General features: G+C 69.4%; 48 protein-coding genes and 1 other RNA gene (1 of these 49 running past the window's edge). 29 read left to right on the top strand and 20 right to left on the bottom strand.

What is annotated here, in order from left to right; all coding sequences use genetic code 11:
* Positions 1–155: 155 nt before the first annotated feature.
* The 5 genes from AC0Z36_RS08855 to AC0Z36_RS08875 all read right to left on the bottom strand — a co-directional run bounded on the left by AC0Z36_RS08855 (position 156) and on the right by AC0Z36_RS08875 (position 5785).
* Entirely contained in the window at positions 156–1451 is a 1296-nt protein-coding gene (locus AC0Z36_RS08855) for a DUF58 domain-containing protein (RefSeq protein ID WP_485462183.1), read from the bottom strand.
* 10 nt (positions 1452–1461) lie between these two features.
* Positions 1462–2391: an AAA family ATPase gene (locus tag AC0Z36_RS08860; protein ID WP_485462290.1), complete on the bottom strand. Its 930-nt coding sequence runs from the start codon at positions 2389–2391 to the stop codon at positions 1462–1464.
* Between the two features lie 74 nt (positions 2392–2465).
* On the bottom strand, positions 2466–3626 hold the full coding sequence (locus AC0Z36_RS08865) for a DUF4350 domain-containing protein (protein WP_485462184.1): 1161 nt from the start codon (positions 3624–3626) through the stop codon (positions 2466–2468).
* Between the two features lie 35 nt (positions 3627–3661).
* Complete coding sequence (locus tag AC0Z36_RS08870; protein WP_485462185.1) at positions 3662–4369, bottom strand: DUF4129 domain-containing protein; 708 nt, start codon at positions 4367–4369, stop codon at positions 3662–3664.
* 96 nt (positions 4370–4465) lie between these two features.
* A complete protein-coding gene (locus AC0Z36_RS08875; protein WP_485462186.1) occupies positions 4466–5785 on the bottom strand; it encodes a DUF7847 domain-containing protein in 1320 nt (439 codons plus the stop codon).
* Between the two features lie 147 nt (positions 5786–5932).
* Here AC0Z36_RS08875 and mtnA point away from each other — a divergent pair, with 147 nt between their 5' ends.
* From mtnA to AC0Z36_RS08930, 11 genes are all read left to right on the top strand, one after another.
* The gene (gene mtnA / locus AC0Z36_RS08880; RefSeq protein WP_485462187.1) at positions 5933–6976 is read left to right on the top strand and encodes an S-methyl-5-thioribose-1-phosphate isomerase; all 1044 of its coding nucleotides are present in this window, start codon (positions 5933–5935) and stop codon (positions 6974–6976) included.
* Positions 6977–6980: 4 nt separating this feature from the next.
* On the top strand, positions 6981–7658 hold the full coding sequence (gene mtrA / locus AC0Z36_RS08885) for an MtrAB system response regulator MtrA (protein WP_485462188.1): 678 nt from the start codon (positions 6981–6983) through the stop codon (positions 7656–7658).
* A 5-nt stretch (positions 7659–7663) separates the two neighbouring features.
* Positions 7664–9553: an MtrAB system histidine kinase MtrB gene (mtrB, locus tag AC0Z36_RS08890; protein WP_485462189.1), complete on the top strand. Its 1890-nt coding sequence runs from the start codon at positions 7664–7666 to the stop codon at positions 9551–9553.
* The gene (locus tag AC0Z36_RS08895; RefSeq protein ID WP_485462190.1) at positions 9553–11322 is read left to right on the top strand and encodes an LpqB family beta-propeller domain-containing protein; all 1770 of its coding nucleotides are present in this window, start codon (positions 9553–9555) and stop codon (positions 11320–11322) included. Before mtrB ends, AC0Z36_RS08895 begins: the two co-directional genes overlap by 1 nt.
* 146 nt (positions 11323–11468) lie before the next feature.
* Positions 11469–12191 (top strand): ComF family protein, encoded by a 723-nt coding sequence (locus tag AC0Z36_RS08900; protein WP_485462191.1) that lies wholly within the window; start codon positions 11469–11471, stop codon positions 12189–12191.
* A gap of 406 nt (positions 12192–12597) precedes the next feature.
* The gene (hpf, locus tag AC0Z36_RS08905; RefSeq protein WP_485462192.1) at positions 12598–13242 is read left to right on the top strand and encodes a ribosome hibernation-promoting factor, HPF/YfiA family; all 645 of its coding nucleotides are present in this window, start codon (positions 12598–12600) and stop codon (positions 13240–13242) included.
* Positions 13243–13448: 206 nt separating this feature from the next.
* A complete protein-coding gene (locus AC0Z36_RS08910) occupies positions 13449–14135 on the top strand; it encodes a response regulator (RefSeq protein WP_485462193.1) in 687 nt (228 codons plus the stop codon).
* 162 nt (positions 14136–14297) lie between these two features.
* Positions 14298–17066, top strand: a complete 2769-nt coding sequence (secA, locus tag AC0Z36_RS08915; RefSeq protein WP_485462194.1) for a preprotein translocase subunit SecA — start codon at positions 14298–14300, stop codon at positions 17064–17066.
* 220 nt (positions 17067–17286) lie between these two features.
* A complete protein-coding gene (locus AC0Z36_RS08920) occupies positions 17287–18306 on the top strand; it encodes a patatin-like phospholipase family protein (protein ID WP_485462195.1) in 1020 nt (339 codons plus the stop codon).
* A 98-nt stretch (positions 18307–18404) separates the two neighbouring features.
* A complete protein-coding gene (locus tag AC0Z36_RS08925; protein ID WP_485462196.1) occupies positions 18405–18860 on the top strand; it encodes a DUF6912 family protein in 456 nt (151 codons plus the stop codon).
* 30 nt (positions 18861–18890) lie between these two features.
* Positions 18891–19544, top strand: coding sequence for an HAD family hydrolase (locus AC0Z36_RS08930; protein ID WP_485462197.1), 654 nt, complete (start codon positions 18891–18893; stop codon positions 19542–19544).
* Between the two features lie 94 nt (positions 19545–19638).
* On the opposite strand, the gene AC0Z36_RS08935 is transcribed toward AC0Z36_RS08930, so the two are convergent.
* On the bottom strand, positions 19639–20205 hold the full coding sequence (locus AC0Z36_RS08935) for a DJ-1/PfpI family protein (protein WP_485462198.1): 567 nt from the start codon (positions 20203–20205) through the stop codon (positions 19639–19641).
* 479 nt (positions 20206–20684) lie between these two features.
* Here AC0Z36_RS08935 and AC0Z36_RS08940 point away from each other — a divergent pair, with 479 nt between their 5' ends.
* A complete protein-coding gene (locus tag AC0Z36_RS08940; protein WP_485462199.1) occupies positions 20685–25586 on the top strand; it encodes an NAD-glutamate dehydrogenase in 4902 nt (1633 codons plus the stop codon).
* Positions 25587–25646: 60 nt separating this feature from the next.
* Here the strand turns inward: AC0Z36_RS08940 and AC0Z36_RS08945 are convergent, their stop codons facing one another.
* From AC0Z36_RS08945 to AC0Z36_RS08985, 9 genes are all read right to left on the bottom strand, one after another.
* Positions 25647–26132, bottom strand: a complete 486-nt coding sequence (locus AC0Z36_RS08945; protein WP_485462200.1) for a hypothetical protein — start codon at positions 26130–26132, stop codon at positions 25647–25649.
* Between the two features lie 237 nt (positions 26133–26369).
* A complete protein-coding gene (locus AC0Z36_RS08950; RefSeq protein WP_485462201.1) occupies positions 26370–27290 on the bottom strand; it encodes a carbohydrate ABC transporter permease in 921 nt (306 codons plus the stop codon).
* 91 nt (positions 27291–27381) lie between these two features.
* The gene (locus AC0Z36_RS08955; protein WP_485462202.1) at positions 27382–28836 is read right to left on the bottom strand and encodes an ABC transporter permease; all 1455 of its coding nucleotides are present in this window, start codon (positions 28834–28836) and stop codon (positions 27382–27384) included.
* A gap of 9 nt (positions 28837–28845) precedes the next feature.
* Positions 28846–30189, bottom strand: a complete 1344-nt coding sequence (locus tag AC0Z36_RS08960; protein WP_485462203.1) for an ABC transporter substrate-binding protein — start codon at positions 30187–30189, stop codon at positions 28846–28848.
* 207 nt (positions 30190–30396) lie between these two features.
* Positions 30397–31617 carry an ABC transporter ATP-binding protein gene (locus AC0Z36_RS08965; RefSeq protein ID WP_485462204.1) on the bottom strand — a complete coding sequence of 407 codons (1221 nt, stop codon included), beginning with the start codon at positions 31615–31617 and terminating at the stop codon, positions 30397–30399.
* Between the two features lie 165 nt (positions 31618–31782).
* Positions 31783–31926, bottom strand: a complete 144-nt coding sequence (locus tag AC0Z36_RS08970) for a hypothetical protein (RefSeq protein ID WP_485462205.1) — start codon at positions 31924–31926, stop codon at positions 31783–31785.
* 317 nt (positions 31927–32243) lie between these two features.
* Entirely contained in the window at positions 32244–32666 is a 423-nt protein-coding gene (locus AC0Z36_RS08975; RefSeq protein ID WP_485462206.1) for a PIN domain-containing protein, read from the bottom strand.
* Positions 32660–32875 (bottom strand): type II toxin-antitoxin system VapB family antitoxin, encoded by a 216-nt coding sequence (locus AC0Z36_RS08980; RefSeq protein WP_485462207.1) that lies wholly within the window; start codon positions 32873–32875, stop codon positions 32660–32662. The genes AC0Z36_RS08975 and AC0Z36_RS08980 overlap by 7 nt, the downstream gene beginning before the upstream one ends.
* A gap of 106 nt (positions 32876–32981) precedes the next feature.
* Positions 32982–34133 (bottom strand): Fic family protein, encoded by a 1152-nt coding sequence (locus AC0Z36_RS08985; RefSeq protein WP_485462208.1) that lies wholly within the window; start codon positions 34131–34133, stop codon positions 32982–32984.
* A 179-nt stretch (positions 34134–34312) separates the two neighbouring features.
* Between AC0Z36_RS08985 and AC0Z36_RS08990 the strand changes: the two genes are divergently transcribed.
* Positions 34313–34573 (top strand): type II toxin-antitoxin system Phd/YefM family antitoxin, encoded by a 261-nt coding sequence (locus AC0Z36_RS08990; RefSeq protein ID WP_485462209.1) that lies wholly within the window; start codon positions 34313–34315, stop codon positions 34571–34573.
* Between the two features lie 121 nt (positions 34574–34694).
* On the opposite strand, the gene AC0Z36_RS08995 is transcribed toward AC0Z36_RS08990, so the two are convergent.
* Positions 34695–37376: an FHA domain-containing protein gene (locus AC0Z36_RS08995; protein ID WP_485462210.1), complete on the bottom strand. Its 2682-nt coding sequence runs from the start codon at positions 37374–37376 to the stop codon at positions 34695–34697.
* A 260-nt stretch (positions 37377–37636) separates the two neighbouring features.
* On the opposite strand from AC0Z36_RS08995, the gene AC0Z36_RS09000 reads away from it, so the two are divergent.
* The 4 genes from AC0Z36_RS09000 (at position 37637) to AC0Z36_RS09015 (ending at position 42807) form a co-directional block, all read left to right on the top strand.
* A complete protein-coding gene (locus tag AC0Z36_RS09000) occupies positions 37637–39178 on the top strand; it encodes a serine/threonine-protein kinase (protein ID WP_485462211.1) in 1542 nt (513 codons plus the stop codon).
* 181 nt (positions 39179–39359) lie between these two features.
* Positions 39360–40676, top strand: coding sequence for a serine/threonine-protein kinase (locus AC0Z36_RS09005; protein ID WP_485462212.1), 1317 nt, complete (start codon positions 39360–39362; stop codon positions 40674–40676).
* A gap of 129 nt (positions 40677–40805) precedes the next feature.
* Entirely contained in the window at positions 40806–41927 is a 1122-nt protein-coding gene (gene prfB / locus AC0Z36_RS09010; protein WP_485462213.1) for a peptide chain release factor 2, read from the top strand.
* Between the two features lie 628 nt (positions 41928–42555).
* Positions 42556–42807 carry a hypothetical protein gene (locus tag AC0Z36_RS09015; protein ID WP_485462214.1) on the top strand — a complete coding sequence of 84 codons (252 nt, stop codon included), beginning with the start codon at positions 42556–42558 and terminating at the stop codon, positions 42805–42807.
* An 11-nt stretch (positions 42808–42818) separates the two neighbouring features.
* On the opposite strand, the gene AC0Z36_RS09020 is transcribed toward AC0Z36_RS09015, so the two are convergent.
* Positions 42819–43007, bottom strand: a complete 189-nt coding sequence (locus AC0Z36_RS09020) for a hypothetical protein (protein WP_485462215.1) — start codon at positions 43005–43007, stop codon at positions 42819–42821.
* Positions 43008–43289: 282 nt separating this feature from the next.
* Between AC0Z36_RS09020 and ftsE the strand changes: the two genes are divergently transcribed.
* The 5 genes from ftsE to ssrA all read left to right on the top strand — a co-directional run bounded on the left by ftsE (position 43290) and on the right by ssrA (position 47660).
* Positions 43290–43979, top strand: coding sequence for a cell division ATP-binding protein FtsE (gene ftsE, locus AC0Z36_RS09025; RefSeq protein WP_485462216.1), 690 nt, complete (start codon positions 43290–43292; stop codon positions 43977–43979).
* A gap of 95 nt (positions 43980–44074) precedes the next feature.
* The gene (gene ftsX / locus AC0Z36_RS09030; RefSeq protein WP_485462217.1) at positions 44075–44983 is read left to right on the top strand and encodes a permease-like cell division protein FtsX; all 909 of its coding nucleotides are present in this window, start codon (positions 44075–44077) and stop codon (positions 44981–44983) included.
* A 184-nt stretch (positions 44984–45167) separates the two neighbouring features.
* Positions 45168–46412, top strand: a complete 1245-nt coding sequence (locus AC0Z36_RS09035) for a peptidoglycan DD-metalloendopeptidase family protein (protein ID WP_485462218.1) — start codon at positions 45168–45170, stop codon at positions 46410–46412.
* A 56-nt stretch (positions 46413–46468) separates the two neighbouring features.
* Positions 46469–47029, top strand: coding sequence for an SsrA-binding protein SmpB (smpB, locus tag AC0Z36_RS09040; RefSeq protein WP_485462219.1), 561 nt, complete (start codon positions 46469–46471; stop codon positions 47027–47029).
* A 218-nt stretch (positions 47030–47247) separates the two neighbouring features.
* Positions 47248–47660: a transfer-messenger RNA gene (ssrA, locus tag AC0Z36_RS09045) on the top strand.
* 63 nt (positions 47661–47723) lie between these two features.
* Here ssrA and AC0Z36_RS09050 read toward each other — a convergent pair.
* Both AC0Z36_RS09050 and AC0Z36_RS09055 read right to left on the bottom strand, forming a co-directional pair.
* Complete coding sequence (locus tag AC0Z36_RS09050; RefSeq protein ID WP_485462220.1) at positions 47724–48689, bottom strand: carbohydrate kinase family protein; 966 nt, start codon at positions 48687–48689, stop codon at positions 47724–47726.
* Positions 48686–49939: an AGE family epimerase/isomerase gene (locus tag AC0Z36_RS09055; RefSeq protein ID WP_485462221.1), complete on the bottom strand. Its 1254-nt coding sequence runs from the start codon at positions 49937–49939 to the stop codon at positions 48686–48688. The genes AC0Z36_RS09050 and AC0Z36_RS09055 overlap by 4 nt, the downstream gene beginning before the upstream one ends.
* Positions 49940–50488: 549 nt before the next feature.
* Here AC0Z36_RS09055 and AC0Z36_RS09060 point away from each other — a divergent pair.
* Positions 50489–51889: an NAD-dependent malic enzyme gene (locus AC0Z36_RS09060; RefSeq protein WP_485462222.1), complete on the top strand. Its 1401-nt coding sequence runs from the start codon at positions 50489–50491 to the stop codon at positions 51887–51889.
* 286 nt (positions 51890–52175) lie between these two features.
* Complete coding sequence (locus AC0Z36_RS09065) at positions 52176–52460, top strand: HU family DNA-binding protein (protein WP_485462223.1); 285 nt, start codon at positions 52176–52178, stop codon at positions 52458–52460.
* 122 nt (positions 52461–52582) lie between these two features.
* On the opposite strand, the gene murA is transcribed toward AC0Z36_RS09065, so the two are convergent.
* Positions 52583–53923: a UDP-N-acetylglucosamine 1-carboxyvinyltransferase gene (gene murA / locus AC0Z36_RS09070; protein WP_485462224.1), complete on the bottom strand. Its 1341-nt coding sequence runs from the start codon at positions 53921–53923 to the stop codon at positions 52583–52585.
* Between the two features lie 166 nt (positions 53924–54089).
* Here murA and AC0Z36_RS09075 point away from each other — a divergent pair, with 166 nt between their 5' ends.
* The 5 genes from AC0Z36_RS09075 to AC0Z36_RS09095 form a co-directional block, all read left to right on the top strand.
* Entirely contained in the window at positions 54090–54647 is a 558-nt protein-coding gene (locus AC0Z36_RS09075) for a YqgE/AlgH family protein (RefSeq protein ID WP_485462225.1), read from the top strand.
* A gap of 32 nt (positions 54648–54679) precedes the next feature.
* Entirely contained in the window at positions 54680–54997 is a 318-nt protein-coding gene (locus tag AC0Z36_RS09080) for a DUF3039 domain-containing protein (protein ID WP_485462226.1), read from the top strand.
* Positions 54998–55129: 132 nt separating this feature from the next.
* On the top strand, positions 55130–56038 hold the full coding sequence (locus AC0Z36_RS09085) for an FAD binding domain-containing protein (RefSeq protein ID WP_485462227.1): 909 nt from the start codon (positions 55130–55132) through the stop codon (positions 56036–56038).
* A complete protein-coding gene (locus tag AC0Z36_RS09090) occupies positions 56035–56685 on the top strand; it encodes a (2Fe-2S)-binding protein (RefSeq protein ID WP_485462228.1) in 651 nt (216 codons plus the stop codon). Before AC0Z36_RS09085 ends, AC0Z36_RS09090 begins: the two co-directional genes overlap by 4 nt.
* Positions 56682–57671: the start of a xanthine dehydrogenase family protein molybdopterin-binding subunit gene (locus AC0Z36_RS09095; protein ID WP_485462229.1), read on the top strand. The gene runs 1200 nt beyond the window's last position; only the first 990 of its 2190 coding nucleotides appear in the window; it begins with the start codon at positions 56682–56684; its stop codon lies off the right edge, out of view. Before AC0Z36_RS09090 ends, AC0Z36_RS09095 begins: the two co-directional genes overlap by 4 nt.

The following is a 57671-nucleotide window of genomic DNA, read 5'->3' on the forward strand; positions in this document are numbered from 1 at the left end:
GTACTGCACTCGAAGGGGTGTGGGAGAGTAGGTCGCCGCCGGAATTATCTTGAGTGAAAGGCCCCCGTCCTTATGGACGGGGGCCTTTTGCGTTTCCGGTAAGTAATGGGAACAAGGCAAACGCGCAGACCGATATACGCACCCTGGGTGCAGGCTTACAGGCGGCCAGCAAGCTTCAGTGCCAGGTACGTGTCCGTCAGTGCGGAAGCCAGTTCGCCGGGAGCGGCGTCCAGGGCAGTGACCCCGCGGCGGCGTAGTTCCTCGGCGGTGGCGTGGCGGCCGGCGAGTTCCTGGCTGGCGGCAGCTGCCGCGTACACGTCCTCGACCGTTCCGCGCCTGCGGGTCATCTCCACGACTGCGGGGTCGGCGACGGCCGCCACCACGACTTCGTGGCGTTTGGTGAGCTGCGCGAGCACTGGCAGCAGTCCCTCGCGCACCGGCTCGGGGTCGAGGCCTGTCAGCAGCACGACAAGCGAGCGGCGGGAGGTGCGGCTGAGCACTGTCGCGGCCATGCCGGCTGCGTCGGATTCGACCAGTTCGGCCTCGAGGGGGGCCATGGCCTGGATGAAGTTGGCCAGCACGGTCGTGCGCGTGCCACCGCGGACCTCCGCGCGGACGCGGCGGTCGTAGGCCAGGAAGTCGACCCGGTCGCCGGCCTTCGCCGCGATGGCGGTCAGCAGCAGTGCCGCGTCCATGGCGGCGTCGAGGCGCGGTGCGTCGCCGATCCGGCCGGCTGCCGTGCGGCCGGTGTCCAGGACCACAAGGATGTGCCGGTCGCGTTCGGGGCGCCACGTACGGATGACGACGTTCTGGCTTCGGGCGGTGGCCCGCCAGTCGATCGAGCGGATGTCGTCGCCGGGCACGTATTCGCGCAGCGAGTCGAATTCGGTTCCCTGACCCCGCGTCAACAGGGCTGACCTGCCGTCGAGTTGACGCAGGCGATCCAGCTTGGAGGGGATCAGTCTGCGGCTGGGGAACTCCGGGAGGACCCGTACGGCCCATGGAATGTCATGTGAACCCTGACGGGCCGCCAGGCCCAGGGGGCCGACCGACCGGACGGTCACCCGGTGGGCTGGGCGGTCGCCGCGGCGGGTCGGGAGCAGCACGGTTGAGACCCGGCGGCGTTCACCCGAGGGGATGTCCAGGGCATAACGCTGGACAGCGGCACCCGCGCTGGGCGGCCAGCCGTCGCGGAGCATTCCGCGCACTCGGCGGCCGGTGGGGTTGGCGACTGTCAACGAAACGCTTGCGGACTCGCCGAGACGGACTGTGTTGTCACCGGACCGTACGAACGCAAGTCTTTTCACCGACCCGGCGAGCAGCAGGTCCACCACCACGGCGAGCAGCAACGCGCCCTCGACCAGGGCTACTCCCGCCCAGGACGGCAGCAGAAGGCCCACGACGAGCACGCCGAGGGCGGCGATCAGGGCGGTGCGTCCGGTCAGCGACATGTGCCGTCGATCAGCGCGGCACGGGAACGTGGGCGAGGACGCTGTCGATAACGGCGTCGGGTGTGACGCCCTCCATCTCGGCTTCGGGCCGCAACTGGACGCGGTGCCGCAGGGTGGGCTTGGCCAGCGCCTTCACGTCGTCGGGGGTCACATAGTCGCGCCCGGCCAGCCAGGCCCACGCGCGGGCAGTGTTCAGCAGCGCGGTCGCGCCTCGGGGCGACACACCCAAGGAGAGTGACGGGGACGTCCGGGTCGCCCGTACGACGTCGACCACGTAGGCCATGATGTCTGCGTCAATGCGCAGGGAGGCGACGGCTTTCCGGGCCTGGGCGAGGTCGTCGGCGGTGGCTACGGGGCGCACTCCGGCCGCCGTCAGGTCGCGCGGGTCGAAGCCTTCGGCGTGCCGGCGTAGTACGGAGATCTCGTCGTCCCGGCCGGGGAGCGGGACCGTCAGCTTCAGCAGGAAACGGTCCAACTGGGCTTCGGGCAGCGGGTATGTGCCTTCGTACTCGACCGGATTCTGCGTCGCGGCGACCATGAACGGGTCGGGCAGCGGGCGCGGGGTGCCGTCGATGGAGACCTGCCGCTCCTCCATGGCCTCAAGCAGTGATGCCTGGGTCTTCGGGGGCGTCCGGTTGATCTCGTCGGCGAGCAGCAGGTTGGTGAAGACGGGGCCTTCGCGGAAGGTGAATTCCGCGGTGCGGGCGTCGTAGACCATCGAACCGGTCACGTCGCCGGGCATGAGGTCGGGGGTGAACTGGACGCGGGTGGACTTGAGGTCCAGGGCGTGCGAAAGGGTGCGTACGAGAAGGGTCTTGGCGACACCGGGGACACCCTCCAGGAGCACGTGTCCGCGGCACAGGAGGGCGATCACCAGGCCGGTGACGGCGGAGTCCTGGCCGACGACGGCCTTGCCGACCTCGCCACGGAGGGCTTCCATGGCGGCGCGTGCGCGCACGGAACCGTCCACCGTGGGCGGGGTGCTGCCGTACTGCTCGCCCGTACCGAAACCGGTCACCCGCTGTGCACCTCGTTCTCCAGAGTGTCCAGATCATCGGCCAGTCGGACGAGATCGGCGTCGCTGCCCGGCACCGCACCGTACAACAGTGCGGACACCTGTGCCTGAGGACGTCCGGTGCGTGTCGCCACAGCGGTGACCAGGGCGGCGTCCGGCCCTGTTGGATCATGATGGAGCGCGACCGTGCCGAGGCGGGCGGCTAGCCGGTCCCTGGACCCGGCGCGCAGCAGTTCGGATGCCCGGTCGCGGGCCCTGCCCCGGTGGTAGAGCCGGGCCCGGCCCTCCACCGTCTCGGTCGCGCGGACGACCACGGGCAGCGGTTCGGTGACCACCGGGCCGAGCCGCCGGGCCCGCCACAGGGCGAGCAGCGCAACGGCCGCGGCGAGCTGGACGGCACCGAACTTCCAGCCGTCCGGCACGAGTTCGAGGATCGTCTTGTCGCCGTTCGGGACGGTCCCGCCGTCAGCCGGTACGTACCAGACGACGTTATGCCGGGTGCCGAGCAGTGACAGGGAGAGTGCGGCGTTCCCGTGCTCGGCCAGCCTGTCGTTGGTCAGGAACGTGCCGGTGCCCACCACGACGGTGTCGCCCGTGACGACCAGCGTGGGGTGCCAGTCGGGGACGTAGCAGCCGGTCGATCCCGGCGGTCCCTCGTAGCGTCGGCCGCCGAGGTCGGCGTTGCCCGCGGCGGTCGCTGCGGGCAGGGCGCAGTCCGGGGCGAGCGTGGCTTCGCTGTAGGTGTCCGAACTGAGCCGCACCCCGGGGGCGAGCGTCGACAGGGCCCGCCTGCCGGGGGCGACCAGGACGGTCCTGCCCCGGCCGGCCGCGGCCAGATCGGTCAACTGTTCTTCGGACAACAGATCGGGGAACGGGAGTACGAGGGTGCTGTCGGCGGTCAACCGGGGGATCGTCGCGTCGAGGGTGTCGGTGTACGTGACGCTCTTCCCCTGTGCCCGCAGCAACTGGGCGACTGCCTTGGACCCTTGCTTGGAGGCGGCACGAGGGTCGAGCTCGCCGGTGTGGCGGTCGCCGCGCAGGAGGGTGATGCCGAGAGCGGTCAGCACCGTGAGCAGCAGGATGATCAGCGGGCCGCGTACGGCACGGAAGATGCGGGCGGCGTCGGGGGTGGTGGACGTGCTCGGCGCGGGGGCTGTCACTGCCGGTTTCACTACAGGTTTCACCACAGGCTTTGTCACTGCGGCACCCCGAAACCGGCTGCCGCGGCTTCCACCCGGTGTGCGGGCCTGGCCTTGGCTGCGAGGCCGTCCAGCTCACGCAGAGCGGCGTCCATCGCACTCGTGGCGGCCCGGCCGCCATACCGTACGTCGTCGAAAATCCTTGCGGCCTCACGGAACCGCCCGGCCAGGTCTGGGAGTCGGCGCCCGGCCTCCGCGGTGGCTTCGTCGGCGGTGCGACCGGGGCGTTCGTCGATGATGACGCGTTCCTCAAGGGAGCGGACGATCGCGCGCAGCCGTTCGGCCACCGCAGTGTCCCAGTCGCCGCGGGCCGCGGCCTTGTCGGCGGCGGCCCGGTGGCCGGCCGCCGGGTGACCGGGCCCGTCGGGGCCGAACAGTCCGACGGACGTACGGTTCCGGGCGTTCTTCAACGGGCCGAGACGAAGCCGTACGGCGATGATCCCCGCGATCACCAGGATGACGATGACGATCAGGCCGACGGGCCCGCCCGGGGTGTTCGAAGCCGCGTCGGCGAGCAGCCCGCCGAGCTTGTCCAGGAACCAAGTGATGGCCTTGACCAGGAAGTTCGGATCGTCCTGGTGATACTCGGGGCGGGACAACTCACGCTCCGCCGCCTGCCGCGCCGCGTCCCGGCCGACCGGCGCCGGTGACGGCGGCGGTGTTGCGGCGGTAAGCGCGGCGAGCAGCGCGGCAGGCGGCGGCATGGCTTCCCAATCTGCTCTGTCGGGTCAGTGCTTCAGTCGGTCAGAACTTGGTCAGGACTCGGTCAGGACTCGGGCTGGATCAATACAGCGTCCGGATCAACGCAGTGGCGGGTTCAGGCCAGGACCGGCTCCAGGCACGGGGCTTTCGTCGGCCACCAGACCCGCTGCGCGGGCCAGTTCGAGGTCGAGTGCCTCCCGGCGCATCCGCTGGTCGACGTACAGCAGCACGCTGGCGCCGGCGGTGAACGGGTAGACCAGGCCGGACGCGATCACCGTACCGATCGCCAGCACCACGAGCTCCCACAGGGACGGGGTGTCCAGGGTGCTGGTGTCGGTGCTGAAGGCGTCGAAGCCGCCGGACAGCAGTGAGAACGGGACCTGCACGATGTTGGACACCACAGCCATGATGATCGTGACGAGCGTCAGGATGCCGAAGATCCGCCACCAGCTGCCGCGCACCAACTTGTGCGAACGCTTGAGCGCCTTGACGACCGTCTGCTTCTCCAGCATCAACGCCGGCGCGGCCAGGCTGAACGCGATGTACAGGTAGACCATCGCGACCACGCCGACGAGCCCGCCGATGACGGCCAGCGCGCCGGCGCCGTCACCGCCGCCGGCCACAGCCAGGATGATGCCCGGCACCAGGCACACGACCAGCGCGAGGATGACCAGCAACCAGCTGAGCAGGGTGACGCCCAGCAGCCGGAACAGCAGCGGCCGGGCGGCCTTCCACGCCTCGCCGACTGACATGTCCTTGCCGAGGACGGCCCGGCCCATCACAAGGGTGAGCATGCCGGTCACCACCAGTTGGGCGAGCGCGCCGAGTACGGCGGGGACGGCCACTGCGCCGAGGGCGTTGGAGGCGAAGTCACGGAGCTGGTCACCGGTGGGGTTGTCCCCGAGATCGACGGGGTCCATCTGCTGATAGGCCAGCCAGAGCGCCGGGACCTGGATCAGCTGGATGAGCAGGGCGACCACGACGGAGAGGCCGACCATCACCCGCCAGTGGCTGCGCAGCGCGCTGAACGCGCCGTCGAGGATCTCCCCGACGCCCAGCGGGCGCAGGGGGATGACGCCGGGTTTGGCCGCCTGGCGGTACGGGCCGCCCCAGCCGCCCGGGGGGCCCCAGGCGGGGGCCCCGCCTGGCTGCTGCCCGGCTCCCGGGGCCTGCCACTGCTGGCCCCAGCCGGGGGCCGGCGGGGGCTGTTGCGGCGACCAGCCGGCGGGGGCGGGCGGGGCGGGCTGCCCGGGAGTCTGCTCCGGGGCCTTGTTCAGGTTCGGTGGCTGTGCGGGCGCCGCGCCTGGGGCGGGTTCCCGCGTCGGCTGCTGGACTGGCTCCTGGGGGCTCTGCGGTGGCCGGCTCGGATCGTCCGGCCCAGGCGCGTCCGGCGATGCCCAGCCCGGGGATTCCGTCATGTCTTCTTAACTCCTTGGTGTTCCAGTCCTGTGGGGACAATCCTGGCATGGTCACCGACCGTTCGGGTGATCTAGGGGACGGCAATAGGGCCGGGCCTCCAGCGCCCCCACAAGTGCCCGCGCGGCGCGTGCCCCAGACTGTGGGACGTGGAACCGATACCGAACGACTCCCCGCACCTCGTCCCACTGCGCTGGCTGGACGCGGGGCCCGCGCTCGGGCTGCTCGACCAGACCGCGCTGCCCACTGTCGAAGCCGAAGTGGTGTGCGTCCGGACCCCTGAGGTGGTGGACGCGATCGTGCGCCTGGTCGTACGCGGCGCGCCGCTGCTCGGCCTGGTCGGCGCGTACGGCGTGGCCCTGGCCGCGTTCCGCGGTGAGGACGTCCCGGCGGCGGCGCGGGCGCTGGCCACCGCCCGGCCGACGGCGGTCAACCTGGCCCTGGGCGTGGACCGGGCGCTGTCCGCGTGGCGGGCCGGCGGAGCGCCGGCGGCGCTGGCCGCGGCCCGGCGGCTGCACGCCGAGGACGCCGCCGCGAGTGCGGCCATGGCCGCGTACGGCCTGGGACTTGTCCCCGAGAACGCGCGGATCCTCACCCACTGCAACACCGGCCGTCTGGTGTCGGGGGGCGAGGGCACGGCGCTGGCCGTCGTCCTGGCCGCGCACCGCGCGGGGCGGCTCAAGCAGTTGTGGGTGGACGAGACGCGGCCGTTGCTCCAGGGGGCGCGGCTGACCGCGTACGAGGCGCGGCGGGCCGGGATGCCTTACGCCGTCCTGGCGGACAACGCCGCGGGTTCGCTGTTCGCGGCGGGTCTGGTGGACCTGGTGATCGTGGGAGCCGACCGGATCGCGGCGGACGGGAGTACGGCCAACAAGGTCGGTACGTATCCGCTCGCGGTCCTGGCCCGGCACCACGGAGTGCCGTTCGTGGTGGCCGCTCCGGTGACGACGATCGACCCGGGGACGCCGGACGGCGCGTCGATCACCGTCGAGCAGCGGGACCCTGGGGAAGTGGTCGAGCTGGCCGGAAGGCGGCTGGCCCCGGCCGGGAGTCCGGCGTACAACCCTGCCTTCGACGTGACCCCGCCCTCGCTCATCAGTGCGATTGTGACGGAAAAAGGTGTTTTGTCGCCGGTGGACACCGCCGCAATCGCCCGGGTGAGTGCAGGTCACGATTCGGTAATGCAAAGATGAGGCCATGAAGGGACGCGTCCTCATCGTCGACGATGACACTGCACTGTCGGAGATGCTCGGCATTGTCCTGCGCGGCGAAGGTTTTGAGCCTTCGTTCGTCGCGGACGGTGACAAGGCGCTCCAGGTTTTCCGGGAAGTAAAACCGGACCTGGTGCTCCTCGACTTGATGCTTCCCGGAAGGGATGGCATCGACGTCTGCCGGCAGATCCGCGCCGAGTCCGGTGTTCCTATCGTCATGCTCACAGCCAAGAGCGACACCGTTGACGTTGTGGTCGGCCTGGAGTCCGGGGCCGACGACTACGTCATCAAGCCGTTCAAACCCAAGGAGCTGGTCGCCAGGGTCCGTGCGCGGTTGCGCCGCGCCGAAGAACCCACCCCCGAGCAGTTGGCCATCGGTGACCTCGTCATCGACGTGGCGGGGCACTCGGTCAAGCGGGACGGGCGCGGTATCGCGCTCACCCCGCTTGAGTTCGACCTGTTGGTGGCCCTGGCCCGCAAGCCGTGGCAGGTGTTCACCCGCGAGGTGTTGCTCGAACAGGTGTGGGGCTACCGGCACGCCGCCGATACCCGTCTGGTCAATGTGCACGTGCAGCGGCTGCGTTCGAAGATCGAAGCCGATCCCGAGCGTCCCGAGATCGTGGTGACTGTGCGCGGTGTCGGCTACAAGGCAGGTCCTGCCTGACAGTCATGCCATCAGCCTGGACGTTGACCGTACGCAGGGCCCAGCGCGCGGTTCGCCGCGTGCTCGCGGTCTGGCAGCGGTCGATCCAGCTGCGGGTGGTCGCCACGACCCTCGTGCTGTCGGTCGCCGTCATGGTGCTGCTCGGCATCATCGTCGTCGGGCAGGTCCGCAACGGCCTGCTCGAGGCGAAGGTCACCTCGTCCAAGTCGCAGGCACTGGGCGGGTTCCAGGCTGCCCGCGAACAGGCTGACAAGATCGCCACGGGGGACCGGCGTGCGGCCAACGCGGTGCCCGCGCCGGCCGCGCCGGCCGGGGAGCAGTTCCACGCCGGCGACTGGCTCAACGCTCTGGTCCTCCAACTGTCCAGCGGCGGCCGGGGCGTGTACGACGTGGGTGTGCTCAGCCCGGACCCCGGCGGCACCACGCCGGGGGCCGGGCGCTCACCGCGGTCTTCGGGTGACGTGCGGATCGAGCTGAGCGTGCCGTCCGGGCTGCGTGACGACCTGACCGCCAAGCACGGCGGGATGGCCCTCCAGTACACCCGGATCCAGCGGGACGTCGCGGCCGGGGACAATCCCGGACGGCACACCGGCGAACCCGGTCTGGTGATCGGCGCGCAGTTGCGCGACCCGCACGGAGACGCCTACCAGCTCTACTACTTCTTCCCGTTCGCCCCGGAGGAGAAGACGCTTTCGCTCGTCCGCAACACGCTGGCCACCGCAGGGGTGTTCCTCGTACTCCTCCTCGTCGCGATCGCGGCGGTGGTCACCCGTCAGGTCGTCACCCCGGTGCGGATGGCGGCGCGGATCGCCGAGCGGCTCGCCGCCGGCAAGCTCGAGGAACGGATGAGGGTGGTCGGCCAGGACGACCTGGCCCGGCTCGGCTCCTCCTTCAACAAGATGGCGAACAACCTGCAGAACAAAATCCGGCAGCTTGAGGAGCTGTCCCGGGTCCAGCGGCGTTTCGTCTCCGACGTGTCACACGAACTGCGCACCCCGCTGACGACCGTACGGATGGCCGCCGACGTGCTGCACGAGGCACGGGACGGTTTCACAGACCCGTCCACCGTCCGGTCCGCCGAGCTTTTGCAGACCCAGCTGGACCGGTTCGAGTCACTGCTCACCGACCTCCTGGAGATCAGCAGGTTCGACGCGGGCGCGGCTGTGCTCGACGCCGAACCGGTCGACTTGCGGGACCTCGTGCGCCGGGTCGTCGAAGCCGCTGAACCGCTGGCCGAACGCAAGGGCGGACGGGTCGTCATCGACCAGCCCGAGCTGCCGGTCATCGCGGAAGTCGACCCGCGCCGGCTCGACCGCATCCTGCGCAACCTCATCATCAACGCCGTCGAACACGGCGAGGGCCGCGACGTCGTCGTCCGCCTCGGCACCAACGGCTCCGCGGTGGCGGTGGCCGTCCGTGACTACGGCGTGGGCCTCAAGCCGGGGGAGTCCTCACTGGTCTTCAACCGCTTCTGGCGCGCCGACCCGGCCCGCGCCCGCACCCTCGGCGGCACAGGGCTTGGCCTGTCGATCGCCCTGGAGGACGCACACCTGCACGGCGGCTGGCTGCAGGCCTGGGGCGAACCGGGCGGCGGCTCGCAGTTCCGGCTCACCCTGCCCCGGAACGTCGGGGGCGAACTCGTACGCTCGCCGATCCCGCTCGAACCGGACGACTCCCGGGCCAACCGCGGCCTGGAACTGACCGGATCGCCCTACCGGCGCGCACCGCGCCCGGTCCGGCCGGTGCCCAGGAGCGGCAACGGCCGGGCGAACGGCGTGGCGGGCCACGCGGTGGGCACGGCGGAAGGCAGTACGGGCCCGGCCGACCTGCCGCGCACCACGTCACTGCCCCCGGCGGGCGGAAAAGGCGACCGTACGGACGGAGGGCTGCTGTGATGGGACGTCATACGGGAATCCTGCTGGTCGGCTGCCTCCTCACCGCCACGGCCTGCGCCTCGATGCCCGACCGCGGCACCGTCGAACAGGTCTCGGCCGGCGACGCCGTGGGCCGGGACACCGACCGGCAGGTCCGGGTGTTCGCCGTGCCTCCGCAGCCCGGCGAAGGCCCCGAAGGACTGGTCAAGGGCTTCCTCGAAGCGATCACCAGCGACGAGCCGGACTACACGACGGCGCGCAAGTACCTGACCGCGCAGGCCCAGGCCCGGTGGAAGCCGGACGGCCGCCTCACCGTCCTGGAGACCGGCCCCGCGTTCGAACAGCAGACCATCGTGCCGCCGGACGGCGGAACCGTCCACATCGACGCCACCGGGCGCCTGATCGGCAAGGTCGACGAACAGCACGCCTACCAGCCGACCGCGACCCAGGACCAGAGCGCGAAGGTCGGCTTCACACTGCGCCGCGGCCCCGACGAACAATGGCGGATCGACGACCTGCCGGACGGGCTGCTGCTGTCCCAGGCCGACTTCCAGCGTATTTACAAACCGGTCAACACCTACTGGTTCGCCCGGCCCGACGACGAGGCCAAACACCTGCTCGTCCCCGACCCGCTGTACCTGCGCAGCCGGGTGGGGCTCAGTACGGCCCTGGCCGAGCGGCAGCTCGCCGGGCCGACCCCGTGGCTGGCGCCGGTGGCCGCGTCGGAGTTCCCGGCCGGCACCACCCTGGCCGGAAAGCCCGTGACGGTGGACGACGACGGCATCGCCCGGATCCTCCTCAGCGACCCGGCCCGGCAGGCTTCCGGCGAGCGCTGCGAGCGGATGGCCGCGCAGATGTTGTACGCACTGGCCCAGACGGCCGCCGTGGACCAGGTGCAGCTGGCCACCCGCAAGGGCGGCACGCTGTGCAGCTCCGCGCGGATCGAGGCCAAGCGCTACGACCCGGTCGACACCTCCACCCCGCCGACCGGCTACTTCCTGTCCCGCGACGGCCGCGCCCAGGTGCTCCCGGCCACCGGCACCCCCTTCCCTGTCCCCGGCAGGTTCGGCGACGGCACGTTCAAGTTCGCGGCGCTCGCGGTGAGCCGCGACCGGCAGCAGATCGCCGCGGTGGCTGAGAACGGCCAGCGGATCCTCGTCGGCGACACCGCCGGACGCCAGGAACCCGTCGAATGGGCCAAGAGCCCCACACCGGGCGCACTGACCAGCCCCAGCTGGGACGGCCGGGGCGCGCTGTGGCTGGTGGACGGGACCGGCGGCGATTCCAGAGTGGCGATGTACGCCGACACTCAGCAGATCCCAGTGACTGTGGACGGCCAGGACGGCCGGAAGGTCCAGGCGCTGCGCATCTCCCCGGACGGCACCCGGGCCGCGCTCGTCCTGTCCCGGGGCACCGCGGACGGCACTGTGCTGATCGGCCGTATCGAACGGAGGATCGAACAGGGCAAGGCGCTGGTGGTCATCAAGGACCTGCGCCCGGTCATGCCGTCCCTGATCGAGGTGAAGTCCGTTTCCTGGAACGGTTCTTCCCGCCTCGCGGTCCTCGGCCGCGAACAGCAGGGGGCGGTCCAGCCGCAGCTGGTCGACATCGACGGCGGGCACGCGGTGGCGGCGGCACCCGTCAACGGGATGCTGCACCTGGCCGCACCCGACGGCACGGACCAGCCGCTGCTCGCGGACTCCGCCGACCGGCAGATCTACCGGTTGGCGCAGGGGAACAGCTGGACGGTGGTCTACAAGGAGGGCGGGTTCCCGGTCTATCCGGGATGACGGGATGACGGTCTATCCGGGATGACGGGATGAACTGCCGGGTCACGTAACACGGTGCCCGGTGTATATAACCGATCAGCGTCCGGTACGGGTGGAAACCGGCGAACCCCCGCGGACCGCCGGTGTGTTCGTCCATCGTGGACGGCATGGGGAATTGGCTGCGGAACATCGTCGGGACCTGGGCCGATCTGGTGCTCCCGGCCGACTGTCTAGGCTGCGCCGCGGGCGGCGGTCCGCTGTGCGCGCTGTGCCGGACCGTGGTCGACGGGCCCGCATACGAAACACGTCCTTCCCCGTCGCCCGCCGGGCTGCCGCCGGTGTACGCGGTGACCCCGTACGCCGACGTCGTCCGGGCACTGCTCATCGCCCACAAGGAGCGTGGCGCACGGGCACCCACGGGGCCGCTGGGGGCCGCCCTGGCCCGAGCTGTGCGGGCGGGCGCGCCCACCCCGGGTTCCATCGGGCTCGTCCCCGTGCCGTCCACCCGGGCGGCGGTCCGGGCGAGGGGCCGCGACGCCACCGCGGACCTGGCGCGGTCCGCCGCCGCACAGCTGCGCCGGGCCGGAGTGGAGGCCACGGTCCTGCCGGTCCTGCGGCACGTCCGCGCGGTCGCCGACCAGTCGGGCCTGACCGTTGTGCAGCGGTCCGCCAACCTACGCCAGGCATTGCGCGTTCCACGCAGGTTGGCACCCTTGTGCGAGGGGACTACGCTGGTGATCGTCGACGACCTCGTCACTACCGGGGCCACGTTGGCGGAGGCGGCCCGTGCCGTCCAGGCCGCTGACGGGCGCGTAAGCGCAGCAGCGGTGGTGGCCGCAACGGAACGGCGTTGCGCGGCGGGGTCTGCCGGAAGGAGGCAGCTTTCATGACTGACTTTTCCTTCGAGCGTCACAAACGTTTCGCGCTGCCCGGCTCCTTCGAGCCGGGCAGCGCGCCGGCGCACCCGCGAATAGGGCTGCCCCCAGTGCTGACCAACGAGTGCTGACCGACGAGTGTTGATCTCCCAGTGCTGATCTCTCTGGGCACAGCCGCTTTCCCCCGGTGAACCGTGTCCCTTTCCTACGGATAAGGCCCCGGTCGTAACCGATGGTTTTCGCCCGTACGAAGGGCAGCCGCCCGCAACCGGCATGTACGCCGGAATCGCGGGAAAGGCACAGGCCACCGAAGCTGGAACCCCGGATGTACGCGACATCAGTGGACCCGGGGTCGTCGCAACAGGTCGGCCGGAAGTGAGCGACATCCCCTTCCGGCAGGGCGCAACGGATGGAGAACTGCGTGGACATCGTCGTCAAGGGCCGCAAGACCGAGGTGCCGGAGCGGTTCCGCAAGCACAGTGCGGAGAAACTCGACAAGATCCGCAAGCTCGACGCCAAGGTGATCAGCGTCGATGTCGAGATCTCCAAGGAGCGCAACCCGCGGCTGGCCGACAAGGCCGACCGCGTGGAGATCACGCTGAACAGCCGTGGCCCGATCGTCCGGGCGGAAGCCTCCGCGAGCGATCTGTACGCCGCCCTCGACATCGCCACCGGCAAGTTGGAGGCTCAGTTGCGCAAGGCTGCCGACCGGCGCCGGGTGCACCACGGACACCGCAATCCCATGTCTGTGGCCACCGCGACCGCGTCCCTGAACGGGCTCGACTCCGGGGCGCCCGCCGCGGATGAGGCCGAAGAGCCCCGGATCCACATGGAGGGCCCGATCGAAGTCGACGGGGACGGCCCGCTGGTGGTGCGTGAGAAGACGCACGCCGGCCACCCGATGACTCTCGACCAGGCGCTGTACGAGATGGAGCTGGTGGGACACGACTTCTACCTCTTCATCGACAAGGAGAGCGCGCTGCCCAGCGTCGTGTACCGGCGGCACGGCTACGATTACGGAGTGATCCACCTCGAAGCCGGTGACGAGGCCGGGGGGGCGCTCTAAAACGGTGCGGGGAGCGGCGCCGGACACGATGTGTCCGGCGGCGCTACCTTGTCCCGATGTCTCCGCCCGGCTCAGACTCCCAACCGGTTCACAACTGAATCCTCTTGTCCCGCAATCGAGCTGATTGTGCGTCAGGGTCTGGAAACCGGCCGACTACGTGGGATCATGACGTGGATACGGATCGTGCCGACCAAGGGGGCAACACGGTGGGTGAAAACTCCGTCTCGCAGGACGAGCCCATCCGCGTGCTCGTCGTCGACGACCACGAGCTGTTCCGCCGGGGGCTGGAGATCGTCCTGGCCGGCGAGCCGGACATCGAAGTCGTCGGCGAGGCCGGGGACGGCGCCGCCGCGGTCGAGGCCGCGCAGGAACTGCTGCCGGACATCGTGCTGATGGACGTCCGCATGCCGGGACGCGGCGGGATCGAGGCGTGCACCGCGCTCAAAGCGGTCGCGCCCAGCGCCCGCATCATCATGCTGACGGTCAGCGACGAAGAGGCCGACCTCTACGAGGCGATCAAAGCGGGGGCCACCGGCTACCTGCTCAAGGAGATATCGACCGACGAGGTGGCCGACGCGATCCGCGCGGTCGCCGACGGACAGTCGCAGATCAACCCGTCGATGGCGGCGAAACTGCTCACCGAGTTCAAGTCGATGGCGACCCGGGACGACGAACGACGGCTGCTCCCGGCCCCGCGACTGACCGACCGGGAGATCCAGGTGCTGCGCCTGGTGGCCACCGGCAAGAACAATCGTGAGATCGCCAAACAGCTGTTCATCAGCGAGAACACGGTCAAGAACCACGTCCGCAACATCCTGGAGAAGCTCCAGCTGCACTCCCGGATGGAGGCCGTGGTGTACGCGATGCGGGAGAAGATCCTCGAAATCCAGTAGCCCGATCCGCCAGTCGCACAGGTCAGATACACAGTCTGCCCAACGGGAACTGTCAGTCGGGACCCCCACTGGCATACGATGGCCGGTGCGGCGGGACGGGCCCCGCCGTGCCGCCATGCGCACAAGCCGGGCGGGCGCCGTACGGCAAGGAGCTCATCCAGCGTGTCCATCTTCGACAAGGTCCTGCGCGCCGGCGAGGGCAAGATCCTCAAGAAGCTGAACCGCATCGCGGATCAGGTCGACTCCATCGAAGAGGACTTCGCCGCCCTCTCGGACGCCGAGCTGCGCGCCCAGACCGATGAGTTGAAGCAGCGTTACGCCGACGGGGAGACCCTCGACGACATGCTGGCGGAGGCTTTCGCCACCGCCCGCGAAGCATCCAAGCGCGTCCTCGGACAGCGTCACTACCGCGTCCAGGTCATGGGTGGTGCCGCCCTGCACATGGGGAACATCGCCGAAATGCGCACCGGTGAGGGCAAGACCCTGACCTGCGTGCTGCCGGCCTACCTCAACGCCCTCACGGGCAAGGGTGTGCACGTCGTCACGGTGAACGACTACCTCGCCGAACGTGACGCCGAGTGGATGGGCCGGGTGCACAGTTTCCTCGGCCTCACCGTCGGCACGATCCTGGCGAACCAGCCGCCGCACGAGCGCCGTAAGTCGTACCTGTGCGACATCACCTACGGCACCAACAATGAGTTCGGCTTCGACTACCTGCGCGACAACATGGCGTGGTCGCAGGACGAGCTGGTGCAGCGCGGCCACCACTTCGCGGTGGTCGACGAGGTCGACTCGATCCTCATCGACGAGGCCCGTACGCCGCTGATCATCTCCGGCCCGGCGGACCAGGCGACCAAGTGGTACGCCGACTTCGCCAAGATGGTCACCAAGCTCAAGCGGTCCACGGTCAAGAGCACCGACCCGAACCCGGAGCACGACGGTGACTACGAGGTCGACGAGAAGAAGCGCACCATCGGCATCCTCGAGCCGGGTGTGCAGAAGGTCGAGGACTACCTCGGCATCGACAACCTGTACGAGGCGGTCAACACTCCGCTGGTCGGCTACCTGAACAACGCCATCAAGGCCAAGGAGCTGTACAAGAACGACAAGGAGTACGTCGTCGTCGACGGCGAGGTGCTCATCGTCGACGAGCACACCGGCCGTGTGCTGGCCGGGCGCCGCTACAACGAGGGCATGCACCAGGCCATCGAGGCGAAGGAGGGGGTTGAGATCAAGGACGAGAACCAGACCCTCGCCACGATCACCCTGCAGAACTTCTTCCGGCTGTACGACAAGCTCAGCGGCATGACCGGTACGGCCATGACGGAGGCCGCCGAGTTCGACCAGACGTACAAGCTCGGCGTCGTGATGATCCCGACACACCGGAACATGCAGCGCATCGACCAGTCCGACCTCGTGTACAAGACCGAGGACGCGAAGTTCGACGCGGTCGTCGAGGACATCGCCGAGAAGCACGAGAAGGGCCAGCCGGTCCTCGTCGGCACGACCTCCGTGCAGAAGTCGGAGTACCTCTCGCAGCAGCTGCGCAAGCGCGGCGTGCCGCACGAGGTGCTGAATGCCAAACACCACGACCGGGAAGCGCAGATCGTCGCGCAGGCCGGCCGCCGGGGCGCGGTCACGGTGGCCACCAACATGGCCGGCCGCGGCACCGACATCATGCTCGGCGGCAACCCCGACCACCTGGCCGCCGCGGCGCTCGCGCAGCGGGGCCTGGACCCGGTCGAGGCCCCGGAGGACTACACGGCAGCACTCCCGGACGCACTTGCGGCGGCCAAGGCCGCGGTCAAGGCCGAGCACGACGAGGTCACCGACCTCGGCGGGCTGTACGTCCTGGGCACCGAGCGGCACGAGTCCCGCCGGATCGACAACCAGCTGCGCGGTCGTTCGGGCCGCCAGGGCGACCCGGGCGAGTCCCGGTTCTACCTGTCGCTGGGCGACGACCTGATGCGCCTGTTCAAGGCGAACATCGTCGAGCGTGTGCTCACCATGGCGAACGTCCCCGAGGATGTGCCGATCGAGTCGAAGATGGTGTCCAACGCCATCAAGTCGGCGCAGTCGCAGGTCGAGCAGCAGAACTTCGAGATCCGCAAGAACGTCCTGAAGTACGACGAGGTGATGAACCGGCAGCGTGAGGTCATCTACGGTGAGCGCCGCCGGGTGCTCGCGGGTGAGGATCTGCACGAGCAGATCGGCCACTTCATCGACGACACCATCACGGCGTACGTCCACGGTGAGACCGACGGTTTCGCCGAGGAGTGGGACCTCGACCGGCTGTGGTCCAACCTGAAGCAGCTCTACCCGGTGGGCGTCACCGTCGAGGAGCTCGAAGAGGAGGCCGAGGAGGGCGCGGGTCTGACCACCGAGTTCCTCATCGACGCCTTCCAGGAGGACGCCAACTCGGCGTACAAGGAGCGCGAGGACAAGCTCGGCGCTGAGGTCATGCGTGAGCTGGAGCGCCGCGTGATCCTGTCGGTGCTCGACCGCAAGTGGCGTGAGCACCTGTACGAGATGGACTACCTGCAGGAGGGCATCGGCCTGCGGGCCATGGCGCAGCGTGACCCGCTGGTGGAGTACCAGCGCGAGGGCTTCGACATGTTCAACGCGATGATGGACGGCATCAAGGAGGAGTCGGTCGGTTACCTCTTCAACATCGAGGTCCAGATCGAGCAGGTCCCCCAGACGCCGACCATCTCCATGGACAAGGCCCAGGCCCTGCCGCAGATCCACGCCAAGGGTCTGGACGACACCCCGCAGCGTCCGGCGCACCTTTCGTACAGCGCGCCGTCGGTCGACGAAGAGGGCGGCGTCGTCCGCTCCGACTCGTTCGAGGAGGACGGCGACGACGCGGAGGCCGAGGGCGACACCCGGGCCGAGCGCCGTCGCGCGCAGCGGGCACGTCGCAAGAAGTAGCCCGAAAAAGTAAGAAGCAGGCAGAAGAGGCAAGTCCGACCAGGGGCCGTACCGCGGGAACGCGGTGCGGCCCCTGGTCGTTTTCCACAGTGGGTCGTTTTCCGCAGTGGGTTGTTTTTCTTCGGCGGGATGTTTTTCCCGCGGAGCACTCCTCGCGTGCGCGGTCGCTGCACCGGGCATCAGCCGGGGAGTCGATTGTGTGCGCATCGGAGGTCGCTGAATGGACATCACGCCCCTTGTCCCGGTGGACAGCGCTCCGCTCAGGAGCGCGCCACCGCGCCGCGGGCTGGTCCTGGGTGGCGGCGGGCAGCTGGGTGCGGCCTGGACCATCGGCGCGCTGTGCGCGCTTGAGGAGGTCTCCGGCTGGGATCCCCGTACGGCCGACGTTGTCCTGGGCACCTCAGCCGGGTCGTTCCTCGCCGCGCTGCTCGGGGCCGGTGCGGGTGCCTGTGACCTGGCCGACCACCAGCGCGGCACGGTGGGCCCGGACAGCCCGTTGATCGACTACCTGTTCGACTATGACGCGGCGGTGGGCGGCGCGCTGCCGCAGCGGCCCCGGCTGGTCCCGGGATCGGGCCGGTTGCTGCGCGAGGGGGTCCGCAGTCCGCGGTCCAGGCCGGCACTGACCGTCCTGTCGGGTCTGGCGCCGCTCGGGCGGGGGTCGCTGAACGCGGTGGGGGACGCCGTACGGCAGCTGACCCCGGCGGACACCGACTGGTCGCCGAACCCGGGTGTCAGGGTGACGGCTGTGGATTACGACACCGGCCGCCGGACGGTCTTCGGCGATGCAGACGCCCCGCACAGCCCGCTGTCCGACGCGGTGATGGCCTCGTGCGCGATCCCCGGCTGGTTCGCGCCGGTGGAGATCGACGGGCACCGGTACGTGGACGGTGGCGCGTGGTCGGCGACCAACGCCGACGTCCTGCTCGACCGGGGGCTTGACGAGGTGTACATCCTGGCCCCGATGGCCGCCAGGATGCCGGACCGCGCACGCGGGGTGTGGGGCCGGATGGAGCGCGGCTACCGGCGCATGGTCACCCGCCGGATGCTGCGGGAGGCGAAGACGCTGCGCGACGCGGGGATCCGCACCGTACTCATGGCCCCTGGCCCGGAGGACCTGGCGGTGATGGGCACCAACATCATGGACGCCACCCGGCGGCTGGACGTGCTCGACCTGGCGGTGCGGACCGGGGCGGAGGGCCTGCGGGGGCGGTTCGCCGCGGCGGCGCGCGGGGCGTAGGCACTGAACGGTCCGCCGGGTCGTCAGCCCGCTCTTCAGCGACTTCGCGGACTCCCCGGTAACCTCATCAGGACCCCCGTACTGATCTTGGAGCCCCCATGCGTGTGTACATCCCGTCGACGCTGACCGCGCTGGCCGCCGTGCAGCGTGACGGCAAGCTCGGCCCGGCCACCGGCTACGCCGTGACGGCAGGCCTGCAGGAGTGGGCCGGCTCCGAGGACCCCGAGGAACTGGAGTACGTCGCGCTGTCCGAGGCCGCGCGGGAGTCCCTCCAACTGCTCGCCGGGGAGGACACCCCGGTCCCGCGCCGGGTCGTCATCGTCGTGGAGATGCCGGACACGGTGGTCGAGCCGGTCCCGGCCGGTGGCTACGGCGCGGTGCGGGTGACCGCGGACGTGCCCCGTAAGAAGATCGACAGTGTGCAGGTGGACGCCGTCGAGGCACAGGACGACGTCCGCGCCGCACTGGCCGGGGACGAGGCCGCGGAGGACACCGTGGACGAGCGGGAGCTGCTGTGGTTCGCGACCCAGGAGATCGCCCACCTGGTCGGCTGACGCCCGGGCGGCCGGTGGATAATCTGGCGGATGAGCAGCACACGCGACACGCACATCGTCTGGGACTGGAACGGCACGCTCTTCCACGACATAGACGCGGTGATGGCGGCGACCAACCTCACCTTCGACGAGCTGGGCATGCCGCGGATCACCGTGGAGACCTACCGGTCGCTGTACCGGATGCCCATTCCGGACTTCTACCACGCGCTCCTGGGCCGCCGGCTGACCCCGGCCGAGTGGCTGGTGATGGACGAGGTCTTCCACCGGCACTACCACGAGCACATGGCCGACTGCGGGCTCACCGCGGGCGCGGCCGACCTGCTCGCCGCGCATGTGGCCGAGGGCGGCGCGCAGTCGCTCCTGTCGATGTACGACCATGACAAGCTCGAACCGCTGGTGCGCGGTTTCGACATCCACCAGCACTTCGTCCGGGTCCAGGGCCGGCTCGGTCCGTCCGGCGGGGCGAAGAGCGAGCACCTGGCCCGGCACGTCCTCAACCTGGGTGTCGACCCGGCGTCGGTGGTCGTGATCGGCGATGTCAGCGACGACGCGTTCGCCGCGGAGTCGGTGGGCGCCCGCGCCGTCCTGTGGACCGGCGGCTCGCAGTCCCGTGCGGGTCTGGAGAAGGCCGGCGTGCCGGTTGTGGACTCCCTCGAAGCGGCTGTGGAGCTCGCACTGCGCTGAGGACACCACTGGTGTCCCGGGCTTTTCCCAAGCCCTCCGTACGAGGGCTTGAAAACATTGGAGGGCCCCGGCCTGTGGAGCCCTCCGCGGTGCGTCAGGTCGCCGGTGCCTTGCTCCGCAGGACGGTCAGGAACTCGCGCATCCACCCCGAGTGGTCCACCCAGGACCTGGCCGACACCAGGACTCCGTCCACCACGGCCTCGGAGTCCACAAAAGTGCCCCCGGCGGCCCGGATGTCCGCCGCGATCGCCGGATAGGCGGCCGTACGGCGCCCTTCGAGCACCCCGGCCGCAGCCGCGAGCAGGGGCCCGTGGCACACCTGGGCGACCGGCTTGTCGGCTTCGAAGAAGTGCCGCACGATGCGCTGCACCACCGGGTTGTTGCGGATGTACTCCGGTGCCCGGCCGCCGGGGACGACCAGCGCGACGTAGTTTTCCGGCCGTACTTCCCCGAACGCGAGGTCGGCCGGCCAGGTGTAGCCGGGCTTCTCGGTGTAGGTGTCGAAACCGTCGGTGAAGTCGTGCACGACGAACTGCAGTTTCTTGCGGGCGGGCGCGGCGATGTGGACGTCGTAGCCCTCCTCCCGCAGCCGCTGGTACGGGTAGAGGACCTCCATCGACTCCGCCGCGTCACCGGTGAGCATCAGGACCTTCGTGGACATCAGGCCTCCCCAGTTTCCGTATTGCCGCCGGACACGTGCTGTCCTCATAAGGTGCACGGAGCGTGCCGTGTAAGCAATGCCTCACTGGTGTTGGCAGGTTGTCGCCAGGGGACCCCTGACCTTCGCGGACGGACGCGGGTAGCCTGGCGGGCGTGGGTCGGACCGGCGGTGTCGTCGGTGCTGCTTATTCATCGCCGCTGCCCTCGTTCCGGCAAAGACGCCGGAACGGTTCGGCAGCGGAAACGGTGTGTGCGGCACGGCGGCGGAAGCAGTCGGGAAGAGTCACTCAGGTAACGACACGGGCTGTAAGCGCAGTCCCGGCAACACAGCACCCTCATGCTGTCCCGTACGACATGTTTCTCCCGATGATCCGGAAGAGGCGTGACTGCCGGAGCAGTAATCCGCGAGGGGGCCGGGGGTTCGTCCCCCGGGAAGACAACAGCAGTCACGCAACGGCGCGCGACAGGAGCCACAGCATCATGCAGAGCAAGCTGGACGAGGCGAAAGCTGATCTGCTCGACCGGGCGGCCCAGGCGGCACGGCAGGCATCGTCACAGCAATCCGGAGATACGGGCGATCCCTGCGTCATGCAGTTGGACCTCCTCCTCCGCCGCTACTACCGGCACGCCGCGCCCGAGGATCTGATCCCACGCGATCCGGTCGACGTGTACGGTGCCGCCATCTCGCACGGCCGGCTGGCCGCCGAGCGGCCGCAGGGCACTTCGAACGTCCGGGTCTTCACTCCCACCGTGGAGCAGAACGGCTGGTCGTCCGGTCACACGGTCATCGAGATCGTCACCGACGACATGCCGTTCCTGGTGGACTCGGTCACCAACGAGCTGTCCCGGCAGGACCGGGCCATCCACGTGGTGGTGCACCCCCAGTTCGTGGTCCGCCGCGACGTCACCGGGCACCTCACGGAGATCCTCGAGGCCGACGGCAACGACCCGGCCCAGGTGCCGGACGACGCGGTGACCGAGTCGTGGATGCACATCGAGATCGACCGCGAGTCGGACCGCGACGACATAGTGGCCATCGAAGACGCCCTGCAGCAGGTCATGCGGGACGTGCGCGAGGTCGTCGAGGACTGGACGAAGATGCGCGACGCGGCCCTCGCGGTCGCCGACGAACTCGCCGAGAACCCGCCGAAGCTGCCCGAGTCCGAGATCGGCGAAGCCTGGGAGCTCCTGCGCTGGCTGGCCGAGGACCACTTCACCTTCCTCGGCTACCGCGAGTACGACCTGGCCGTCGAGGACGGCGAGGACGTGCTGCGGGCGGTGTCCGGCAGCGGTCTGGGCATCCTGCGCCCCGACCAGGTCACATCGCAGTCCTTCAGCCGTCTGTCGGTGGAGGGCCGGGCCAAGGCCCGCGAGCCCAAACTGCTCGTACTGACCAAGGCGAACTCCCGCTCGACGGTGCACCGCCCCTCGTACCTCGACTACGTCGGCGTCAAGCGCTTCGACGCGGACGGCAACGTGGTCGGTGAGCGCCGCTTCCTGGGCCTGTTCGCGTCCGCCGCGTACACCGACTCCGTCCAGCGGGTGCCCGTGGTCCGCCGCAAGGTGCAGGACGTCCTGGAGCAGGCCGGCTTCGCACCGTCCAGCCACGACGGCCGCGACCTGCTGCAGATCCTGGAGACCTACCCGCGCGACGACCTGTTCGAGATCAGCTCCGAACAGTTGCACCAGATCGTGCTGAGCGTGCTCTACCTCCAGGAGCGCCGCCGCCTGCGGCTGTTCCTGCGCAAGGACGAGTACGGGCGCTTCTACTCGGCGCTCGTCTACCTGCCGCGGGATCGCTACACCACCGAAGTCCGGCTCAAGATGCAGGAGATCCTGCTGCGCGAGTTGGGCGGCACGGTCATCGACTACACCGCCAGGAACACCGAATCGGTGCTGTCCCGGCTGCACTTCACCGTGCGCGTCCCCGCCGGGCAGTCGCTCAGCGACCCGGATGTCGACTACATCGAGCGGCTGCTCGCCGAGTCGACCCGCTCGTGGCGGGACGACTTCAACGAGGCCCTGGTCGCGGAGTTCGGCGAGGAGCAGGCAGCCGAGCTGGCCCGCCGCTACGCGCACGCGTTCAGCGAGGGCTACAAGTCCGACTTCTCCCCGCGGACGGCCGTGGCCGACCTGCGCCGCATCCAGGCGCTGGCCCCGGACGGCGACTTCGCGCTCAACCTCTACGACCCGATAGGAGCACGGCCGGACGAGAAGCGGTTCAAGATCTACCGCACCGACCAGCCGGTCTCCCTGTCCGCAGTCCTGCCGATCATGCAGCGGATGGGCATGGAGGTCGTCGACGAACGCCCCTACGACCTGCGCTCGGCCGACGGCAAGGTCGCCTGGGTGTACGACTTCGGCCTCAGGCACGCGACCGACAACCCGGTCACCCACGAGGACGCCAAGGAGCTGTTCCAGCAGGGCTTCTCGGCCGCCTGGCTGGGCAGGGCAGAGTCGGACGGCTTCAACGCGCTGATCCTGCGCGCCGGGCTGAACTGGCGTCAGGTCGTGGTCCTGCGCGCCTATGCGAAGTACCTCCGCCAGGCCGGCTCGACCTTCAGCCAGGACTACATCGAAGGCGTGCTGACCGGCAACGTCCACATCGCCCGGCTCCTCGTGCAACTGTTTGAGGCCCGGTTCTCGCCCGGCCTCCAGCAGGCCGGCACGGAGCTGGTCGAAGGCTTCCTGGAAGAGATCACCGGCGCGCTCGACAGTGTGGTCTCCCTCGACGAGGACCGCATCCTGCGGGCCTTCCTCGCGATGGTCCGCGCGACCCTGCGCACCAACTTCTACCAGCGGCGCGCCGACGGCGGACCGCACGACTACCTGTCGCTGAAGTTCGACCCGCAGGCGATCCCGGACCTCCCGGCCCCGCGCCCGATGTACGAGATCTTCGTGTACTCGCCCAAGGTCGAAGGCGTGCACCTGCGCTTCGGCAAGGTCGCCCGCGGCGGCCTGCGCTGGTCCGACCGGCGGGAGGACTTCCGTACGGAGGTCCTCGGTCTCGTCAAGGCGCAGATGGTGAAGAACACCGTCATCGTGCCGGTCGGCTCCAAGGGCGGCTTCGTCGCCAAGCAGCTGCCCGACCCGGCGGCCGGGCGTGAGGCCTGGCTGGCCGAAGGCATCGCCAGCTACAAGACCTTCATCTCCGGTCTGCTCGACATCACCGACAACCTCGTCAACGGTGAAGTCGTCCCGCCCACCGACGTGGTCCGCCACGACGGCGACGACACCTACCTGGTGGTCGCCGCAGACAAGGGCACCGCGACGTTCTCCGACATCGCCAACGAGGTCGCGGCCTCGTACGGCTTCTGGCTGGACGACGCGTTCGCGTCGGGCGGCTCGGCCGGCTACGACCACAAGGGCATGGGCATCACCGCCCGCGGCGCGTGGGAGTCCGTCAAGCGGCACTTCCGCGAGCTCGGGCACGACACCCAGACGCAGGACTTCACCGTCGTCGGCATCGGCGACATGTCCGGCGACGTGTTCGGCAACGGCATGCTGCTGTCCGACCACATCCGCCTGGTCGCCGCGTTCGACCACCGGCACATCTTCCTGGACCCGGAACCCGACGCCCCGGTGTCCTTCGCCGAACGGCAGCGCCTGTTCGACCTGCCGCGGAGTTCGTGGGCCGACTACAACCCGGACCTCATCAGCGCGGGCGGCGGGATCTACCCCAGGACCGCCAAGTCCGTGCCGGTCAGCGCCCCGGTCCGGGCCCGCCTCGGCCTCCGGGAGGGCATCACCAGGCTCACCCCGGCCGAACTGATGAAGGCGATCCTCCTCGCCCCCGTCGACCTGTTCTGGAACGGCGGCATCGGCACCTACATCAAGGCGTCGACCGAGTCGAACGCCGACGTGGGCGACAAGGCCAACGACAGCATCCGGGTCAACGGCGCCGACCTCCAGGCCAAGGTCGTCGGCGAAGGCGGCAACCTGGGCTGCACCCAGCTCGGGCGCATCGAGTTCGCCCTCACCGGGTCGAACGGCGCGGGCGGCCGGATCAACACCGACGCGATCGACAACTCAGCCGGCGTGGACACCTCGGACCACGAGGTGAACATCAAGATCCTGCTCGGCCAGGTCGTGTCCGGCGGTGACATGACCGTCAAGCAGCGCAACGAAGTGCTCGCCGAGATGACCGACGAGGTCGCCGGGCTCGTCCTGGCGAGCAACTACGCGCAGAACTACGCGCTGGAGAACGCGGTCGCCCAGGCCCCGTCCCTCCTGCACGTACACCAGCGCTACATGCGCAAGCTCGTCCGCGACGGTCAGCTGGACCGGCAGCTGGAGTTCCTCCCCACCGACCGCCAGCTGCGCGACCGCGCCCAGACCGGCGGCGCGCTCACCCAGCCTGAACTGGCCGTACTCCTGGCGTACACCAAGATTCTGCTCGCCAAGGACCTGATCGCCTCCGACCTGCCGGACGACCCGTACCTCCAGGACGAACTGCACCAGTACTTCCCGACCGCGGTCCGGGACCGCTTCCACGAGCAGATGGACAGCCACGCGCTGCGCCGCGAGATCATCACCACCGTCGTGGTCAACGACCTGGTGAACCTGGCCGGCATCTCCTTCATGTTCCGCATGCGGGAGGAGACCGGGGCCTCGGCCGACGAGGTCGCACGGGCGCACATCACCGCCCGGAAGATCTTCCGCGCGGACGAGATCCTCACCGCCGTGCAGGCTCTCGACAACACGGTCACCGCCGCCGCGCTCACCACCCTGCGGCTGCACACCCGGCGCCTGGTCGAGCGGGCCACCCGCTGGCTGCTGCTCAACCGGCGCTCCCCGCTCGACATGCAGTTCCAGATCGAGTTCTTCCGCGACGGCGCGGCAGAGGTGGCCGCCCAGCTGCCCAAGCTGCTCCGCGGCGGTGAAATCACCTGGATGAACGGGTTGTACGCGGAGTTCACCGGCGCCGGGGTGCCGCACGAGCTGGCCACCACCGTGGCCGGCATGTCCTCGGCGTACGCAGCCCTGGACATCGTTGAGGTCGCCCAGGACTCGGGGCGGTCGATCGCGGAGGTCGCCGAGGTCTACTTCGACATCGCCGACCGGCTGCCGATCGCCTACCTGCTCGACCGGATCATCGAACTCCCGCGCACCGACCGGTGGAAGTCGATGGCCCGCGCCTCCCTGCGCGACGACCTGTACGCCGCGCAGGCCGGACTGACGTTCGACGTCCTGGCCTCGGGCCCGCCCGAGGACAGCCCGGAACTGCGGTTCAAGTCCTGGGAGTCGAAGAACCACGCCGTGGTCGCCCGCGCCCGCACGACCCTCGAAGAGGTGAGCGACGTGGAGAGCTACGACCTGGCGACCCTGTCGGTGGCGATGCGGACGATCCGCACGCTGCTGCGCAGCGGGTCCATGGGCTGATGAGGAACAGATAGACAAAAGGGCCGCCCTTCGGGGCGGCCCTTTTGTCGCGTACGGTTTTCAGTCGAGGTCGGCGGTCGGCACCAGGGGCGCCCGGTCACCGGACTCCTTCGGGGCGGTCCGCCGCACCTGACGCGGAATCAGCAGCGGGTCGTAAGGCCGGTCCTTGAGCAGCCACCAGCCGGACAGGTAGAACACGGCCGGCACCGCACAGGCGACCGGCGCCCACCACGGGCCCGGCAGCGCGAACAGCCCCGCCCACACGTGGATCAGACCGAGCGCGGCGGGCCGGGCCATGTTCCCGTCGTTGCGGCGCAGTGTGTCGCGGACGGCCTTGAGACAGAACGCGGTGAACACCGCGAGCAGGGCCGCCAGGACCGACGCGGCGATGAGGATGTTGTCCAGCCCCGCCATTTCGTCGCCCTCGTCGTGGACGGCGACCGACGCGACGGCGGACCCGATGGCGGCTGCGGTGAACAGCGCCCCTTCCACGGCGAGCACGGCGAGCATCGTCCGCAGCAGACCCAGCCGTCGGTTCCCGGTCATCGAAGTTCCCCCATGCGTGGCGTGAGACTCGCCGATCTCCCGTTTTCCGTGGCTTCCGTGTCTGGAAGACCTTGCCAGACGGTACGCGGTCAGGTGCGCCGGAGGGATAAGGATCCCGGACCCATCACTTCAGACGCTGGTGACCGCGACCACGGTTCCCGGCCGGGAAAGCCGACAAAAGCCGCAGCGCGCCCCCTGTCCGAGCCGGGAGGCGCGCTGTGGTGTGCTCGTTGTGGGCTACTTCACAGCGCCCGCCATCACGCCCTGGACGAAGTACCGCTGGAACGAGAAGAACACGATCAGCGGCACGATCAGGGACAGGAACGCCCCCGGGGCGAGGATCTCGGTGTTCGCGCCGAGTGCCCGGGACTGCGACTGCAGGGCCACCGTCAACGGCGCCGAACTCGTATCGGCGAAGATCAACGCGATGAGCATGTCGTTCCACACCCACAGGAACTGGAAGATGCCGAGCGACGCGATCGCCGGAAGGCCGAGCGGCAGGATGACCTTGTAGAAGATCGTCCAGTCGGACCCACCGTCCATCCGCGCGGCCTCCAGGAGGTCCCTGGGGATCCCCGCGAAGTAGTTCCGCAGCAGGAAGATGGCGAACGGCAGCCCGAACGACACGTGGAACAGCACCACACCGGTGATCGAACCGAACAGTCCGGCGTCCCCGTACAGCTTCGCGACCGGGATCAGGGCCACCTGCACGGGGACCACGAGCAGGCCGACGACGATCAGGAACAGCCAGTCCCGGCCCGGGAATTCAAGCCACGCGAAGGCGTACGCGGCCAGCGCCCCGATGAAGATCACCAGCAGTGTGGACGGCACGGTGATGTAGATCGTGTTCCAGAAAGCCCGCGTCATGTCCTTGTTGTCGAGCAGATTGCTGTAGTTCTCGAACGTCATCTGCCCGGGGTGGGTGAACACCTTCCACCAGCCGCTGCCCGCGATGTCGGTCTTGCCGCGCAGCGAGGACACCAGCAGCCCGAAGGTCGGCAGCAGCCACAGGAGCGCGACGACCACCAGGATGATCCGCACCACGCCGCCGCCGGTCTTCGCGACGAGGCGGGCGGCGAGACCGCGCTGGATCCCGCCGGGGTCCTGGGCGGGCTTGGTCTTGACCGGCGGAGCGGGGGTCTCGGCTGCGGCGCTCATTTGTTCTCCTGACGACTGTGTCCGCCCGGGTGCGCCGCACCCACAGCAGCTGGCGCTGCGGGCCGGACCCCCGGGCGTACCTCGGTTCCGTTCACTTGTTTTCCTGGCGGAACCGCCGGATGTTGAACAACATCGCCGGCAGCACCAACAGGAACAGCAGGATGCCGATCGCACTGCCCAGCCCCTGGTTGTTGCCGCCGCCGAAGGAGGCCAGGTACATCTGCAGGGCCAGGACGTTCGCTTCCTTCTGCGACGAGCCGAGCGAGATGATGTACACCAGGTCGAACACCTTGAGCACGTTGATGACCAGGGTCACCATCACCACCAGCAGCACCGGGGCGAGCAACGGGATCGTCACCCGCCGGAACACCTGCCACTCGGTGGCCCCGTCCACCCGCGCGGCCTCCAGCGCGTCGCGTGGGATCGCGGCCAGGCCCGCGGCGATGAGGACCATCGCGAAGCCCGCCCACATCCACACGTACGCCATGATGATCGCCCAGGTGATCAGGCCCGGGCCGAGCCAGCTCTCACCCGTGTAGGACTTGCCGAAGTTCGAATCCGGCAGCTTCATCTGCACCGGGCCGCCGGACAGCTTCGACGCGGCGAAGGTGAACGAACCGTCCTTCCCCGTCGTGGCGGACGCGACGACCTTGCCGTTCCGTACAGCCTCGACCTTGACTCCCGGCAGCCCCAGCTCACCCGGGTCGATCTTGTTGACCACGCCGGTGGCGCCCTTGCTGAAGTCACGCCACACCACACCGGACAACCCGCCGTCGGTGCGCGGCTGCGGTGTCGCGGCCTGGCTGGCGCTCGACGGGACCTTGTCCGCCGGCAGCGCGACCAGCGGCAGCAACGCCGTACCGCTGACCGGATTGGCGGTCTGGAAGCCCTTCCCGGCCGGCTTGAGGTCCGAGTTCGGCCGGGCCTGCGAGCCTTCGTACTGCGCGCCGCTCCCGAGGAACGTGTCGTGCACGCCGACGATGATCGCGTTGGCCACGCCCTTGTCCGGGTCCTGGTCGTACACCAGCCGGAAGATGATGCCGGCCGCCAGCATCGACACCGCCATCGGCATGAACACGATCAGCTTGAACGCCGTCGCGAACTTGACCCGTTCGGTCAGGACAGCGAAGACCAGCCCCAGCGCGGTCACCACCGTCGGGGCGACGACCACCCAGATCGCGTTGTTCTTCACCGCCGTCAGCGTGTCGTCGTCGGTGAAGACTTCCTTGTAGTTGTCCAGTGCCACGAAGTCAGACCACCCGGCCGCGCCGTACAGCGACCGGATCAGTGACCACACGATGGGATACGCCACCAGGACACCGAGCATCACCAGCGCGGGCAGCAGGAAAAGCCAGGCCAGCAGCTTTCCCGTACTCACCGGCCGGTTCTGGTTGACTCCGCCCGAAGGTCCCGGCCTGCGGAACCGGCCCGCGCGCCCGGGCGCCGGGACGGCCGCGGCACCACCCGCAGTCACCGTCCCGGCTGCCGCGTCGGTCGCCGGGACATCTGAACTTCCGTCAGCCGTACGGTCCCGATCCTCCGACATGACGCTCCATCACCCGCCGTACGCCTTGGCCGCGTCCGCTTCGAGCTTGGCCTGCGCACCGGCGATGTCCGTCGGGTTCTTCAGGAAGTCCTGGAGGTCCCGCCACTCGCCTTCGCCCTTCGTCCCACCGAACGCGGCCGGGGCCTGGTCGGACAGGTCGAACCTGAACTCGTCACCGGAGGCGATCAACTGCTGGGCGATCTTCCGGGTCGTGTCGTCCTTGTACGACGCGGCGTCCAGCGCCTTGTTCGGGGAGATGTAACCGCCCTGCTGCGCCCACACCTTCGCGGCATCCGGGGAAGCGAGGTACTTGAGCAGGCCCATCGCTCCGGGGCTCTCCTTCATCGCCACCGCGATGTCGCCACCGGTGACCACCGGGGCCTTCCCCGCACCGACGGCGGGGAACGGGAACACCTTGGCGTCCGTACCGATCTTCGCCTTGGTGTCCTTGAGGATGTTCGTGCCGACGAAGTCACCTTCCATCGTCATGGCGGCCGCGGGGGTCGCGCCGAACACCTGCGTCACCGACGCGGGGAACTCGGTCTGCAGAACCCCGTTCGGACCGCCCGGCATCCACTCGGGCTTGCCGAACACCTGGGCCAGGGTGGTGAGCGCGTCCTTCACCGAAGGATCGGTCCACTTGATCTTGTGCTGGGCCAGCTGGTCGTACTTGTCCCCGCCGGCCTGCGACAGGTAGATGTTCTCGAACCAGTCGGTCAGCGTCCAGCCGTCCGCCCCGCCGAGCGCGAACGGCGGCTTGCCCGAGTCGGACACCGCCTGCGCGGTCTTCAGCAGGTCGTCCCACGTCTTCGGCTCGGCCGCGCCCGCATCTGTGAAGAGCTTGGTGTTGTACCAGAACAGCGACTTGTTGGCGCCCTTGTACGGGACGCCGTACGGCTGGTTCTGATAAGCGCCGATGTTCTGCCAGCCGGTCGAGTAGTTCGACTTGAGTGATGCCTGGACCTCAGGGCTGAGCGGCTTGATCCAGCCCTTCTGGGCGAACTGCTGTACCACGCCGGGCTGGGCGAGGAACGCGACGTCCGGCGGCGATTTACCCTCGACCTTGGAGCCGAGGAACGTCGACGCGCTGTCCCCGGTCGGTACGAAGTTGGTCTTCGCGCCGGTGAGCTTCTCGAACTCGGCGAGGACCTTCTTGAAGGCGGCCTGTTCGTCGCCGGTCCACACCGCGGCGACGTCGACCGTCTGGCCCTTGAGGTCCGGCAGGGCCGCCGCCGTCGGGCTGCCGGCACCGGTGGTCCCGGCGGTGGGGGTGGGCGAGGTCTTGTCGTCCTTCTTGTTGTCGTCACCGCAACCGGCGGCGAAGGTGAGCGCGGCGACGGCCGTGACGGCCACCGCCGTCCGCCTGAATCCCCGTGTTGTACGTAGCGAACTTCCTGTGGTGCTCCCTGCTTTGCGCAAGGTCCCCTCCTTGGTTCGTTTCCCCCGACGGAGCGGGAAAGGCTTTGTACGGACCGGCGTCCCGCGTGCGGAACGCCGCCCTTTGTACGGAACGGCGCCCTTTGTACGGAACAACGTCCTTTGTACGGAACGGCGTCCGGCTCAGCTGTCGCCGACCACCGACAGGCCCGACTCAGGGTCGAAGAAGTGCATGCGGTCCACGGCGACCCTGATCGCCACGCGGTCGCCCTTGCGGGTCCGTGTCCGCGGGCTGAACCTGGCCACCAGGTCGCTGTGCTGCGCGTCGGAGTCCGGCACCTGCTCCTCGGCGCCCGCGTCCCGGGCCAGCTCCTGGATGTCCTCGGTGATCGCCGGCGGCGCGTCGATCCCGACGTGCACGAGGACCTCCGAACCCATCGCCTCCACGAGGTCGGACTCAGCGTGCAACACGTGGCCTTCACGGGGTTCCGTGCCGTCCAGCGCCGCGTCGTACAGGTCCTCGGGACGGATCCCGACCACTACGGGGCGGTCGACGTAGGACGTCAGGGCGGGGCGCTCGGACGTCAACGAGGGCGGTACGGAAAGGGTCTGGCCGCCGAGTTCGACTTCGTAGCCGCCGTCCGTGCCGCCTTTCACCCGGCGCAGGATCCCGGTCATCATGTTCATCGCGGGTGAGCCGATGAATCCGGCCACGAACAGGTTGACCGGGTGGTCGTACAGCTCCTGCGGCGCGGCGACCTGCTGCAGGACGCCCTTCTTCATCACCGCGACCCGGTCCCCGAGGGTCATGGCCTCGGTCTGATCGTGCGTCACATACACCGTGGTGACGCCGAGTTCCTGGGTCAGCCGGGCGATCTGCGCACGCATCTGGACCCGCAGCTTCGCGTCCAGGTTCGACAGCGGCTCGTCCATCAGGAACGCCTGTGGTTCCCGGACGATCGCCCGGCCCATGGCCACCCGCTGCCGCTGACCACCCGACAGGTTCCGGGGCTTCCGGTCGAGGTGCTCCTCCAGGCCGAGCGTGTGCGCGGCCTTCTCGACCCGCTTGCGGATCTCCTGTTTGGGCATCTTGCGCAGCTTCAGCCCGAAGGCGATGTTGTCCCGCACGTTCAAGTGCGGGTAGAGCGCGTAGCTCTGGAACACCATCGCCACATCCCGGTCCCGCGACGGGACCCGGTTGACCACCCGGTCCCCGATCCGGACCGTGCCTTCACTGATGTCCTCCAGGCCGGCGACCATTCGCAGCGCGGTGGTCTTCCCGCAGCCCGACGGGCCGACCAGGACGAGGAACTCCCCATGGGCGATGTGCAGATCGAGGCCGCCGACCGCACGTGTGCCGTCGGCGTAGACCTTTCCGACCTGGTCGAGCACCACTTCTGCCACGTATGCCCCCGCTGTGCAGTCCGTATCGCACGACTTGTCCGGACCATCCGTCGTACGTCCGAGATCCCTGTCCACACAAGACCCGGGCAAACGAAGGACATCAAGTCGTAATAAGACACGCCCGGTGGCGGGTGACGTTGTCACGTCGCCCGCCACCGGGCGGTTTCAGCGTCCGGAGGCCTGCCAGACGGCGATTCCCAGGCCGGTCGCACCGGTGATGGCGGCCAGGGAGGGGAGTGGCCACCGGGCGTGTTCAAGAGAGGTGATCCGGTCTTCGTGTTCGTCCAGGACCTTGTCGCTCTGGTCCACGCGTTGCAGCAGGAGGGCCACTGTCCGCCGAGATGTCCTCGGCGGACACTCCTGCGGTGGTGAACGCCATGCTCGAACTTATGGAGCCCCTCCTCGATGAGCAGGGGGAGAAGGGGTACCGCGCCGGCTGGGGTGAGTGCCAGGCGATGCCGGAGGACCCCTTCGGATCGGAGAGGTCAGAGGCTCCCTGCACCTCCTGACCGTGCGTGAGTAGCTTGCGTCAGACAGGACAAAACCGACGGTGATGATCCCGTCGGTCCTGTCCTGCTTGGTGTCAGTTCGCAGCCTGATCTGGCTGTACTGCCGGTCAGCCCGATTCAGCGCCGGTCGTCCCGCATGAGCCACATCGTCGGCTGCCCGGTCGCTGAAGAGACGGTCTCGAAGTCGCGGTCCTGGTGGAGAAGGGTCAGTCCGGCGAGTTCGGCAGTAGCGGCGAGGATCAGATCGACCGGGCCCGCGGAGCGGTGGTGTCCGTTTTTGGTCAGCAAGGCCTGGACTTCTCGCGCGCGGGTGAAGACCTGCTCCGGGTGCGGAAGCCAGGTGTAGAACTCGCGAAGCAGGTCCAGCAGCTTCTGCCGGTCAGCGGCGGACCGGGCGCTGAACAGCAGCTCGATCTCCGTGATGTCACAGACGCCGATCAGGCCTGCGGCGATGGTTTCGTCCCAGCCGTAGGTATCGCCGTTGTCCGCGAGCAGCCTGACCAGGGCGCTGGTGTCGACCAGGTAGGAGACGGCTACCACCGATAGTCCTTCTTCTCGCGGAGCAGCTCCAGGTCGAGCGCGCCGTCGGCGACCAGGCCCCGGGCTTCGTGCAGTGCGCGCAGTCGACGCCGGCGAGCCGTAATTTCCCGCAGTGCGATGTTGACGGTGTCCCGCTTGGTGGTGGTGCCCAGCTCTGCCGCGGCCTCGGCCAGAGCCGCATCGTCGATGTCGATCACAGTGCGGGCCATGGTTCCTCCTGTATGCATCGGACTGGATATCAAGGTATCAACCCTGATGCATACAGCAAAGCGCTGCCGATGGCGGATGAGTCCCGCAGTCGTCGGCCCCGTACGGTCAACCCTGCCCCGACGCATACGGATTCCGCGCCGTGTACCCGCGAGCGGCATCCTCGAGCACCCCGGCCGGGAACTTCGGCCCCGCCACGTAATAGCGCCCCTTCGTTCGACCTTGCGCGTTCAGCAACTCCAGGTCGCACAACTTCTTCACGTCACGCACCGCCTGCTGCGTGCTCAGCCCCTCGGCCCGCTGGTAGCGCGCCCGCAGAACGCGTTCCCCCACAGCGACGTCATGCAGGGCCGCGACCAGACGCTCATCCAGTCCGGCGTTTTCCGCGTACTCGGTCAGGGCCTTCCACGCACTCCCCGACCGGTCGATGCGGAACCGTACCGACTGGGCCTGCTGGTGGTAAGCGAGCAGGTTGAACCGGACCCACGCGTGAGTGTCGCCGTGCGGGCTCCACTCCTGGCCGCCGACCTCCTGAAGGACCGCGTAGTACTTCCAGGTGTTGAGCGACTTCGCCAGCCAGGCCTCGATCGAGGAGAACTCAGGCGCGAGCAGACCTTCCCGGGACAACAGCAAGGTCTGCAAGGAACGGGACATCCGGCCGTTCCCGTCCGCCCAGGGATGGATGTTGACGAGGTTCAGGTGCGCCAAAGCGGCGCGGACCAGGGGTGGGGTGTCGAGGTCGCCCTCGTTGAGCCAGTCGACGAGCTCCTCCATCAGGCCGGGGACCGACGCGGCATCGGGGGCGGTGTACGCGATTTCGTGCGGATCGCCCGGCTGGTTGATGTAGACCGCGCCGCGCCGCCACTGGCCCATCGGCCGGCCCGGCTTGTTGTGGTGCCCCTGCAACATCCAGTGCAGCCCGTTGAGCAGTGACTTGTCGAAGCGGAAATCCACGGCATCATGCAGCGTCTGGATATACGTCATCGTCTGCTGATAGGCGAGCGTCTCGGCCTTGTCGGCCTCCGACGCGTTGACTTCCTTCTCGCCGTCGATGAGGTCTTCGACGTCCTGGACGGTGACTGTAAAGCCCTCGATGGTGTTGGAACCGGCGATCGCAGCGGCGGTCAGGGTCTTGCGCAGCCCCGCGGTCCACTTACTGGGCTGGTTGTCGACCTGGTAGCGGAGCGCCTGCCGCATGGCGTCGATTTCGCAGAGTACGCGCTTGTCTTCCGAGTCCAGGGCAGGTGTTTGGTAGAGCATGCCCGAATGATAACTTGACACTCTCAGAGTATCAAGTGCCTGGAGTTTGTTGAGCGGATGGTTTTTGCGTGCGTGGCCGCGATGCTCGCGCCGGTATGGCTTTGCTGGCCGGTAAATCCAGGAGGCTCAGAGGAGGGGACGCGTAGCTCGCTGCGCTACATGGCGCTACGGCGGCTTTCATGAAGACCATCACTCAGCGTGAATTCCGCAACAGCTCCGTTGCGGTCATGGATGCAGTGGAAGCCGACGAGACCTACCACATCACCCGCAATGGGACGGAGGTCGCCGAACTGCGGCCGATCACCCGAAAGAAGCGGCTGAGCGCAGAGGCGCTGGTGGCCGAACATCGCGGTCTTCCGCAGGTCGACTACGAGGCGATGCGTCAGGAAGCCGACGACTTCAAGGGGTTGGAGAGTGTGCTGACGGTCCTCTCCGTGTGAGAACGCCCTTGGGTCCGCTTCGTCGAGCTGCGTGTGGAGAAGCGCCACTGCTGCTTCTGGTTGCCCAAACGACGTATACAGGAGTCTGGGCTGCTATCCCACCCAGTGATCGGACTGCCCGTCAGCGCAGCGCCGTGTCCCACTCCCACAACCGAGCCGCCTGCACCGCCCCCGACTGCTCCGCCGCCCGCCGTACAGCCCCCGTCAACAACGCCAGGTCCGTCGGTCCGTTTGTCGGCTGCGCGGGGTTCCTGACGGAGGGTCCGGTACGGCGGGCCAGCGCGTTGCCCATCTCCGTCCACTCCTGGCGTACGACGGTGGGCCGCAGTGTCGCCGTGCGCGGCATCCGGCCGGTGATCCGGCCGCCCTGGAACGGGACCACCGCGCCGTCCGCGCCGCGGACCAGCCCGCGCCCCGGGAAGTGCTCGTCCAGCGTGGCCGCGTCGTCCACGTCGATCAGCGCGCGGGAGGCCTGCGGCCCGTCCGTGCGCAGTGCCACCCGGATTTCCGCGGCGGACATCGCCCCCGGCGCGTCGCCGCCGGTGGTGGCGATGACGTGGACGCCCAACGGCCCGCCGTACTGCGTCAGTTCGGCGATGTGGTCGGCCGCCGCCGGACAGATCTCCACCAGTCGGTCCAGGTCGTCCACCGCAAGGATCAACCGGGGCAGTCGGAGGGGAGTGGTGTTGAACGTGGCTCCCCGCAACAGGGCTTCGCGGCGGTCGAGTTCGGCCCGTACGGCGACCAGGCTCGCGGTGATCCTGCCGGCCTCCGGCGTGTCCAGGAAGCCGACCAGGTGCGGGAGTTCGGCGCAGCCGAACGGGCCCGCGCCGGTCGCCGCGCCCGCGCCCAGGAGGAGCGCGATGGCCAGCTCGCCGGGCTGATTGGCGACGGCGAGCGAGCACAGGGCGGCGGTGAGGAGTTCACTGCGCCCGGATCCGTCGGCCCCGCCGATCAGCACATGCGCGCCCTCGGCTCCGCCGGTGAACTCGGCGTCGAGGTCGACGGCGACCGGGCCCCGGGCGTCCGCGCCGAGCACGATCCGGGCGGAGGCGGGGTCGCGCTGCCAGCGGTCGCGGAGTTTGGCCGGGGTGAGCAGGTCGAGGTCGAGCTGGTCGAGCAGCCGGACTTCCTCGGGCAGGGTGCGCAGCGGGGACGCGGCGCGTCCGGCGGCTTCGCGCAGGGGGGCCAAGGCGCGGGCGAACCGGTCCGCCCAGGCGGGGGACACAGCGTCGGCGACGACATCGTCGAGCCGCAGCGAACCGGGGCCCACCACCTGGAGACGGGTATTGACGTCGCCGGTGACGCGGGCGACCACGCCGCATTCCAGCGGCAGTTCGTCGGCCCGCTCGGCCAGGCACACGGCGTGGATTCCGGCCCGCGGGCCCTGGTCGAGCAGTCGGGCGACCTCGCCGCGGGCGGTGAGTGCCCCGGCGCCGTCGACGATGACGAGCGTACGGCGGCCGGACGGCGACGGACTGTCCAGTCGGTCGAGGAGTTCGGCGATCCTGCGTCCGGTCTGCTCCTGCGTCAGGCCCAGGAGCAGCCGGCAGTCCTGGCCCTCGGCGGGCCGCAGGTGCGGCAGCCAGCGCAGCCAGGCCCAGTCGGCGGCGGCGGTCTCGTCCCCGCACAACAGGACGATCTCGATCTCCTGCGGTCCGTGCAGCGCGGCGGTCTGCGCGATGAGGGAACGGGCCAGGCCGAGCACGCGCGGACGCGGCCCGGCGAGCCCCAGCGTCTGCTCGCGCAGGGACAGGACGACCGGCACGCCGTAGGCGGTCAGCCGCCTCGGCCCGGCTGCCGGACCCGCCGCAGAACCGGCCGCGGCCTCGGGTTCCGGCTCGACGAGCAGAACCTGTGACGGAATGTCACCGATTCCCAGGCGTACGGAGAGCAGCTCCGGATGTGACCGGTGTCTTTCCCACAGCTGGACGGCCATGTCCGTGTGCACGGGCCCGGCCGCGCCGGCCTCCAGGGCGAGCAGCAGCAGCGCCGCGGCGTCGGGTGCCTGTTCACGGCGTCGCAGGACCTCTTCGAGGAGTGCTTTGTGGCCCTGCTCCTCCGCGGCCTGCCGGGCGGCTTCCGCTGCCTTCCGGCGCAGGCCGAGGGCCACCCGGCGGGGAGCGGGCTGTGGCGGGAGGTCGATCCGCACCTCGGGGTACGTCACCGCGGTCAGTGCCCGGCGTGGACGTGGCAGTTCCAGGTGCCCGTGGCCGTCGGCCCGGCCACGCCCGGCGTCCGGGCCGTCGGCGTACGCGCGCGGCAGAACCATCGTCAGGAGGGATTCCCCGGCCCGGAGCAGAGATCCTGACGGCAGTTCAACCGGCGTACGGCCGACCGGAACCCCGTCGACCGTCGTGCCGTTGGTCGAGTCCAGGTCGGCGACGGTCAACCGGCGGCCGTCTATCGTCAGCTCAGCGTGCAACCGCGACAAGTCGGGGTCCGCGAGCCGCACCTCGGCTTCGGGGGAGCGGCCGATGCGCACCGTGCCGTCGCTCAACAGGTGCACCCCGCCCGCGTCCGGGCCGCCCACGACCCGCAGCTCGGGTGTGCCGACGGTCACCGCGGCCGCGCCGGGGGCGTCCGCGGTCACCAGCGCGCCGTCCACCAGCGGCGGATGCCCGAGCAGGGACTCCTGGTCGAGCAGCGTTTCACCGGCCCAGTAGCGGCGGCCTTCGACGCCGGACGCGGTCCGCAGGGCGGTGGCGACCGCCTGGAACCGGGTGCCCGACGGTGCCGTGACGAGCACGTCCGTACCCGTGCCCGCGGTGCGGGCCCCGAGTACGGTGAGCCGGATCTGCATGCTCCTCCGCTCACACAAGGTGCGTCCGGCGCCCACTGGCAGGCGGGCCACCGGAATTCAGAAAAGAGAAAGACGTACCACCCCGCATCCTCCCATCCGACCGGGCGGTGGTGTGTACCGCAGTGCGGTGCGCGGCGAACCATCCGACCCGTGTCCTGCGTCCATGGGGAACAGGAGTCCGAAAGAATGTCGTTTCGCTGGCCATAGGGTGGGCGGCACGGTAAATAGGAGCGGGAACGAGCAGAAGTTAGGAATCCACAGTGGATCGTCCAGTCGGGAGCAAGTACCTGCTGGGTGAAGCCATCGGGCGGGGGGCCAGTGGCACCGTCTACCGTGCCCGGACCCGGGACACGGGCGACATCGTCGCGGTCAAGGTCCTGCGCGAGGAACTGGCCGACGACCCCGACGTGGTCACGCGCTTCCTGCGGGAGCGCAACCTGCTCCTGCGGCTGAGCCATCCCAATCTCGTACGGCTGCGCGACCTCGTCGTCGAAGGCGAGGTCCTGGCCCTGGTCATGGACCTGATCGACGGTCCCGACCTGCGCACGTACCTGCGCGAGAACGGACCCCTGCCGCCGGCCGCCGCGGCGATGACCATGGCGCAGGTGTGCGACGCGCTCGACGTGACGCACGCGGCCAACGTCATCCACCGTGACCTGAAGCCAGCCAACATCATGCTGGCCCGCAACGGCGATTCGTTCTACCCGCTGCTCACCGACTTCGGCATCGCCCGGCTCGCGGACTCACCGGCGCTGACCCGTACCCACGAACTCGTCGGCACCCCCAGTTACGTCGCCCCGGAGAGCGCCGAAGGCCGGCCGCTGACCGTGTCGGTGGACGTCTACGCCGTCGGCGTCGTGCTGTACGAACTGGTCACCGGGCACCCGCCGTTCCGCGAGGGCAACCCGATCGTGCTGCTGCACCGGCACCTCACCGAGGTGCCCGTACGCCCCGTCGGCATGCCGGAGGCGTACTGGGCGGTCGTCGACCGCTGCCTGGCCAAGCAGCCCGAGCGGCGCCCCGACGCCGCCGGGCTCGCCCAGGCACTGCGGTTGGCGGCGGACGTCATAAGTGGGACACACCCCGACGACGGCGCGCTGTCCCGGCTGCTCGACGCCAGCGCGGTGCGCTCCGCCGCGGCGATCGGTGTGGCGGGCACAGCCGCGGTGACCGGGCTCCAGGCCGGGGCCGCCTGGGAGTCACAACCCGGTGCTGAGCCACCGCGGCAGCCAGGACCCGACCGCACCCGGGTGATGGGGCAGCAGAACCCCCAGAACCCCGGATACCCGCCGCAGCCGGGCTCTGACCAGGCCCGGCAGCACGCGGGCGGCGCCGAAGGACCGCCGCTGTACCGGTCGCCGGACCCCCACCCGGCACCGCCGCGGCAGCAGACAGGGCCGCGCACCGCGACCCAGCCGACTGTTCCGCAGGGTCCGCCACCGCCTCCACCGCCGTCCTCGCGGCGCACCGCCCGGCCCGAGCCGCGCTCCCGCCGGGAGCGCGAACCGCGACCGGAGCCCGGCCAGGACTACGGCCGGGGCCGGGGCCGTGACCGGGACGGCGGCCGCGACCGGGCTCCGCGCGGCAGGTTCCGGCTGACGAGCATCCCCGGCGTCGGCTGCACGACGAGCTGCCTGTTCCGGCTGGTGGTCATGGCCGGAATCCTCGTGGCGATCTACTACTTCACCCCGGTGCACACCTGGGTGGACACCAGCGTCGACTGGTTCCACACAGTCGAGGGCTGGTTCGGCACGATGGGCGACTGGGCCACCAGCGCCAAGGACTGGGTGAAGTCGCTGTAGCGCGCGGTAATCCGTACAGGCACAGCATGCGCGTCACCGGCCCGGCCACCGCCGCCGCCGCGTATGGTCTTGGGCTGACAGTCCATGAGAAGCCCCCGGGGGTCCATCGGCTGGGGTCGGGGGGCCATGCGGGCGCTGGTGCCGCTGGTGTCGGTCCCTGGGAAGAGCAGCAGGAGCAGCAGTGGCACGCAAGATCGGTAGCCGGTACGTCGCGGTGAAGGTGCTCGGCCGCGGCTCCTGCGGCACCGTCTGGCAGGGCGAGGGGCCACACGGCCCGGTCGCCCTCAAACTGTTGCGCGAAGACCTGGCCTCCGACCAGGTGCTCGTCGCCCGGTTCGTCCAGGAACGCACCGCCCTGACCAGCCTCGACCACCCCAACATCGTGGGCATCCACGACCTGGTCGTCGACGGCAGCGACCTCGCACTGGTGATGGACCTCGTCGACGGCCCCGACCTGCGCAGCCACCTTGAGGACCACGGCCGCTCGCTGCGCCCGCAGCAGGCCGCGGCCATCGCCGCCGACGTCGCCGAAGGCCTCGCCGCCGCACACGCGGCCGGCATCGTGCACCGCGACGTCAAACCCGAGAACATCCTGCTCGACCGGGCCGAGGGGACGGTCCGCGCGCGACTCGCAGACTTCGGCATCGCCCGCCTGGTCGACTCCCCGCGCCGCACCCGCGCCACCCGCATCATCGGCACCCCCGACTACCTCGCCCCCGAGGTCATCGAAGGGCTCCAGCCCACCGGCGCCGTCGACGTCTACGCGCTGGCCACCGTGCTCTACGAACTGCTCACCGGCTGGACCCCCTTCGGCGGCGGCCACACCGGGGCCGTGCTGCGCCGGCACGTCACCGAGCCCGTCCCCGGCATCCCCGGGCTGCCCCCGGCGCTCGCCCGCATCCTGTCCTCCTGCCTGTCCAAAGCGCCCGCCGCCCGGCTCACCGCCCGCGAACTCGGCGAACGCCTGCGGGCCGTCATCCCGTCACTGGCCGGACTGCCCGCGTTCGACGTCCCGGCACCGGACAACGAACCCGACAGGTACGAACCCTCCGGGCGGCTCCCCAGCAACGCCCCACGCCACCTCGGGGCGACCCCGCTCGTCGACGGGGCGAACGACTACGACGGCTACGACAGCGAAGACGGCAACCGGGACACCCACACCAACCTCATCCGGCCGATCTTCGACGATGCCCCGCCGGTCACCGGCGACCCGGGCCGCCGACGACACCGGAACACGACAACACGGGGCCGGCGGCGGCGCACCGCGGCGACCATGGCCGCCGTCGTGGTCCTCGGCGCGGTCGGCACCGGCGGCTGGTGGTACGCCAGCAAGGACGACGAGGGCGCGAAGAACCCCGTGACCCCGGCGACCACCCCGGCGGCGTCGAACGCCGACCCGGCGGCCAGCCCGGAGCCGCCCAGCGTGGCGCCCACCCCGCTGCGCAGCATCGGCCCCGGGGGCCGCAGCTCCACCGCCGGGCACTCCGCGAAGCCCTGAGGGCGCCCGGCCCGGTGGCCGCTGTCAAAACCGGCTCAGCGACCGGTTCAGCACGGGCGCAGCCTCCTTACAAGCCGTTGAACGAAAGCCGGGATCCCCGGCGCGTCGTGTGGCCATTAGACTGCTCGCGTGGCTGCCCTTGATCCTTCCGAAGAGTTCAAGTCCCTCGATACGACTATGTCGTCCATCGAGGCCGTTCTCGACCTTCCGCGCCTGCGCTCCGACATCGCCGAGCTCAACGAGGCCGCGGCCTCTCCCGAGCTCTGGAACGACCAGGAGAACGCCCAGAAGGTCAACAGCAAGCTCGCGCACCTGCAAGGTGACCTGCGGCGTGTCGAGAACCTGCGCAGCCGCATCGAAGACGTCCAGCTGATGTTCGAGATGGCGGAGGCGGAGGACGACGACGCCACCCGCGACGAGGTGCTGAACGAGCTGACCTCGCTCACCAAGGCCATCGGCGAGCTTGAGGTCCGCACCCTCCTGTCGGGTGAGTACGACGCCCGCGAGGCGCTGGTGACCATCCGTGCCGAAGCCGGCGGCGTCGATGCGGCGGACTTCGCCGAACAGCTCTTCCGCATGTACACCCGTTGGGCCGAGCGGCACGACTACCCGACCGAGGTCTACGACACTTCGTACGCGGAGGAGGCCGGCATCAAGTCGGCGACCTTCGCGGTGAAGGTCCCCTACGCGTACGGAACGCTCTCGGTCGAGCAGGGAACCCACCGCCTGGTGCGCATCTCCCCGTTCGACAACCAGGGCCGCCGTCAGACGTCCTTCGCGGGTGTCGAGGTGCTGCCGGTCGTCGAGACCACCGACTACGTCGTCATCGACGAGAAGTCGGAACTGCGCGTGGACGTGTACCGCTCGTCGGGCCCCGGCGGCCAGGGCGTCAACACCACCGACTCCGCGGTCCGGCTGACCCACCTCCCGACCGGCATCGTCGTCTCCTGCCAGAACGAGCGTTCGCAGATCCAGAACAAGGCGTCCGCGATGAACGTCCTCCAGGCCAAGCTCCTTGAGCGGCAGCGCCAGGAGGACCGGGCCCGGATGGACGCGCTCAAGGGCGAGGGCTCCTCCTGGGGCAACCAGATGCGCTCCTACGTCATGCAGCCGTACCAGATGGTCAAGGACCTGCGGACGGAGCACGAGGTCGGCAACCCGCAGGCGGTGCTCGACGGCGACATCGACGGCTTCATCGAGGCGGGAATCCGCTGGCGCAAGCAGCAGGAGCAGCTCGCCAACGAGATCTGATCTCCGCAGAGCAACACGAAGGGCTCCGGCACGCCGGGGCCCTTCGGGCATTCCGTACGGTGAACCCGCCGCCCGGTAACGCTGTCCGCACGGTCCCGCATCGTTGGAGGACCGATCGGGGCAGCGCCGGTGAATAGATCTTGACTGTGTGCGACGGCTTGACCAAGCTGGTGGGTGGCGGCACAGCCGTCCGTTCCACGGGGGTTCAGCAATGTCCGCAACGCTTCGTGTCCGTCTCGCACGCGCTGCCGTCACGGCTTTCCTCACCGCTGCCGCAGGACTGGGCGCGCTGGGCGCCGCGCACGCCGGTGAGCAGCCCGACTGCGGGTCCGCGGGGCAGCCCGCGTGTGCCGGTGGGACCACCCCGGGCAGCGGCTCCGAATCCGCAAGCCCCCGGCCCGACCCCGGCTCGGGCACCGGACCCAGCACAGGCACTGGTTCGCAGAGTCCCCCACCGGTGTCCTCCCGGCCGCCCAGCGGTTCACCGGGTTCGTCGAACAGCGCCAGCGCGTCCCCCAGCAGTACCCCGCAGACGCCGGGCCGGTCCGGCAGGTCGGGCACCTCCCGGCCTCCGGAGACCGCACAGTCGCCCGCCCCCCGACGGGGTCCCGTAGCCGCCACCGGCACGGTGAACGGCAGGACGGGCCAGGCCGGCGGCACGGCGGGGGAGAACCAGAACACCGGACAACGCCCTGCGGCGACTGTGTCCGTCGTCGACGGCGTCACCGGGGCGCAGACCGCCGCCAAGGAGGAGGACCTCGCCTCCACCGGCGGCTCCGACAACCGCGGCACCTACCTGTTCATCGGCGGTGTCGCCATGGCGGCCGGCGGTGTGGCGTTCACACTGCTGCCCATGCAACTGCGCCGCAGGAAACGCTGAAAGAACCGGGGTCAGCCCGAGAACCGCTGTGCGACCAGGATCACGGCGATCACCAGGAACACCAGCGCGGCGAGCATCGCGGGCGAAACGCCCGTGCCCTCTTCGCGCTGGAAGCGGTCCCTGGCCGCCCGGCAGGTGGGGCAGGAGCCGTCGCGCACCATCCCGGAGCAGGCGGCGCACACCAGGTGTTCCCAGGTCATGGCGTCCTCCTCGTCGGGGTCGGTGGAAAACCACGCATACCCATTGTCAACGCTGAAAGGGCCCGGTTCGGTTCCCACCGCTGTCCTGCGACAGTTTCCGCTTCTTCCCTGTCGAAGACACATCCGTCACCAGCTTGCCGCTTACACTCCCTGGATGGCCACTACTTGCGGCAACCCACCCTCCGCCGGCGGGGCGGTCGGCAGTGTGGTGCGTACACCAGACGGCGCGGCTGTACGGGCAAGTCTCCCTGGCCCTTCAAACTGGCGGATTGTGATGCGACCGTGATCAGACTCGACAACGTCACCAAGACCTACTCCAAGCAGCCCCGCCCTGCCCTGCAGGACGTGTCGCTCGAAGTGGACAAGGGCGAGTTCGTCTTCCTCGTCGGATCCTCCGGCTCCGGCAAGTCGACCTTCCTGCGCCTGCTGCTCCGCGAGGAGCGGCCCACCAGTGGCGCCATCCACGTGGCGGGCAAGGACCTGGGCAAGCTGTCCAACTGGAAGGTGCCGACACTGCGCCGCCAGATGGGCACCGTCTTCCAGGACTTCCGGCTGCTGCCGAACAAGACCGTGGCACAGAACGTCGCCTTCGCCCTCGAGGTGATCGGCAAGCCGGGGTCCACCATCAAGAAGGTGGTCCCCGAGGTCCTCGACCTGGTCGGCCTGGCGGGCAAGGAAGGCCGGCTGCCCGGCGAGCTCTCCGGTGGTGAGCAGCAGCGCGTGGCCATCGCCCGCGCCTTCGTGAACCGGCCGATGCTGCTGATCGCGGATGAGCCCACCGGTAACCTCGACCCGCAGAACAGCGTCGGCATCATGAAGCTGCTCGACCGGATCAACCGGACGGGCACCACCATCATCATGGCCACCCACGACCAGGCCATCGTCGACCAGATGCGCAAGCGCGTGATCGAGCTGGAGCACGGCCGTCTGGTCCGCGACCAGTCCCGCGGCGTGTACGGCTACCAGCACTGAACCGCCCCCGGCGCGTGAGCGCCGGATCGGTTGCGGTCAGGGTAGAAACCGGTGCCGTCGCGATGTGCGACGGCACCCTGAATGACTAGGACATCATGCGCGCCCAGTTCGTCTTCTCGGAGATCGGTATCGGCCTGCGCCGAAACCTGACCATGACGATCGCCGTGATCGTCTCGGTCGCGCTGTCCCTCACGTTGGCCGGCGCGGGGCTGCTGCTCCAGAAGCAGGCCAACGACATGAAGGGCTACTGGTTCAACAAGATCGAAGTCTCGGTCTTCCTGTGCTCGAAGGGCGACGTCAAGCAACCGTCCTGTGCGGCCGGAGAAGTCACCCAGGAGCAGCGGGACCAGCTCAAGAAAGAGCTGGAGGGCATGCCGCTCGTAGAGAAGGTCTACTACGAGAGCAAGCAGCAGGCCTTCGACCAGTGGAAGGAGGGCCAGCGCGACTCGCCCTTCGCCGGCAGCGTCACCGCCGACCAGCTGCCGGAGTCCTACCGGGTCAAACTGAAGGATCCGACCGAGTTCAACGTGGTGAAGAGCGCATTCGAGGGTCGGCCCGGGGTCCAGACGGTCAACGACCAGAAGGAGCTCCTGGAGCCCTTCTTCAACCTGCTGCAGAAGGTCCAGTGGGGCGCGTACGCCGTCATGGTGTTCATGCTGATCGTGGCGGTCCTGCTGATCGTGAACACCGCCCGGGTCTCGGCGTTCAGCCGACGGCGGGAGACCGGCATCATGCGGCTTGTCGGTGCGTCGAACTTCTACATCCAGCTGCCTTTCATCATGGAGTCGGTGATCGCCGGCCTGGTGGGTGCGCTGTTCGCGGGCGGAATGCTGAGCGCGGGCTACTACTTCGGCATCGTGAAGGGCCTGAGTGGTTCGATCAAGATGGTCCAGTTCATCGGGTTCGACCAGGTCCTGCTGACGATGCCGCTGCTGATCGTCTTCGGCGTTCTGATGTCGGCGATCGCCTCGTTCATCACGCTCAGGAAGTACCTGAAGGTTTGAGTCGGAGGCGGGCCCGGCAGCGCGCGAGATCGTGTGCCGCCGGGCCCGTCGGCGTTTCTGCGGCCGGTTCGGCCGTCGGCGGTCAGGGCTTCATCAGATCGGGCTACTCTACGTACGTTTATGTGTGTATTTGGATAGGTCGGGCAAATCATCCTCTTCGTGAACAGCGAAGGGGTGAGGGTCTGTGCGTAGTGGTCGGCTCGGTTTTCTGGTGCTCAGTGCGCTGACCGCGGCGGTGGTGGGGCTTGTGCCCGCACATGCCGACCAGGACGGGCCCAAGGACAAGAAGAAGAAGGTCGACGGCCAGGTCCAGGACATCCGCACCGAGCTGGACGGCTCGGCCCGGCGGCTCGCCGCGGCCGAAGCGGCGTTCACCGCCGCCGAGAGCGGGCTGCCCACCGCGCAGGCTGGTCTTGAGGACGCGCGCAGGCGTCTGGACGAGGCCCGACGCCACGACGGCGAGCTCAAGGTCAATCTCGACAAGGCGGTGGCCGACGAGCAGCGGGCCGCCCGCGAGCTCGCGGACGTCGGCCAGGAGATGGCCGGGATGCAGGAACTCCTCGGCCGCCTCGTGCGCCGCGCCTACCAGCAGGGCGACCTCGCCCAGCTGTCGATGGTCATGGAGGCGGAGACCCCGGGGGAGGCACTCAGCCGCCTGACGGGCTTCCGCTCAGTCATCCGGGACGACCAGGCCTCCCTGGACCGTCTCGTCAGGACGAAGCACGAGATAGACGTCCGGCAGACCACCTTGGAGGCCAGCCGCCGGCAGGTCCGGGCCCAGCGGGACCAGGCCCGGGTGCGGCTGGTCGCGCAGGAAAGTCTCCAGCACCAGGCAGAGCAGGCGGCGGCGGAGGTCAAGCGGCTGGTCGACCAGCGCAAGGGTGCGGTGGACTCGGCCCGCCTGGAGAAGGCGGCCGACCAGCGGCGGTACGCCGAGCTCGAAGCCGAGCAGGAGCGCCTGGCCGAGCTGGTCAACCGGCTCAACGCGCCCGCTGAGAAGAGCAGCGGAGGCGGGAGCAGGTCCCCGGGCCAGGGCGGCGCACTGTCCTACCCGGTCAACGGCCCGCTCACGTCCGGCTACGGCATGCGCTACCACCCGATCCTGGAGTACACCAAGCTGCACACCGGCACCGACTTCGGCGTCGCCACCGGCACCCCGGTGCGGGCCGCGCGGGCCGGGACGGTCATCTCGGCCGGCTTCAACAGTGCGTACGGGAACCGGATCGTCATCTCCCACGGCGGTGTCGGCGGAGTCGCGCTGACGACGACCTACAACCACATGTCCGTGCTCGGCGTCCACGAGGGGGAGCGCGTCGACCGGGGGGAGAGCGTCGGAAGGTCCGGGAGCACGGGTTTCTCCACCGGACCGCACATGCACTTCGAGGTCCTGGTCAACGGACGCTTCACCGATCCCATGACCTGGCTCTGACCCCGTACGTAACCGCCTGGCCTCCGGCCCCGGCCATCGGCGAGAATGCAGGGACCATGGCCAAGAAACCCACACCCGTCGTGCTCAAGGGCACCAAGCAGAAGTCCGCGAAGTCCAAGGCGAAGGAGAGCGTCAAGAAGAAGATCATGATCGCGCAGAACAAGAAGGCGCGGCATGACTACGAGATCGAGGACACCTTCGAAGCCGGGCTCGTCCTGACCGGCACCGAGGTGAAGTCGCTGCGGTCGGGGCGCGCGTCGCTGGTCGACGGTTACGCGTCCATCGAGTTCGGCGAGGCGTGGCTGCACAACGTGCACATCCACGAGTACACCTTCGGCACCTGGACCAATCACCCGGTGCGCCGCAAGCGCAAGCTGCTCCTGCACAAGGAGCAGATCGAGAAGCTCGCCGCGAAGATGAACGAGTCGGGCCGCACGCTGGTCCCGCTCCAGCTCTACTTCAACGAGGACGGCCGCGCGAAGGTCGAGATCGCACTGGCGCAGGGCAAGAAGTCACACGACAAGCGGCAGACGCTGCGCGAGAAGCAGGACACTGACGAGGCGCAGCGCGCGATGTCGAAGTACGTGCGGGCCGGAGCCATCGTCCGCACGGACTGATGCCGGGCTGCTACAAGTAATGAACTGGACCGTCGTACGTCTTCGGACGTACCATGGCCCTGGCGTCGTCCGCAGCTGCTTGGTAACAGTCCAGGACGAAGCCGTCGAGTGCTGTGTAAACCTGGGGGGCGACCCCCGGACCCCCGATTGAAACCCCTGGTGGCTTCGATCGGGAGCACAGAGTTCAGACTCCGGTCTGGCTGCTTGAAAATTCCATAGGGGGTGATCGGTTTCGACTGGGGATTGTCGAAGCAGAGGAAGCGAGCCGAGGAAGCGGCAATGATCTCGTTAACCATATGTCGCAAAAAATAATCGCCAATACCAAGCGCGATTCCTTCGCCCTCGCTGCCTGATTTAATCTAGCAGCGACCTTGCGAGGTGTCGGCCCAAGAGTGTTCCCGACTTGGATCCCGGCATAATCTAGGGGACTAAACCGTACGACCCGGTCACGGGGGCGTACGGGAAATCAAACAGTGGCTGAGCCGGCGAAAACTTGTCCGTGAGAGTTTCGGGGCTGAGAAATACGGTGATAGCCCTGCGCAAGCAGGGGTGAACCGCACAGCGGACTGCGCTCGGAGAAGCTCTGGTTGGGCACCACAGGACCCGGGTTCAATTCCCGGCACCTCCACCCCTATGTGACGGCTGAGGCCCGGTACGCACTGCGTACCGGGCCTTTTTCGTTGCCTCAATCACGTCAGAGCCGGGGAGTCAGCCATTCCATGACCTCAAGGTCCGTCGGCGGGTCCGCGCCCTCGCGTTCGCAGTTGATCGCGGCGGCGATCGCCGCGTACGACAGGATCCCTTCGAGGAGGTCGGTGTCCACGGTGCGCAGCGCCTCGACCCGGTCGCCGCCGAGCAGGTCGGTTTTGCCCATCATGTGCAGCATGGCCCCGGTGAAGGTGTCGCCCGCGCCGACGGTGTCCACCAGCTTGATGTCGGGCGCGGCGACGGTCAGATCGTACGTGCCGGTCAGCGCGTAGACGCCTTGTGCCCCCTGGGTCACCACGACCAGCACCGGGCCCAACTCCAGCCAGTACCGCGCCGCCTGCTTCATCGTCAGGTCAGGGTGCAGCAGTGCCAGGTCCTCGTCGCTGACTTTGACCACATGGACGTACGGCGCGAGGTGCTCCAGGCGTTCGCGGACCACCGCGAGGCCGCCGGCGACCACGTCGGCGCGGATGTTCGGGTCCAGCGTCACGGTGACCGCGCCGCGGGCGAACTCCCGCTCGGCCAGCCGGATCAGACTGTCCCCGCCGGGTCGCAGGTGCAGCCCGATCGAGCCCACGTGCAGCGCGGTGACGTCGTCGGCCAGCCGCTGGGGCAGTTCCTCGTCCCGCCACAGCGCGTCGGCCGTACCGCTGACCCAGAAGTCGTAGCGGGCCCGCCGCTCCGCGTCGAAGGTCACCACCGCGAGCGAGGACGGGTCGTCGGAGTCGACCAGGTAGCGGCCCAGCACGTTGTCGGCGTCGAGCCGCCGGCGGACCTTCGCGCCGAACGCGTCGCCGCCGATCCGGGCGATCAGCGAGGACTGCGTGCCGAGGCGGGCCACGGAGATGGCCACGTTCGCCGGGCTGCCGCCGGGCAGTGCCCGGAATCCGGACTCCTCGCCGTCGATCGGCACGAGGTCGATGATGTTCTCGCCCGCCACCGCGATGCTCACCGGGTCGCCTCCAGGCTCGCGCGCAGCGCTCCGGCCAGCATCGGCGTGAGCGGCGACTGCGGGATGAGTGTGGCCTGATACGCGTGGTAGGTGTCGGCCTTGCCCGGCCACACGCTCGCGGCCGGGCGGTTCGACGGATCCAACTCGTGGAACCAGCCACCTTGTTGACGGTCGATCAGATGCTTCTCGGCGTAGTCCCACAGTGTGCGGTACCACTGCTCGTACTTCTCGTCGTGTGTCACCCGGGCCAGCACCGCCGCGGCGTTGATCCCTTCACAGACCACCCAGTGCATGCGCTCCCGTACGACTGGTTTGTCGTGGTGGTCGAGCGTGTAGACGAATCCGTCGGTGCCGTCGGCGCGCCAGCCGACCTCTACCGCGCCGTCGAAGAGGCCGCGGGCGGCTTCTTCAAGCCATTCGGGGACGGTCTCAGCACTGGGACGGTCGGGCTCGCGGTCCTGCGCCGCGAGGCCCGCCCGCAGGTGCAGCAGCAGTCGTGCCCACTCCAGCGCGTGCCCGGGGGTCGTCCCGTACGGACGGAACTTGTCGGCCTTGTTCTCCGCGTTGAACTCCAGCGCGACCCCGCCCGCGGGGTCGAAGTGTTCGGGGACGCGCCAGCCGTGCCGCCGGGCCACGTGGTCGATGAAGAACCCGGCGATCCGCAGCGCCCGGTCGCGCCACACCGGATCGCCCAGTGCGTCGGCGACTGACAGGAACGCCTCGACCGAGTGCATGTTGCTGTTGGCGCCCAGGTAGGCCTCGGGCTCGGTCCAGGCCCTGTCGTACGCCTCCAGGGACCAGCCGTGGACGTCGTCCCAGAAGTAGCGTTCGACGATCCGGGCGGCGTCCTGGAGCAGTTTGTCCGCGCCCGGCCGTCCGGCCTGTGCCGCCGAGGACGCGGCGATGAGGACGAAGGCGTGGTCGTACATGGTCTTGCGCTCGTCCCCGAGGGCCGGGAACCAGCCGTTGTGGACGTGGTCCCGCAGCGGTCCGTCGAGCAGTGCGGCGACTCCGTGGTCGGCGTACGCCGCCGCGCCGGGGACGCCGCGCAGCGTCGCCAGCGCGAAGACGTGGGTCATCCGCGCGGTGATCCACAGTTGCAGCGGCTGCTCCGGGTCGGGGTGTCCGCCGGCGTCCAGCCAGGCGAACCCGCCGGGCACTTTGGCGGTTTCGGCGAAGTCGAGCAGCCGGCGGCCCTCAGCGTCGAGCCAGGCGCGGTGGGCGGGTAGCTGAGTCCAGGAACCGCTCATACGACCTTGATCCTTTGCGTGACGACAGTGACGACAGTGGCGGCAGTGGCGGCAGTGACGGCAGTGCCGGCAGCGACGGTGACGGACGGAGCAGGAGCATCATGTGGCGCGAGGTAATGCGACAACCATCACATTAGGGACATGGGTCAATAAAAAGCGACCGGCACCACCCCTGTCGGGGCAACGCCGGCCGCTTCTGTGAACCACTGCTGCGATGACTAAAAGCACCGGCCCGCCATGCTCGCCTCGCGGCGGGAGGTCCCTCTGAGGGACTGAGGTTGGGCCCGGGGGCTTGGATCGAACCGATGCCACCACCACAGTAACCGATGTGCGCGATGAGCCAAGAGTGGATCGTGAAGAAGATTCACCGGGGCCGCCGTGGCGGGTCGGGACGGGCCCGATTGGTTTATACCGGTCGGTAACCGAACCCCCGGCCGCGCACGCGGCCCGCAAGTGGAACGATGGACGGCGGTGCCGTACGTCACAGCTGGCTGTGCGGAGGGACGACGGGGTCCCGCGGCGCCGGGAGATCTAAGGAGAAGCACGTCCATGGCCGCAGTGCCCAGCGCCTCGTATTCGATCACCGCACGTCTGGAGGTCCCCGCCGGGGGCCGGGTGGTCGGCAGACTCACCACCATCGTCGAGGCCGCCGGCGGCTCGATCACCGCCCTCGACGTGACCGCCTCCGGCCATGAGCGGTTGCAGATCGACGTCACCATCGCCGCGACCTCCACCGCGCACGCGGACTCGCTCGTCGAGGAGATCCGCGGAATCGAGGGGGTCACCCTCGGCAAGGTCTCCGACCGTACGTTCCTGATGCACCTCGGCGGCAAGATCGAGATGCAGTCCAAGCACCCCATCCGGAACCGCGACGACCTGTCGCTGATCTACACGCCCGGGGTGGCACGTGTCTGCATGGCGATCGCCGAGAACCCCGAGGACGCCCGCCGCCTGACCATCAAGCGCAACTCGGTGGCCGTGGTCACCGACGGCTCCGCGGTGCTCGGCCTGGGCAACATCGGCCCGCTGGCCGCGATGCCGGTCATGGAGGGCAAGGCCGCCCTGTTCAAGCGGTTCGCGGGCATCGACGCCTGGCCGATCTGCCTGGACACCCAGGACACCGACGAGATCGTCCGGGCCGTCCAGATGATCGCCCCCGGTTTCGCCGGGATCAACCTGGAGGACATCTCCGCGCCGCGCTGCTTCGAGATCGAGCGCCGCCTGCGGGAGTCCCTGGACATCCCCGTGTTCCACGACGACCAGCACGGCACCGCGATCGTCGTCCTGGCCGCGCTGACGAACGCGCTGCGGGTCGTCGACAAGAAGATCGAAGACGTACGGATCGTCATGTCCGGAGCCGGCGCGGCCGGGACCGCCATCCTCAAGCTCCTGATGGAGGCCGGCGCCCAGCACCTGGTGGTCGCCGACATCCACGGCGTCGTGCACACCGAACGCGGTGGGCTGGACGACGACCTGCGCTGGGTCGCCGAGAACACCAACCCGCACGGCCTGTCCGGCACCCTCAAGGAGGCCGTCGGCGGCGCCGACGTCTTCATCGGGGTGTCCGCGCCGAACGTCCTCACGGGTGCCGACATCGCGCGGATGAACGACGGCGCGATCGTCTTCGCCCTCGCCAACCCGGACCCCGAGGTCGACCCCTCCGCGGCCGCCGAACACGCCGCCGTGGTGGCCACCGGGCGCAGCGATTTCCCCAATCAGATCAACAACGTGTTGGTCTTCCCGGGTGTCTTCCGCGGACTGCTGGACGCGCAGAGTACGCACGTGACCACCGAGATGATGCTGGGCGCCGCACGCGCTCTGGCGGCCGTTGTGTCCGATGATGAGCTGAACGCCGACTACGTGATCCCCAGCGTCTTCAACCCGCAGGTGTCCGGCGCGGTGGCCGCCGCGGTCAAGGACGTCGCCCTGGCGGGTCGTCAGAAGGCTTGACAGGTAAGGGATCCGGGCGGTCGGACAGGTGTCCTGTGACCCGGATCCCCTTGCGGGGGCAAGGTTCTGACGCCTGGCTGGAAACCGTACTGCCGGATGATCGGACTGTAGCTTCGTCAGGGGCGGACGTGCGCCAGCCAATCCGGGGCCGTACGCTGCGACAGTCGCGAAAATACCGGGATCCACGCATTTTTCCGCGTGTCCCTGATTCGCTTCCGGGTGCGGATGTGTGCAGGATTCGTCCCGGGGCAAGAACAGCGAGTTGGAAAGACCACGGGAGAAACACATGAACCGCAGTGAGCTGGTTGCCGCTCTGGCGGAACGCGCCGACGTCACCCGCAAGGACGCCGACGCCGTGCTGAACGCTTTCGCCGAGGTAGCGGGCGAGATCGTCGCCAAGGGCGATGAGAAGATCACCATTCCCGGCTTCGTCACCTTCGAGCGCACGGCCCGTTCGGCCCGTACCGCGCGGAACCCGCAGACCGGTGAGCCGATCGACATCCCGGCCGGCTTCAGTGTCAAGGTTTCGGCGGGCTCGAAGCTCAAGGAAGCCGCCAAGGGCAAGAAGTAGTAAGCCCCTCAGTGTGGTGAAGCGTGCTGAAGCACGCTGAGGAGTCGCGTTAACACGTCAGGGCGTCCCCTTCCGGGGACGCCCTGACGTATCTGCGGACCGTACGCCCGAGGTTCCGGGGGTTAACGCAAGGCCAGTTCGACGGCGGGCAGCTCGATGTTCGCGCCCAGCGCGGTCAGCTTGCCGAGGAAGTCCTCGTAGCCGCGGTTGATCAGGTCGATGCCGACGACCCTGGACGTGCCCTCCGCGGCCAGCGCCGCGATGAGGTAGGAGAAACCGCCGCGCAGATCGGGGATCACCAGGTCGGCGCCGAGCAGTTTGGACGGCCCGGAGATGACCGCGGAGTGCTGGAAGTTGCGCTGGCCGAACCGGCACGGTGTGCCGCCCAGGCACTCGCTGTACAGCTGGATTGTGGCGCCCATCTGGTTCAGCGCCTCGGTGAAGCCGAGCCGCCGCTCGTACACCGTCTCGTGCACGATCGACAACCCCGAGGCCTGCGTCAGCGCCACCACCAGGGGCTGCTGCCAGTCGGTCTGGAAGCCCGGATGCACATCGGTCTCCAGGGCGATGGCCTTCAGATCCCCGCCCGGGTGCCAGAACCGGATGCCCTCGTCGTCGATCTCAAACGCCCCGCCGACCTGCCGGAAGACGTTCAGGAACGTCATCATGTCCAGCTGACGGGCTCCGCGGACGTAGATGTCACCCTTGGTCGCCAGCGCCGCGCAAGCCCACGAGGCGGCCTCCAGGCGGTCCGGGAGGGCCCGGTGGTTGTAGCCGCCCAGGCGGTCCACCCCGATGATCCGGATGACCCGGTCGGTGGTGACCGAGATGATCGCGCCCATTTTCTGCAGCACGGCGATCAGGTCGATGATCTCCGGCTCGACCGCGGCGTTGCTCAGCTCGGTGGTGCCCTTGGCCCGCACCGCCGCCAGGAGCACCTGCTCGGTCGCGCCCACACTCGGGAACGGCAGCCGGATCTTCGCCCCGTGCAGCCCGCCGGGCGCTTCGAGGTAGAGCCCCTCGGGCAGCTTCTCGATGGTCGCGCCGAACTCGCGCAGCACGTTCAGATGGAAGTCGATCGGCCGGTCGCCGATCCGGCAGCCGCCGAGGTCGGGGATGAACGCCCGGCCCAGCCGGTGCAGCAGCGGCCCGCAGAACAAGATCGGGATCCGGCTGGACCCCGCGTGCGCGTCGATGTCCGCGACGTTGGCCTGCTCGACCCTGGTGGGGTCGAACACCAGCTCGTTGTCCTCGTCCCCGCCGCTCACCACGACGCCGTGCAGCTCAAGGAGCCGCCGGACGATCTGCACATCGCGGATGTCCGGCAGGTTGCGCAGCCTTGAGGGTTCCTCTCCGAGCAGGGCCGCCACCATGGCCTTCGGGGCCAGGTTCTTGGCACCCTTGACCGTGACCTCGCCGGTCAGCGGGGAACCGCCATGGACGAACAACACATCGTCTTGCATGAGTCTCGCGTTCCGTGAGAGGGGAGAAAACGGGCCTGATGACAACGAGCCACGGTACGTGGTCCACAACGGTCCCCGCGCACGTACGCGGCAGAGCACGGCACCCGCCACCACGGTTATCCGCGTTGCCTACTGCCGGAGGCCCCGGATGCGGGATCATGACGGCATGACCGAGGTCTCGCTCACCGGACGCCTGCTTGTGGCGACTCCCGCGCTGACCGATCCGAACTTCGACCGGTCGGTCGTGCTGCTGCTCGACCACGACGAAGAAGGATCGCTCGGGGTGGTCATCAACCGGCCCACCCCCGTCGACGTCGAAGACGTCCTGCCCGACTGGGCCAAAAGCGCCACCGCGCCGGCGGTGGTGTTCCAGGGCGGCCCCGTCGCCATGGACTCCGCCCTGTGTCTGGCCGCCATCCCCGGCGGCGCCGAGCCCGAGGGCTTCCGCCTCGTGCACGGCGTGGCCGGGCTCATCGACCTCGACACCACGCCGGGGCTGCTCACCCCCGACATCGGCTCGCTGCGGGTCTTCGCGGGCTACGCCGGGTGGGGGCCCGGGCAACTGGAGGGGGAACTGGCCGAGGGCGCGTGGTACGTCGTGGAGTCCGAACCGGGCGACGCCTTCTCGGCCGACCCCGAGCGGCTGTGGCGGGCGGTGCTGCGCCGCCAGCGCGGGGAACTCGCGATGGTGGCGACCTATCCGGAGGATCCGACGCTCAACTGAGCCGGGGAACCGCAGGCTCATACACTTGGCGTATGACCACTCCTTTCCCTTCAGAAGCCCCGGAGCGCAGCTCGGGCACCGGCACGCTCATCGAAGAGGTACCGAAGCTCTCCCACGGTGACGGTGACCACGAGCGGTTCGCGCACTATGTCCAGAAGGACAAGATCATGGACAGCGCGATGTCCGGATCCCCGGTCATCGCTCTGTGCGGGAAGGTCTGGGTGCCGGGCCGCGACCCGAACAAGTACCCGGTCTGCCCGATGTGCAAGGAGATCTACGAGACCATGCCCAACAGTGGCGGCGACAAGGACAAGGGCGGCAAGGGCGGCAAGGGCGGCGGCGCCAAGTAGGCCGCCCCCGCTCCGCACGCCGGGTGGATCGTTCCGGGTGCCACCCCCAGGCTCCGCCGGAGGAAGACTCCGGAACGATCCGGCCGGCCCCGGGTCCGGCCCGATGGCCACCCCGGGCCGGACCCGCTGCAAATGAAGACTGTGGACGCGATGATCATGAATCCTGGTTCGGTGCCCGAGGCCCTGCACATGCTGGCCTCCGCGCCCGACGCCGTCATTGTGGCCGGCGGCACCGACCTGATGCCGCGCATCAACGACCTGACGGTGCGCCCACGCGCACTGATCGGCCTGGGGGGCGTCGCCGAACTGCGGCAGTGGGGCTTCGAGGAGTCCAACGCGCTGCTCGGCGCCGGACTGACCTGGGCCCGGCTCGGCGGCAGTGACATCGCCGAACTGTTCCCGGCCCTGGCCTCCGCCGCACGGCAGGCCGGGCCGGTCCACGTACGCAACAGCGCGACCCTGGGCGGGAACCTCGCCGTGGGCCACCCCGTGCCCGGCGACGGCTTCGGCACGCCGGGGCCGCCCCGGTACGACCCCGACGTGCTGCTGGTCCTGGCCGCATACGAAGCAGTGGTCCTGGTCGCCTCGGGCGACGGGGTCCGCGAAGCCCACCCGCACCTGCTGACCGGGCCCGGACAACTGCTGCACCGCGGCGAACTGATCCTGGGCGTCCGGGTGCCGCGGCTGCGTGGCCGGCAACGGTTCGTGAAAGTCCCCGTGGGCGGCGGCCGGCCGATCACCCTGGCCTTCGTCGTCGACCCGGCGGTCCCCGCGGTGCGCTGCGCGGTCGGCGGCGCCCACCCCGGCTACGTCCACCGCGCGACAGCTGCCGAGAAGTGGCTCGTCGAACGCATCGACCCGTACACCGGCAGACTGTACGAACCCGCCCGCACCGCCGACGAGTTCGGCCAGCTCGTGGCCGCCGAACTCCGCCCCGTGGGCGGCGGCCGCACCGAGACCGCGCACCGCGCACACGTCGTCGCCGTCTGCGCCCGGCGCGCCGTGCTCCACGAGTTCAGCCCCCAGGAGCCCACCGCATGATCCCACCCGACCCCGCCGCCACCTACCGGCTCCGGATAAACGGGGCGGACCACCAGGTCGACCGGGCGTGGATCGGCGAGAGCCTGCTGTTCGTCCTGCGCGAGCGGCTCGGCCTGCCCGGCACCAAGGACGGCTGCGGCGACGGTGTGTGCGGCATGTGCACCGTCACCGTCGACGGCGCGGCCACCGCCGCGTGCCTGACCGCCGCCGCGGTCCTGGGCGAACGGGACATCCGTACGGTCGAAGGTCTGTCCGCGGACGGTGCGCCCACCGACATCCAGCGCGCGCTGATCAACCGCGGCGCGGTGCAGTGCGGCTTCTGCACCCCCGGGGTGGTCCTCGCGGCCACCGCCCTCCTGGACCGGGTCCAGGACCCAGACGAAGCGACCGTACGGGCCGCGCTGGCCGGACACCCCTGCCGCTGCGCGGGGCCGAACCGCATGGTCGAGGCGGTCCTCGCGGTGGCCCGCAACCGGTCCGCGAACGCCGGGCAGGCCGGGGCCTCCGGGCGGATCGCGTACGGCGGTCGGGGTGACGCTCCGGGCCAGCCCGGATTCGGCGGTCAGGGTGACGCTCCGGGTCGGATCGCCTACGGCGGTCAGGCCGGCACCTCCGGCCGGACCGGATACAACGGCGGTCCCCGATGACCATCGGATCCCCAGCGGACCGCCCCGACGGCGCCGCCAAGGCGCAGGGCCGCTTCGCGTACACCGCTGACCTCTGGGTCCCCGGCATGCTCTGGTGTGTCCTGGTGCGCTCCCCGCACCCCCACGCGCGGATCCTCGGCATCGACGCGGGCAGCGTCTACACGCTCCCGGGCGTGCACGCGGTCATCACCGCTGCCGACTTCGCCCCCGGCACCGTCTACGGCCAGGTCGTCGCCGACCGGCCGCCGCTCGCCGACGGCGTGGTCCGCTTCCGCGGCGAACCCGTCGCGGCGGTCGCCGCGGACACCCCGCACGCCGCCCGCCGGGCCGCCGCCGCCCTCCAGGTGGGTTACCAGGTGCTCGAACCACTGCTCGAACCCGAACAGGCCTTCGCGCGGCCTGCCGTCCACCCCGACGGCAACATCCTGCGGCACATCGAACTCCGGCACGGCAGCCCCGTCACCGAACGGCACGACGGAAAACCCGTCCAGGAGACGGTGGTTGAAGGCACCTACGTGCTCGGCCCGCAGCAGCAGGCCAACGCCGCCACCGACGCGGCCCTGGCCGTTCCCGTACCGGGGGCCGGGCGGACACACCTCGGCACCCTCGAACTCCACACCGCCACCCAGTGGCCGCAGGCCGACCGCGACCAGACCGCCGAATGCCTCGGCCTGCCCCCCGAGGACCTGCGCCTGATACCCGCCGGCGTCGGCGGCTCCGCCGGAACCCGCGAGGACATCGGCCTCCTGGCCTGTGTGAGCCTGCTCGCCCTGCGCACCGGGCGACCCGTCAAAGCAGTCCTCGACCGGGCCGAATCCCTGCACGCGGGCGGCCAGCGCCATGCGGCCGTGCTCAAATACCGGCACCGCGCCGACGTCGACGGGCGGCTCCTCGGCGTCGAAGCGCAGATCTTCCTCGACGGCGGGGCGTACGCGGCCGACTCCGCACCCGTCCTGGCCCAGCTCGCAGGGTGCGCCACCGGCCCC

The organism is Kitasatospora sp. UYEF31 (assembly GCF_057291755.1).

What these genes read in the sequence shown, in the direction of transcription:
- AC0Z36_RS08870 (WP_485462185.1), bottom strand. Translation starts at nt 4,369, where the DNA reads ATGCCGCCGCCTGCCGCGCTGCTCGCCGCGCTTACCGCCGCAACACCG.
- AC0Z36_RS08900 (WP_485462191.1), top strand. Translation starts at nt 11,469, where the DNA reads ATGGGGAATTGGCTGCGGAACATCGTCGGGACCTGGGCCGATCTGGTG.
- AC0Z36_RS09020 (WP_485462215.1), bottom strand. Translation starts at nt 43,007, where the DNA reads ATGACCTGGGAACACCTGGTGTGCGCCGCCTGCTCCGGGATGGTGCGC.
- ftsX (WP_485462217.1), top strand. Translation starts at nt 44,075, where the DNA reads ATGCGCGCCCAGTTCGTCTTCTCGGAGATCGGTATCGGCCTGCGCCGA.
- AC0Z36_RS08985 (WP_485462208.1), bottom strand. Translation starts at nt 34,133, where the DNA reads ATGCTCTACCAAACACCTGCCCTGGACTCGGAAGACAAGCGCGTACTC.
- AC0Z36_RS08855 (WP_485462183.1), bottom strand. Translation starts at nt 1,451, where the DNA reads ATGTCGCTGACCGGACGCACCGCCCTGATCGCCGCCCTCGGCGTGCTC.
- AC0Z36_RS08945 (WP_485462200.1), bottom strand. Translation starts at nt 26,132, where the DNA reads ATGACCGGGAACCGACGGCTGGGTCTGCTGCGGACGATGCTCGCCGTG.
- AC0Z36_RS09065 (WP_485462223.1), top strand. Translation starts at nt 52,176, where the DNA reads ATGAACCGCAGTGAGCTGGTTGCCGCTCTGGCGGAACGCGCCGACGTC.
- AC0Z36_RS08935 (WP_485462198.1), bottom strand. Translation starts at nt 20,205, where the DNA reads ATGTCCACGAAGGTCCTGATGCTCACCGGTGACGCGGCGGAGTCGATG.
- AC0Z36_RS08930 (WP_485462197.1), top strand. Translation starts at nt 18,891, where the DNA reads ATGAGCAGCACACGCGACACGCACATCGTCTGGGACTGGAACGGCACG.
- AC0Z36_RS09080 (WP_485462226.1), top strand. Translation starts at nt 54,680, where the DNA reads ATGACCACTCCTTTCCCTTCAGAAGCCCCGGAGCGCAGCTCGGGCACC.
- AC0Z36_RS08955 (WP_485462202.1), bottom strand. Translation starts at nt 28,836, where the DNA reads ATGTCGGAGGATCGGGACCGTACGGCTGACGGAAGTTCAGATGTCCCG.
- AC0Z36_RS09055 (WP_485462221.1), bottom strand. Translation starts at nt 49,939, where the DNA reads ATGAGCGGTTCCTGGACTCAGCTACCCGCCCACCGCGCCTGGCTCGAC.
- AC0Z36_RS08895 (WP_485462190.1), top strand. Translation starts at nt 9,553, where the DNA reads ATGGGACGTCATACGGGAATCCTGCTGGTCGGCTGCCTCCTCACCGCC.
- AC0Z36_RS09075 (WP_485462225.1), top strand. Translation starts at nt 54,090, where the DNA reads ATGACCGAGGTCTCGCTCACCGGACGCCTGCTTGTGGCGACTCCCGCG.
- AC0Z36_RS08995 (WP_485462210.1), bottom strand. Translation starts at nt 37,376, where the DNA reads ATGCAGATCCGGCTCACCGTACTCGGGGCCCGCACCGCGGGCACGGGT.
- AC0Z36_RS08950 (WP_485462201.1), bottom strand. Translation starts at nt 27,290, where the DNA reads ATGAGCGCCGCAGCCGAGACCCCCGCTCCGCCGGTCAAGACCAAGCCC.
- AC0Z36_RS09085 (WP_485462227.1), top strand. Translation starts at nt 55,130, where the DNA reads ATGAAGACTGTGGACGCGATGATCATGAATCCTGGTTCGGTGCCCGAG.
- murA (WP_485462224.1), bottom strand. Translation starts at nt 53,923, where the DNA reads ATGCAAGACGATGTGTTGTTCGTCCATGGCGGTTCCCCGCTGACCGGC.
- AC0Z36_RS08940 (WP_485462199.1), top strand. Translation starts at nt 20,685, where the DNA reads ATGCAGAGCAAGCTGGACGAGGCGAAAGCTGATCTGCTCGACCGGGCG.
- AC0Z36_RS08860 (WP_485462290.1), bottom strand. Translation starts at nt 2,391, where the DNA reads ATGGAAGCCCTCCGTGGCGAGGTCGGCAAGGCCGTCGTCGGCCAGGAC.
- AC0Z36_RS09090 (WP_485462228.1), top strand. Translation starts at nt 56,035, where the DNA reads ATGATCCCACCCGACCCCGCCGCCACCTACCGGCTCCGGATAAACGGG.
- mtrA (WP_485462188.1), top strand. Translation starts at nt 6,981, where the DNA reads ATGAAGGGACGCGTCCTCATCGTCGACGATGACACTGCACTGTCGGAG.
- AC0Z36_RS08875 (WP_485462186.1), bottom strand. Translation starts at nt 5,785, where the DNA reads ATGACGGAATCCCCGGGCTGGGCATCGCCGGACGCGCCTGGGCCGGAC.
- mtrB (WP_485462189.1), top strand. Translation starts at nt 7,664, where the DNA reads ATGCCATCAGCCTGGACGTTGACCGTACGCAGGGCCCAGCGCGCGGTT.
- AC0Z36_RS08980 (WP_485462207.1), bottom strand. Translation starts at nt 32,875, where the DNA reads ATGGCCCGCACTGTGATCGACATCGACGATGCGGCTCTGGCCGAGGCC.
- AC0Z36_RS08990 (WP_485462209.1), top strand. Translation starts at nt 34,313, where the DNA reads ATGAAGACCATCACTCAGCGTGAATTCCGCAACAGCTCCGTTGCGGTC.
- AC0Z36_RS08925 (WP_485462196.1), top strand. Translation starts at nt 18,405, where the DNA reads ATGCGTGTGTACATCCCGTCGACGCTGACCGCGCTGGCCGCCGTGCAG.
- AC0Z36_RS08920 (WP_485462195.1), top strand. Translation starts at nt 17,287, where the DNA reads ATGGACATCACGCCCCTTGTCCCGGTGGACAGCGCTCCGCTCAGGAGC.
- AC0Z36_RS09060 (WP_485462222.1), top strand. Translation starts at nt 50,489, where the DNA reads ATGGCCGCAGTGCCCAGCGCCTCGTATTCGATCACCGCACGTCTGGAG.
- smpB (WP_485462219.1), top strand. Translation starts at nt 46,469, where the DNA reads ATGGCCAAGAAACCCACACCCGTCGTGCTCAAGGGCACCAAGCAGAAG.